This is a genomic window from Microbacterium sp. A20, from assembly GCF_004794515.1.
Lineage (GTDB): Bacteria > Actinomycetota > Actinomycetes > Actinomycetales > Microbacteriaceae > Microbacterium.
In genome coordinates this window covers 1-55,619 of the sequence record NZ_SSDF01000055.1, presented here as the reverse complement: position 1 = coordinate 55,619, position 55,619 = coordinate 1, and the positions used below count along the sequence as shown (strand labels likewise).

Annotated in this window: 57 protein-coding genes (1 of these 57 running past the window's edge); 22 read left to right on the top strand and 35 right to left on the bottom strand. The window is 70.2% G+C overall.

Annotation, left to right across the window (positions count from 1 at the left end):
* Nucleotides 1-395 carry the beginning of an enoyl-CoA hydratase/isomerase family protein gene (locus tag DW298_RS04405; protein WP_136041263.1) on the bottom strand. The gene continues 667 nt to the left of window position 1, outside the view, so 395 of the gene's 1,062 nt are visible here — the first part of the coding sequence; its start codon is at nt 393-395; its stop codon lies beyond the left edge, outside the window.
* 111 nt (nt 396-506) lie between these two features.
* Between DW298_RS04405 and DW298_RS04400 the strand changes: the two genes are divergently transcribed.
* Nucleotides 507-2,699, top strand: a complete 2,193-nt coding sequence (locus tag DW298_RS04400; protein WP_136041262.1) for an ATP-binding cassette domain-containing protein — start codon at nt 507-509, stop codon at nt 2,697-2,699.
* 106 nt (nt 2,700-2,805) lie between these two features.
* Here the strand turns inward: DW298_RS04400 and DW298_RS04395 are convergent, their stop codons facing one another.
* The 11 genes from DW298_RS04395 to hemE form a co-directional block, all read right to left on the bottom strand.
* Complete coding sequence (locus DW298_RS04395; RefSeq protein ID WP_136041261.1) at nt 2,806-3,255, bottom strand: hypothetical protein; 450 nt, start codon at nt 3,253-3,255, stop codon at nt 2,806-2,808.
* A gap of 119 nt (nt 3,256-3,374) precedes the next feature.
* Nucleotides 3,375-4,697, bottom strand: a complete 1,323-nt coding sequence (locus tag DW298_RS04390) for a glutamate-1-semialdehyde 2,1-aminomutase (RefSeq protein WP_136041260.1) — start codon at nt 4,695-4,697, stop codon at nt 3,375-3,377.
* A gap of 18 nt (nt 4,698-4,715) precedes the next feature.
* Nucleotides 4,716-5,693 carry a porphobilinogen synthase gene (gene hemB / locus DW298_RS04385; RefSeq protein WP_136041259.1) on the bottom strand — a complete coding sequence of 326 codons (978 nt, stop codon included), beginning with the start codon at nt 5,691-5,693 and terminating at the stop codon, nt 4,716-4,718.
* The gene (locus tag DW298_RS04380) at nt 5,690-6,487 is read right to left on the bottom strand and encodes a uroporphyrinogen-III synthase (RefSeq protein WP_136041258.1); all 798 of its coding nucleotides are present in this window, start codon (nt 6,485-6,487) and stop codon (nt 5,690-5,692) included. Before DW298_RS04380 ends, hemB begins: the two co-directional genes overlap by 4 nt.
* Nucleotides 6,488-6,493: 6 nt before the next feature.
* The gene (hemC, locus tag DW298_RS04375) at nt 6,494-7,483 is read right to left on the bottom strand and encodes a hydroxymethylbilane synthase (protein WP_136041257.1); all 990 of its coding nucleotides are present in this window, start codon (nt 7,481-7,483) and stop codon (nt 6,494-6,496) included.
* A gap of 5 nt (nt 7,484-7,488) precedes the next feature.
* The gene (gene hemQ, locus DW298_RS04370; RefSeq protein WP_136041256.1) at nt 7,489-8,169 is read right to left on the bottom strand and encodes a hydrogen peroxide-dependent heme synthase; all 681 of its coding nucleotides are present in this window, start codon (nt 8,167-8,169) and stop codon (nt 7,489-7,491) included.
* A gap of 79 nt (nt 8,170-8,248) precedes the next feature.
* Nucleotides 8,249-8,521, bottom strand: coding sequence for a hypothetical protein (locus DW298_RS04365; RefSeq protein WP_136041255.1), 273 nt, complete (start codon nt 8,519-8,521; stop codon nt 8,249-8,251).
* Complete coding sequence (locus DW298_RS04360) at nt 8,508-8,915, bottom strand: phage holin family protein (RefSeq protein WP_136041254.1); 408 nt, start codon at nt 8,913-8,915, stop codon at nt 8,508-8,510. Before DW298_RS04360 ends, DW298_RS04365 begins: the two co-directional genes overlap by 14 nt.
* A 1-nt stretch (nt 8,916) precedes the next feature.
* Nucleotides 8,917-9,339 (bottom strand): hypothetical protein, encoded by a 423-nt coding sequence (locus tag DW298_RS04355; RefSeq protein WP_136041253.1) that lies wholly within the window; start codon nt 9,337-9,339, stop codon nt 8,917-8,919.
* Between the two features lie 150 nt (nt 9,340-9,489).
* The gene (locus DW298_RS04350) at nt 9,490-11,070 is read right to left on the bottom strand and encodes an FAD-dependent oxidoreductase (protein ID WP_136041252.1); all 1,581 of its coding nucleotides are present in this window, start codon (nt 11,068-11,070) and stop codon (nt 9,490-9,492) included.
* Between the two features lie 16 nt (nt 11,071-11,086).
* On the bottom strand, nt 11,087-12,109 hold the full coding sequence (hemE, locus tag DW298_RS04345) for a uroporphyrinogen decarboxylase (protein ID WP_136041251.1): 1,023 nt from the start codon (nt 12,107-12,109) through the stop codon (nt 11,087-11,089).
* 86 nt (nt 12,110-12,195) lie between these two features.
* On the opposite strand from hemE, the gene DW298_RS04340 reads away from it, so the two are divergent.
* From DW298_RS04340 to DW298_RS04330, 3 genes are all read left to right on the top strand, one after another.
* Nucleotides 12,196-13,509, top strand: coding sequence for a glutamyl-tRNA reductase (locus DW298_RS04340; protein WP_136041250.1), 1,314 nt, complete (start codon nt 12,196-12,198; stop codon nt 13,507-13,509).
* A 253-nt stretch (nt 13,510-13,762) separates the two neighbouring features.
* Nucleotides 13,763-14,335, top strand: coding sequence for an HhH-GPD-type base excision DNA repair protein (locus tag DW298_RS04335; protein ID WP_136041249.1), 573 nt, complete (start codon nt 13,763-13,765; stop codon nt 14,333-14,335).
* Nucleotides 14,332-14,757 carry a DUF1801 domain-containing protein gene (locus DW298_RS04330; protein ID WP_136041248.1) on the top strand — a complete coding sequence of 142 codons (426 nt, stop codon included), beginning with the start codon at nt 14,332-14,334 and terminating at the stop codon, nt 14,755-14,757. Before DW298_RS04335 ends, DW298_RS04330 begins: the two co-directional genes overlap by 4 nt.
* Nucleotides 14,758-14,865: 108 nt before the next feature.
* Here DW298_RS04330 and DW298_RS04325 read toward each other — a convergent pair whose 3' ends face one another.
* Nucleotides 14,866-16,011 carry an epoxide hydrolase family protein gene (locus DW298_RS04325; RefSeq protein ID WP_136041247.1) on the bottom strand — a complete coding sequence of 382 codons (1,146 nt, stop codon included), beginning with the start codon at nt 16,009-16,011 and terminating at the stop codon, nt 14,866-14,868.
* 68 nt (nt 16,012-16,079) lie between these two features.
* On the opposite strand from DW298_RS04325, the gene DW298_RS04320 reads away from it, so the two are divergent.
* Nucleotides 16,080-17,048 carry a WYL domain-containing protein gene (locus tag DW298_RS04320; RefSeq protein WP_136041246.1) on the top strand — a complete coding sequence of 323 codons (969 nt, stop codon included), beginning with the start codon at nt 16,080-16,082 and terminating at the stop codon, nt 17,046-17,048.
* A 2-nt stretch (nt 17,049-17,050) separates the two neighbouring features.
* Here DW298_RS04320 and DW298_RS04315 read toward each other — a convergent pair whose 3' ends face one another.
* Together DW298_RS04315 and DW298_RS04310 are read right to left on the bottom strand one after the other, a co-directional pair.
* Complete coding sequence (locus DW298_RS04315) at nt 17,051-18,673, bottom strand: ATP-binding cassette domain-containing protein (protein WP_205820252.1); 1,623 nt, start codon at nt 18,671-18,673, stop codon at nt 17,051-17,053.
* A 340-nt stretch (nt 18,674-19,013) separates the two neighbouring features.
* A complete protein-coding gene (locus DW298_RS04310) occupies nt 19,014-20,399 on the bottom strand; it encodes a glycine--tRNA ligase (RefSeq protein ID WP_136041244.1) in 1,386 nt (461 codons plus the stop codon).
* 125 nt (nt 20,400-20,524) lie between these two features.
* On the opposite strand from DW298_RS04310, the gene DW298_RS04305 reads away from it, so the two are divergent.
* Entirely contained in the window at nt 20,525-21,994 is a 1,470-nt protein-coding gene (locus DW298_RS04305; protein ID WP_136041243.1) for an oligopeptide:H+ symporter, read from the top strand.
* Between the two features lie 30 nt (nt 21,995-22,024).
* Here DW298_RS04305 and DW298_RS04300 read toward each other — a convergent pair whose 3' ends face one another.
* Complete coding sequence (locus DW298_RS04300) at nt 22,025-22,714, bottom strand: GNAT family N-acetyltransferase (protein WP_136041242.1); 690 nt, start codon at nt 22,712-22,714, stop codon at nt 22,025-22,027.
* A 48-nt stretch (nt 22,715-22,762) separates the two neighbouring features.
* Nucleotides 22,763-24,088, bottom strand: a complete 1,326-nt coding sequence (locus DW298_RS04295; RefSeq protein ID WP_136041241.1) for an alpha-hydroxy-acid oxidizing protein — start codon at nt 24,086-24,088, stop codon at nt 22,763-22,765.
* A gap of 61 nt (nt 24,089-24,149) precedes the next feature.
* Between DW298_RS04295 and DW298_RS04290 the strand changes: the two genes are divergently transcribed.
* On the top strand, nt 24,150-25,592 hold the full coding sequence (locus DW298_RS04290; RefSeq protein ID WP_136041240.1) for an MFS transporter: 1,443 nt from the start codon (nt 24,150-24,152) through the stop codon (nt 25,590-25,592).
* A 19-nt stretch (nt 25,593-25,611) separates the two neighbouring features.
* On the opposite strand, the gene DW298_RS04285 is transcribed toward DW298_RS04290, so the two are convergent.
* The 4 genes from DW298_RS04285 to DW298_RS04270 all read right to left on the bottom strand — a co-directional run bounded on the left by DW298_RS04285 (nt 25,612) and on the right by DW298_RS04270 (nt 29,873).
* Nucleotides 25,612-26,013, bottom strand: a complete 402-nt coding sequence (locus DW298_RS04285; protein ID WP_136041239.1) for a hypothetical protein — start codon at nt 26,011-26,013, stop codon at nt 25,612-25,614.
* A 119-nt stretch (nt 26,014-26,132) separates the two neighbouring features.
* Entirely contained in the window at nt 26,133-27,098 is a 966-nt protein-coding gene (locus DW298_RS04280) for a serine hydrolase (RefSeq protein WP_136041238.1), read from the bottom strand.
* Between the two features lie 111 nt (nt 27,099-27,209).
* Complete coding sequence (locus DW298_RS04275) at nt 27,210-29,195, bottom strand: M13-type metalloendopeptidase (RefSeq protein WP_136041237.1); 1,986 nt, start codon at nt 29,193-29,195, stop codon at nt 27,210-27,212.
* Between the two features lie 135 nt (nt 29,196-29,330).
* A complete protein-coding gene (locus tag DW298_RS04270; protein ID WP_240745013.1) occupies nt 29,331-29,873 on the bottom strand; it encodes a DUF1992 domain-containing protein in 543 nt (180 codons plus the stop codon).
* A 94-nt stretch (nt 29,874-29,967) separates the two neighbouring features.
* Between DW298_RS04270 and DW298_RS04265 the strand changes: the two genes are divergently transcribed.
* Together DW298_RS04265 and DW298_RS04260 are read left to right on the top strand one after the other, a co-directional pair.
* Nucleotides 29,968-31,290 (top strand): MATE family efflux transporter, encoded by a 1,323-nt coding sequence (locus tag DW298_RS04265; protein ID WP_136041235.1) that lies wholly within the window; start codon nt 29,968-29,970, stop codon nt 31,288-31,290.
* 133 nt (nt 31,291-31,423) lie between these two features.
* Nucleotides 31,424-31,690, top strand: a complete 267-nt coding sequence (locus DW298_RS04260; protein WP_136041234.1) for a hypothetical protein — start codon at nt 31,424-31,426, stop codon at nt 31,688-31,690.
* Nucleotides 31,691-31,723: 33 nt separating this feature from the next.
* Here the strand turns inward: DW298_RS04260 and DW298_RS04255 are convergent, their stop codons facing one another.
* Both DW298_RS04255 and DW298_RS04250 read right to left on the bottom strand, forming a co-directional pair.
* A complete protein-coding gene (locus DW298_RS04255) occupies nt 31,724-32,191 on the bottom strand; it encodes a VOC family protein (RefSeq protein WP_136041233.1) in 468 nt (155 codons plus the stop codon).
* 68 nt (nt 32,192-32,259) lie between these two features.
* A complete protein-coding gene (locus DW298_RS04250; RefSeq protein ID WP_240745012.1) occupies nt 32,260-32,940 on the bottom strand; it encodes a TrmH family RNA methyltransferase in 681 nt (226 codons plus the stop codon).
* A gap of 148 nt (nt 32,941-33,088) precedes the next feature.
* Between DW298_RS04250 and DW298_RS04245 the strand changes: the two genes are divergently transcribed.
* Both DW298_RS04245 and DW298_RS04240 read left to right on the top strand, forming a co-directional pair.
* Nucleotides 33,089-34,357 carry an Nramp family divalent metal transporter gene (locus DW298_RS04245; RefSeq protein WP_136041232.1) on the top strand — a complete coding sequence of 423 codons (1,269 nt, stop codon included), beginning with the start codon at nt 33,089-33,091 and terminating at the stop codon, nt 34,355-34,357.
* Between the two features lie 20 nt (nt 34,358-34,377).
* Nucleotides 34,378-34,677, top strand: coding sequence for a hypothetical protein (locus DW298_RS04240; RefSeq protein ID WP_136041231.1), 300 nt, complete (start codon nt 34,378-34,380; stop codon nt 34,675-34,677).
* A gap of 28 nt (nt 34,678-34,705) precedes the next feature.
* On the opposite strand, the gene DW298_RS04235 is transcribed toward DW298_RS04240, so the two are convergent.
* A complete protein-coding gene (locus DW298_RS04235) occupies nt 34,706-36,157 on the bottom strand; it encodes a Na+/H+ antiporter NhaC family protein (RefSeq protein WP_136041230.1) in 1,452 nt (483 codons plus the stop codon).
* A 65-nt stretch (nt 36,158-36,222) separates the two neighbouring features.
* A complete protein-coding gene (locus DW298_RS04230) occupies nt 36,223-37,836 on the bottom strand; it encodes an amidohydrolase (RefSeq protein ID WP_136041229.1) in 1,614 nt (537 codons plus the stop codon).
* Between the two features lie 83 nt (nt 37,837-37,919).
* Here DW298_RS04230 and DW298_RS04225 point away from each other — a divergent pair, with 83 nt between their 5' ends.
* Genes DW298_RS04225 through DW298_RS19225 form a run of 5 tightly spaced genes read left to right on the top strand, consistent with a single transcriptional unit; the run spans nt 37,920 to nt 40,830 of the window.
* Nucleotides 37,920-38,576, top strand: a complete 657-nt coding sequence (locus DW298_RS04225) for a TetR family transcriptional regulator (RefSeq protein ID WP_136041228.1) — start codon at nt 37,920-37,922, stop codon at nt 38,574-38,576.
* Nucleotides 38,577-38,585: 9 nt separating this feature from the next.
* On the top strand, nt 38,586-39,218 hold the full coding sequence (locus tag DW298_RS04220; RefSeq protein ID WP_136041227.1) for a metal-dependent transcriptional regulator: 633 nt from the start codon (nt 38,586-38,588) through the stop codon (nt 39,216-39,218).
* Between the two features lie 53 nt (nt 39,219-39,271).
* Nucleotides 39,272-40,084, top strand: coding sequence for an HAD-IIA family hydrolase (locus DW298_RS04215; RefSeq protein WP_029261258.1), 813 nt, complete (start codon nt 39,272-39,274; stop codon nt 40,082-40,084).
* 3 nt (nt 40,085-40,087) lie between these two features.
* Nucleotides 40,088-40,666 (top strand): YdeI/OmpD-associated family protein, encoded by a 579-nt coding sequence (locus DW298_RS04210; RefSeq protein WP_136041226.1) that lies wholly within the window; start codon nt 40,088-40,090, stop codon nt 40,664-40,666.
* Nucleotides 40,663-40,830 (top strand): hypothetical protein, encoded by a 168-nt coding sequence (locus DW298_RS19225; RefSeq protein WP_168429535.1) that lies wholly within the window; start codon nt 40,663-40,665, stop codon nt 40,828-40,830. The genes DW298_RS04210 and DW298_RS19225 overlap by 4 nt, the downstream gene beginning before the upstream one ends.
* A gap of 139 nt (nt 40,831-40,969) precedes the next feature.
* On the opposite strand, the gene DW298_RS04205 is transcribed toward DW298_RS19225, so the two are convergent.
* From DW298_RS04205 to DW298_RS04170, 8 genes are all read right to left on the bottom strand, one after another.
* Nucleotides 40,970-42,598 (bottom strand): ABC transporter ATP-binding protein, encoded by a 1,629-nt coding sequence (locus tag DW298_RS04205; protein WP_136041225.1) that lies wholly within the window; start codon nt 42,596-42,598, stop codon nt 40,970-40,972.
* A complete protein-coding gene (locus DW298_RS04200; RefSeq protein WP_136041224.1) occupies nt 42,595-43,692 on the bottom strand; it encodes a serine hydrolase domain-containing protein in 1,098 nt (365 codons plus the stop codon). The genes DW298_RS04205 and DW298_RS04200 overlap by 4 nt, the downstream gene beginning before the upstream one ends.
* A 13-nt stretch (nt 43,693-43,705) precedes the next feature.
* On the bottom strand, nt 43,706-44,209 hold the full coding sequence (locus DW298_RS19220) for a GNAT family N-acetyltransferase (protein WP_168429534.1): 504 nt from the start codon (nt 44,207-44,209) through the stop codon (nt 43,706-43,708).
* Complete coding sequence (locus DW298_RS04190; RefSeq protein WP_136041222.1) at nt 44,206-45,396, bottom strand: anhydro-N-acetylmuramic acid kinase; 1,191 nt, start codon at nt 45,394-45,396, stop codon at nt 44,206-44,208. The genes DW298_RS19220 and DW298_RS04190 overlap by 4 nt, the downstream gene beginning before the upstream one ends.
* Nucleotides 45,396-46,301, bottom strand: coding sequence for an N-acetylmuramic acid 6-phosphate etherase (gene murQ / locus DW298_RS04185; RefSeq protein WP_136041221.1), 906 nt, complete (start codon nt 46,299-46,301; stop codon nt 45,396-45,398). The genes DW298_RS04190 and murQ overlap by 1 nt, the downstream gene beginning before the upstream one ends.
* Entirely contained in the window at nt 46,298-47,185 is an 888-nt protein-coding gene (locus tag DW298_RS04180) for an ABC transporter permease (protein WP_029261265.1), read from the bottom strand. Before DW298_RS04180 ends, murQ begins: the two co-directional genes overlap by 4 nt.
* Nucleotides 47,182-48,153 carry an ABC transporter permease gene (locus tag DW298_RS04175; RefSeq protein ID WP_091031746.1) on the bottom strand — a complete coding sequence of 324 codons (972 nt, stop codon included), beginning with the start codon at nt 48,151-48,153 and terminating at the stop codon, nt 47,182-47,184. The genes DW298_RS04180 and DW298_RS04175 overlap by 4 nt, the downstream gene beginning before the upstream one ends.
* Before the next feature lie 66 nt (nt 48,154-48,219).
* Nucleotides 48,220-49,767, bottom strand: coding sequence for an ABC transporter substrate-binding protein (locus tag DW298_RS04170; protein WP_136041220.1), 1,548 nt, complete (start codon nt 49,765-49,767; stop codon nt 48,220-48,222).
* Nucleotides 49,768-49,933: 166 nt separating this feature from the next.
* Between DW298_RS04170 and DW298_RS04165 the strand changes: the two genes are divergently transcribed.
* The 4 genes from DW298_RS04165 to DW298_RS04150 all read left to right on the top strand — a co-directional run bounded on the left by DW298_RS04165 (nt 49,934) and on the right by DW298_RS04150 (nt 52,533).
* Nucleotides 49,934-50,836 (top strand): MurR/RpiR family transcriptional regulator, encoded by a 903-nt coding sequence (locus DW298_RS04165; protein ID WP_136041219.1) that lies wholly within the window; start codon nt 49,934-49,936, stop codon nt 50,834-50,836.
* Complete coding sequence (locus tag DW298_RS04160; RefSeq protein ID WP_136041218.1) at nt 50,833-51,978, top strand: MFS transporter; 1,146 nt, start codon at nt 50,833-50,835, stop codon at nt 51,976-51,978. Before DW298_RS04165 ends, DW298_RS04160 begins: the two co-directional genes overlap by 4 nt.
* A 119-nt stretch (nt 51,979-52,097) precedes the next feature.
* A complete protein-coding gene (locus tag DW298_RS04155; protein ID WP_136041217.1) occupies nt 52,098-52,292 on the top strand; it encodes a hypothetical protein in 195 nt (64 codons plus the stop codon).
* 4 nt (nt 52,293-52,296) lie between these two features.
* On the top strand, nt 52,297-52,533 hold the full coding sequence (locus DW298_RS04150; protein ID WP_136041216.1) for a hypothetical protein: 237 nt from the start codon (nt 52,297-52,299) through the stop codon (nt 52,531-52,533).
* Between the two features lie 18 nt (nt 52,534-52,551).
* On the opposite strand, the gene DW298_RS04145 is transcribed toward DW298_RS04150, so the two are convergent.
* Nucleotides 52,552-53,454: an ROK family protein gene (locus DW298_RS04145; RefSeq protein WP_136041215.1), complete on the bottom strand. Its 903-nt coding sequence runs from the start codon at nt 53,452-53,454 to the stop codon at nt 52,552-52,554.
* The gene (gene pyrE / locus DW298_RS04140; RefSeq protein WP_091227717.1) at nt 53,451-54,011 is read right to left on the bottom strand and encodes an orotate phosphoribosyltransferase; all 561 of its coding nucleotides are present in this window, start codon (nt 54,009-54,011) and stop codon (nt 53,451-53,453) included. The genes DW298_RS04145 and pyrE overlap by 4 nt, the downstream gene beginning before the upstream one ends.
* A gap of 37 nt (nt 54,012-54,048) precedes the next feature.
* On the opposite strand from pyrE, the gene DW298_RS04135 reads away from it, so the two are divergent.
* Together DW298_RS04135 and DW298_RS04130 are read left to right on the top strand one after the other, a co-directional pair.
* Nucleotides 54,049-54,912: an exodeoxyribonuclease III gene (locus tag DW298_RS04135; RefSeq protein WP_136041214.1), complete on the top strand. Its 864-nt coding sequence runs from the start codon at nt 54,049-54,051 to the stop codon at nt 54,910-54,912.
* An 11-nt stretch (nt 54,913-54,923) separates the two neighbouring features.
* Nucleotides 54,924-55,619, top strand: a 696-nt coding sequence (locus DW298_RS04130) for an HAD family hydrolase (protein ID WP_136041213.1), incomplete at its 3' end; no start/stop codon positions are given.

The window sequence follows — 55,619 nt, the reverse complement described above, 5'->3', positions numbered from 1 at the left end:
ACGATGCGGATGGCGGCGTGACCGGCGAGCCCGATGCCGCCGCCCATGGTGATGCCGTCCGCGAAGGCGACGACGGGCTTCGGGTACTCGGCGATCATCGCGTTCAGGGCGTACTCGGCGCGGAAGAACTCGGCGGTCCGCTCGGCCTGACCCGCCACGATCTGCGCGTGCAGCGCGCGCACGTCGCCACCGGCGCACATGCCGCGCTCCCCCGCGCCGTCGATCAGCACGATCTGCACATCGGTGTCGTCGCGCCAGGCGTTCAGGGTCTCGGTGAGGATGCCGATCATCTCCGCGTCGAGAGCGTTGATCGCCTCCGGACGGTTGAGCGTGAGCCGCCCGAGCGCCCCTTCGGTGCGGACGAGGACACGGGAGGCAGCCTGAGAATCGGTCACGCGTGCCAGGCTACCGTCTTCCCGAAGGGCGGTATTCCGCGCGAAATGCGGGATCCGACAGGCTTTTCCGGCAGGATAGGGAGGAACTGTTCAACGCGACGAGAGGTCACGATGCCTGAAGGACAGGTGCTGGAGTTCACGCACGTGACGAAGCGCTTCAATGAGGTGACCGCCGTCTCGGACTTCTCCGCGCGCGTCGAGCCCGGTGCTGTCACCGCCTTCCTCGGCCCCAACGGTGCCGGCAAGACCACCACGCTGCGCATCCTGCTGGGCCAGGTGCGCGCCACGTCCGGAACCGCGACGATCGGCGGCACGGCATACAGCGAGCTCCGTCAGCCGCTGCGCACGATCGGCGCCGTCCTCGAAGAGACGGTCTACCGCCCGCGGCGCACCGCCGAACGACAGCTGACGATCGCCGCCAAGGCCAACGGCGTCCCGCTGGCGCGCGTGGGCGAGGTCCTCTCCCTGGTCGGTCTCGACGGCGAGGGCGACTCGCGGATCGGCGGATTCTCGCTCGGCATGCGCCAGCGGCTCAGCGTCGCGCACGCGCTTCTCGGCGATCCGGGCGCACTGGTCTTCGACGAGCCGGCCAACGGGCTGGATCCGGAGGGGATCCGCTGGATGCGGCTGCTGATGCGCCGCCTTGCGGACGAAGGGCGCACGGTGCTCGTGTCGTCGCACGTCCTCAGCGAGGTGGAGCAGGTCGCCGACAACGTGCTCGTGCTGTCGAAGGGTCAGCTCGTGCTGGCCAGCGGCATCGAGACCCTGGCCGATCCGAAGGGCGGCTCGGTCATCGTCGACGCCGCGGATCGCGATGCGCTCAGCGCCGCGCTCGCCGCAGCCGGATTCGACATCGAGGTGCTGCGCTCCGGCCTGACCGTCCGCGGAGGCGACGCCGGCACCGTGGGCGCAGTGGCCGCCGACGCGGGCATCGCTCTGAGCACGCTCGTGCAGCGCGGACCGACGCTGGAAGACGTCTTCATCGACCTGATGCGCGGCGGCAGGCACGCGCCGCCCGCCTATCCGGCCCCGGCACAGTCACAGGCGCCGATCGCTCCGCCCGTGGCCGCCGAGGCCCTGGCCGCAGACGCCACCATCGCGCCGAACGAATCCGTGGTCGCGATCCCCGTCGCCGCAGCGGCTGCCTGGGCGGCCGAGGCCGCCTCCGCTCCTGCCGATGAGGCGGTGGCAGACGATCTCGCCGCCGTGGGCACCGCCCGCGCCGACAGCGGCTCTGAGGACGAGGCCGGCGATGGTCTCGTCGCCGACGAGACCGCACCGACCGAGGAAGTTGCCGCCGAGGAAGCCCCGACCGAGGAAGCCCCCGCCGAGGAAACTCCCGTCGAAGAAGCTCCCGCCGAGGAGACCGAATCCTCGGAGACGCACGACGATGCGCAGGATGCCGTCGTTCCGGGCGAAGAGCCCCCGGCACGGTCCTTCGACGAGATCCTGTTCGGGTCGGCGGCGCCGGTGGCGGCCGACGCACCGACGGCCGCCGAGGAGCCGCGCCACAGCGTCGCCGAGATCTTCGAGACATCGGACGACGAGCACGCCACGGACGACGAGCACGCTACGAACGACACGGCCACGGACGACGCGTCCGCGGACCAGCCGGCCGACGTCGATGACGCCGCCGAGCCTGCGTCGGGCGCGCCCGAAGGCTCCGACGACGTGAGCGCCGTCGACAGCCCGTCCGAAGACGAAGACGCGTCGCCGCGCGACGGGGATGCGTCGGACGACGAGCACACCGAGGCCGAGCACGCGGGAGTCGAGATCTTCGCCGACCTCGAGGACACGTCCGCGTCCGATGCGGATGACGACGGGTCGGACATCGACGCCGCCGACCTCGACTCGTCGGACCGGCCGGAGGCTGCCGACGAGGACCCGCGATCCGCTGCCGTCAGCTCGATGCTGGCCGCGGCCGCTCGCGCGTACTACGAGGACGAACCGAAGGATTACCCCCTCAGCCCGGAATCCGGCGAGTCGTCAGACGACGCCTCGTCCGAGAGCGCCCACTGGAGCATCGCCTCCACCGGCGTCATCGAGACCGTGCCGCTGGGCGCGTCGGATGAGGCGAACGCCGACGCGTCCGGCGCGGAGGAGGCTCCCGCTGAGGAAGCGACATCCGACGGCGCCGAGGCGTCCGACTCCGACGACCAGTCGGGCAGCGACGACACGAACGGCGAACACCACGAGGGTGACGAGCACCACCACGACGGGGACGAGAACCACGAGCACCACCACGATGGCGAGAATCACGAAAACCACGAGCACCACCACGATGGCGAGAACAATCACGGTTGAGCCTCGGCTCCGATGAGAACCGAGAACGCCCTCCCGACCCATGGTCGCGGAGGGCGTTCCTCTGTCCGATCGGCGGTGGCCGCGGCCGCGGCCGGCGTCGCCGGCGTCAGGCGGGTCGGGGGCGGATGACCGGCCGACGGCTGCCCTTGGGGACGGCGGTGGGCGAGGTCGCCACGATCTCTTCGACGTCAGCCGGCTCCGTCGACACGTCGAGGCGAAGCGCCTGAGTCAGAGCGAGTCCGTGGCGCGTGGTCAGAATCAGGCGACCGTACTGCTCGTCACCCTCCAGGTCGATCACGACGCTCGGACGACGTTTGCGGATCAGCACGAAGTCCAGGCTGCCCGCCGCCTTCCAGCTGCCCGCGGCGAGGATGCCGGGGATGTGCGTGCCGGGGTTCGGGACGCCCCGCAGCCAGGTCCATGCATCGTCCGTGAGCTGGACCTTGGTGATGGTCTCGCGCGCGATCCGGACGTTGTCGCGGTGGAAGGTGGCGGCACGTTCGAGCGGAGAGAGCACGACTTCGAGTTGCGTCTGGTCCAGCAGCAACGTCACCATGCACTCAGTCTGCCAGCGCGGCCCTGCCAGTTGTCTGGAAGTTGCTCACAGGAACGCAACGATCCCTTGTCGATTGCCACCACTCGTCGGGGTTCGCCCGCCCGATCGCCGCGATCGGGTCAGGGGCGCGCAGCTGCCGCGGCGGCGGCCGCGGCCGGGAGTGCCGCCTCGATGAGCTGGAGCTCCTGTTCGCCGTGGGCGGCCGTGAGGAACCAGGCCTCGAAGACACTCGGCGGGAGAGCGACGCCCTGCTCCCGCAGGGAGTGGAAGAAGGGAGCGTAGCGGAACGACTCCTGCGCCTGAGCCTCGGCATAGTTCCTCGGCTCGGACGCCCGGAACGACGCACTGAACAGGTTCCCGGCGCGGGCCACGGCGTGCGTGACTCCGGCCGACGTCAGCGCGGCATCGAGGGCCGTCGACACCCGGACGGATGCGGCATCCACCGTGGCGTACACCTCGGGGGTCGCGAGTCGCAGCGTCGCGAGGCCCGCCGCGACGGACAGCGGGTTCCCGGAGAGGGTTCCCGCCTGGTAGACCGGGCCGAGAGGTGCGAGCAGGTCCATGACCTCGGCGCGGCCGCCGAGCGCGGCCAGCGGCATGCCTCCGCCGACGACCTTGCCGAACGTGAAGATGTCGGGCAGGTAGTCCTCGCCCGCTGCGGCCTGCAGACCCCAGAAGCCCGCCGGGTGCACCCGGAAGCCGGTGAGCACCTCGTCGAGGATCATCAGGGCGCCGTGCGCGTGAGCGGTGTCGGCGATCAGGCGGTTGAAGCCCGGCAGCGGGGGGACGACTCCCATGTTCGCCGCCGACGCCTCGACGATCACAGCGGCGATGCGCGGGCCGTGCTCGGCGAACACCGCGGCCAGCGCCTCGGGGTCGTTGTAGCCGATCACCAGGGTCTGCGCCGCGATGGGCGCCGGGACGCCGGCCGAGCCGGGAAGCGCCAACGTCGCGACACCGGAACCGGCCTCCGCGAGAAGCCCGTCGGAGTGACCGTGGTAGTGCCCGGCGAACTTCACGAGCAGGTCGCGACCGGTCGCGCCGCGTGCGAGACGGATCGCCGTCATGGTCGCCTCGGTGCCGGTGGACACCAGGCGCACGCGTTCGATGGGACGGATCTCACCGAAGCGGACCCGGTCGGCGATGAGCGCCGCGAGCTCGACCTCGCCCTCGGTCGGAGCGCCGAAGGACAGGCCTCGGGCCGCGGCCTCCTGCACCGCCGCGACGATCTCCGGGTGCGCATGCCCGAGGAGAGCGGGCCCCCAGGAGGCCACGAGGTCGACGTACTCGCGCCCCGCGGCATCCGTGACGGTGGCGCCCTTCGCCGAAGCCAGGAACCGCGGCGTCCCGCCCACCGAGCCGTAGGCGCGCACCGGCGAGTTGACCCCGCCGGGGATCACCGCGCGGGCAGCGGAGAACAGGTCGTCATTGCGGTCGGTCATGAGAACTCCTCGGAGATATCAGTCGCGCAGCCAGCCGGCGGCTTCGGTCGCCCAGTACGTCAGCACGGCATCGGCACCCGCACGGCGGATGGAGAGCAGGGACTCGAGCACGGCCGCGCGGCGGTCGATCCAGCCGTTCGCGCCGGCGGCCTCGATCATGGCGTACTCGCCGGACACCTGGTAAGCCCACACCGGGATGCTCACGGTGTCGCGCACCTCGCGCAGCACGTCGAGGAAGGCCATCGCCGGCTTCACCATGACGATGTCGGCGCCCTCGGCCTCGTCGACGACGGCCTCGCGGACGCCCTCGCGCCGGTTGCCCGGATCGAGTTGATACGTGCGACGGTCGCCCTGCAACTGAGAATCCACGGCCTCGCGGAAGGGGCCGTAGAACGCGCTCGCGTATTTGGCGGCGTAGGCGAGGAGGAGCGTGTCTGTGAAGCCCTCGGCATCGAGAGCAGCGCGGATCACCGCGACCTGCCCGTCCATCATCCCCGACAGCCCGAGCAGCTGCGATCCGGCGCGCGCCTGGGCCAGAGCCATCGAGGCATAGCGCTCGAGCGTCGCGTCGTTGTCGACCGAGCCGTCGGCCGCGAGCACGCCGCAGTGGCCGTGGTCGGTGAATTCGTCGAGGCACAGGTCGGTCTGCACGACGAGCGCATCTCCGACCTCGGCGGCCAGCGCCTCGGTCGCGAGGTTGAGGATGCCGCGCGGATCGTCGGCCCCGGACCCGCGCGCGTCGCGCACCGCGGGGACGCCGAACAGCATCACGCCGCCGACGCCCGCCTCGGCCGCCTCGACCGCAGCCGAGCGGAGGGAGTCGATGGAGTGCTGGGCGATCCCGGGCATCGAGCCGATCTGCACCGGCTCCTCGATGCCCTCGCGGACGAACATGGGCAGGACGAGCTGCCGTGGCTGCAGCGAGGTCTCGCGCACGAGATCGCGCACGGCCCTCGACTGACGCAGTCGCCTCAGTCGGACGTCGGGGTAGCTCACGGCGCGAACTCGTCGGCCGCGTGCGGAAGCGTGAAGTGCGAGACCGCGTCGATCAGCGCATCGACGGTCTGCCGGTCGGCGACCACCGACACCGGAAGACCCGCGCGCTGCGCATCCTTCGCGGTCCGCGGTCCGATCGCGGCGAGCAGCGTCTCATCGGGGATCTCCGGGAACTGCTCGCGCACCTGTTCGGCGACGGACCCACTCGTGATGAGGATCGCGTTGATCCGGCCGTTCTCGACGTCTCGGCGGATGCGCTCGGTGACCGGGACGCCGACCGTGCGATAGGCGACGACGCTCGCGACCTCGTGCCCGGCCTTCGCGAGCTGCTTGCTCAGCACCGGCTTCGCGATCTCGCTGCGCAGAGCCAGGATGCGACGCGGTTCGGTCTCGAGCGCGATCAACTGCTGCGCCATGCCCTCGGCCGAGTTGTCCTGCTCCGGCACCAGTGCGACCTCGTAGCCGACGGCCTGCAGCGCGGCGGCGGTCGTCTCTCCGACGGCGGCGATCTTCGTCGTGCGGGGGACGACAGCGCGGTGCGCGAAGAGCACGTCGACCGTCGTGGCGCTGGTGATCGTGAGCCAGTCGAAGGAACCGGCCGCCAGCTCGGCCAGAGCGGCATCGAGCGCCGCCTGGTCGGTCGTCGGGGCGAAGTTGATGAGCGGCGCGACGACGGGCACGGCTCCCTGTGCACGCAGGCTCGCGGCGACGCCGTCGCCCCACGGCCCGCCACGCGGCACGAGAATGCGCCAGCCGTCCAGCGGTCGGTCCTGCTTGATTTCGGAAGTGGTCATGAGGGTTTATTGCTCTCGGGGTACGAGGCCGGCCGCCCCTTGATCGAGCAGCCGACGGGCAACAGTGAACCCGAACTCGCGCGCTGCGTGCATCGGGTCTGCACCATCGGCAGCATCCGCTCCATTGCCACTGCCGTTCCGACGAATATACTCCCCGTTCAGGTCTTCGATGACGTCGAGGCCGATCCGGCGCCCGCCGTCGGCGGCGTAGACGACGGTCCTGACGCGGATCGATGACCCGTCGACCACGGCGTGAGCGGCCATCGGCGCCTGGCATCCCGCGTCGAGTCCTTCGAGGATCGCGCGCTCCACCGTGATGGCCAGTCGGGTGTCCTGATCGTCGAGACCGGCGAGTGCCGTGAGGAGTTCTTCCGGCGCATCCTCCCGCGTCTCGACCGCGAGGGAGCCCTGTCCCGGCGCAGTCGGCCACTCGGCGAGACCGAGCTCCTCGCGACGCAGCGGGGACTCCGCCCCGAGCCTCGAGAGCCCTGCAGCAGCGAGGATCACGGCATCCAGTTCCCCGGATGCGACCCGCGCCAGCCGGGAGTCGACGTTCCCACGGATGTCGACGACTTCGGCACCCGGCGCCCGGCGATGAACCTGGGCGATGCGGCGCGGCGAGCCCGTGCCGACCGTGCTGCCGGAGCGCAGCGCATGCAGCGGGATGCCGTCGCGAGTGAGCACGACATCACGCGGATCCTCCCGCTTCGGGGTCGCGGCGATCACGAGCCCGTCGGGGATCGCCGTCGGCAGATCCTTCAGGGAGTGCACGAGGAAGTCGCACTCCCCCGCGAGGAGGGCCTCGCGAAGGCGTGTGGCGAAGATGCCCTGGCCGCCGATCTCGGAGAGGGAGGCGCGGTTGGTGTCGCCCTCACTGGTGATCGGGACGAGCTCGACCCGGCGGCCCGAGAGCTGCTCGAGGGCCGTGGCGACGTGACCGGACTGCGCCTGCGCGAGCGCGCTGCGGCGGGTGCCCAGACGGATGGGGGTAGTCATGTCGTTTACTGCAGCACGTCCGCGATCTCGTCGAACCGGAGTCTGCGCCCCGTGTAGAAGGGCACCTCCTCCTTCACGTACAGGCGCGCGTCGGTGTACCGGAGGTCGCGCATCAGGTCGACGAGGTCGGTGAGCTCATCGGCTTCGAGCGGCAGCAGCCACTCGTAGTCGCCGAGCGCGAACGAGGCGACAGTGTTGGCGAGCACGCCCGTGAACGCGGCACCCTTGCGACCGTGGTCGGCGAGCATCTTGCGACGCTCCTCCTCGGGGGCGAGGTACCACTCGGGCGTGCGCACGAACGGGTACAGGCACAGCCAGTCCTTGGGCTCGACCCCGCGGAGGAAGCCGGGCACGTGCGCGCGGTTGAACTCGGCGTCGCGGTGCACACCCATGACGTTCCACACCGGGAGGAGCGGGCGGAGCAGCTCGGTGCGGCGCAGACGACGCAGCGCCTTCTGCAGCTCCTCGGCGGTCTCGCCGTGCAGCCACACCATGAGGTCGGCATCGGCCTTGAGGCCCGAGACGTCGTAGAAGCCGCGGACGATCACGCCGGAGTCCTCGATGTACGCGACGATCGTCTCGAGCTCGGTCGACTCGGTCTCCGTCACGGGAACGTCGGGGTTTCGTCGCCAGACGGCCCAGAGGGTGAAGCCGGACGGGTTCTCATCGCGCTCTTCGGACATCATGCTCCCCAGTCTGCCTCGTTTGCGCAGGAGCCGCTAATCACCCCGACCGGGGAATCAGCGGCATCCTGGAATGCCGTCGTCAGCGCGCGATGGCGCGCGCGATCGCCCAGACCGCGCCCCCCACGACGGCCGCGATGCCCACGGTCGCGGCGATCGCGCCGAGCGGATTGCGGTCGGCGAAGACCCGGGCCTTCGCCGCAGCACGCGTCGACGCCTTCTCGACTCGGCGCGGGATGTTGCCCTTGACCTCGATGGCGGCCAGTGCGGCCTTCAGCTCAGCTCGAGCGGACGTCACCGGGTCGACGATGCCTGCGGGGACGACGGTGCGCGGCAGGGAGTCAGAATTCGTCATCGCCGGCCTCCTTCACGAGTCGGATGTCTTCGGCCACGGCCTGCGCCGGATTCTGACGGCGGAGGACCTTGCGGAACTTCAGGATGCCGAGCAGCGCGAACAGCGCCACCGCGAGGATCAGGATGCCGAACACGACGATCGCCGACAGCCATACCGGCCACCAGGACGACAACCCCGCGATCGCGAAGACCAGGATCACCGGCACGGCCCAGAACAGGAAGAACAGCGCGACGACGAACCACACGGATCCGATGCCGGCATCCTTCGAGGTGCGGGAGACCCACGCCTTGGCGGCGTCGATCTCGGCCTTGACCAGATTCGTGACGAGTTCCGGCAGATCCCCGAGGAGGGTCAGCAGGCTGTCGTCGGCACGATCTCGGTATCCGCGGGGCATGTCAGGCGCCGGTCTTCTTGGGTGTGGACTTGGAGGCAGCGGACGTGGAGGTGCCCGACTTGGAGGCGGGCTTGCTCGTCTTGGCGGACTCCTTCGCGGCCTCGACAGCCTCCTCGGTAGCCTCGGCCAAGTCTTCCGCCGCCTCGCGGCCGGTGGCGATGGCGGAGTCGAGGCGCTGCCCAGGGGTGCCGTTGCCGGAGACCGACTTGGCCACCTTCACGACGCCGGTCCACAGAGCGCCCGGCACGGCCGCGGCCTTGTCGCCGACGAAGCCCTTGACCTTGGACACCTGCTCCTGCACGGGATCGAGCTCCCACACCTTCAGCCACTGCGTCTTGATCTGCTCATAGCGCTCACGTCCGGCACGGGTGCCGAGGACGTAGCCCACGCCGAGTCCGACGACGAGTCCGATCTTCCCCTTCATGGGGTCTCCTCACCTAGTTCCGGTTGTCCGGCCTGCTTCGCCCGGCTTGGATGGCCCGCAGGCTTCCGCTCCCCGCGACCAGGCTCCCAGCGTAGCCCCGTATGCCGATTTCGGCATCTATGGGTCAGAGGGTTGACACGGAGCGCGGACTCACTCCCACAACAGGGCGCGTCGCAGACGGTCGGCTTCGTCGCGCGCATCCGGGATGACCTGCGCGAGGCCCGTGCCGGCGAGCCAGGCGCCGACCGCCGCGATGCCCGGAACAGCCCGCACCGCCGCGCGCGCGGCCGTGCGGCGCTCGCCGGAACCGATGATCGATGCCGGCTGCGACTGCACGAAACGACCGCGGTGCGAGGCGATCACGCTGTCGGGGGCGAGTGCGACCCCGAGCATCGTGGCGGCTTCGGTCCGGGCCAGATCGGCCGCCGCCTCGTCGCTCAGCGCTGCCGTCGCAGCGGGCTCCCCCTGCGCCCCGAACGACACCCGGACGAGGTGTCGCCGACCTGCCGCTTCCCGCACCCAGGCCCACTTCGCGGTCGAGTGCGTGAGCGCCTTGGCCGTGTGGCTGCCCGGAACCGTGAGCACACCGGTGCCGCGCGGTGCGGCATCCAGTCCAGGAGCGTCGAGCAGGAGGGTGACGATCTCGATCTCGGGAGAGGATGCGGCCTCCGCGTTCTTCAGCGCCGGGACAGCGGCGGTGAGGAGCGAGCGAGCGGCGGCCTCGGGAGTGGCGACGATCACGGCGTCGGCGGCGATCTCCTCGATCACGGGCTCGACCGCCTCGGCCGCGTGCAGCTCGGCGACCAGCGGATCGGTCTCGCCCACCGGACCCGGGGTGACCGCGGGCGCAGCCTCGGTCTCGATGCCCCAGCCCTTCGCCGTCTTCCGGATGCTCCGTACCCGCACACCGGTGCGCACCTCGGCGCCCAGGCGGGTCAGGTCGTCGGCCAACGCATCGACGAGCCCGCTCATGCCGCCGGTCAGCCCCTCGACCGCAGCGCCGGGAGTCTTCGCGGCGGCCTGCGTGTCTGCGGCCTTCGCCGCTGCATCATCCCGGAGAGATTGCACGGCACCCGACAGCGAGCCGACGCGGGTGAGCGCCGCATTGAGACCAGGAGCCGCGATGTCGATGTCGACGTCGTCGGGAGATGCGGAGTAGACGCCGGTGGTCACGGGAGCGACGAGGCGGTCCCGCACCTTCGATCCCATCCGCGAGGAGACCAGCTTCCCCAGGCTCAGCTGATGGCCGATCGTGAGCGGCGGACGCACCCGGTCGAGGTAGGCGCGCCAGACGCCGGACCAGCCGAGGATGCGGCGGACATCGTCCTGGAACGGGTTGGCGGGGATGCCGAGGATGCCTCCGACGGGGAGGGGAGCCGCGCCCACGCCCGGGATGCCGGCCAGCCATGCGCCGCCCGGCCGAGGCGCGACGATACGGTCGGCGAGTCCCAGTTCTTCGACCAGAGCGCGCACCAGGCCGCCCCTGGTCGCGTAGCTCTCGGCGCCGGCATCCACGTCGACTCCGTCGAGCTCGATCCGGCGGATCGCTCCGCCCAGTTCGTCTGCGACCTCGAGCAGCGTCACCTGCATGCCGACCTTGGCGCACTCCCGTGCGGCGACGAGCCCGCCGATGCCGCCGCCGATGACGACGACGTGCTTCTCGGCCGCGCGTGCAGCGAGGTCGGACGGCTCGGCGGAAGACGGCTCAGAAGAAGACGGCTCAGAGGTCATGCGGTCAATTCTCCGGTCAGACGGTGTGCGCCAGCTCGACGATGCGGGTGAGCTGATCGGGGTCGGTCTCGGGAGGGACGCCGTGCCCGAGGTTGAGGATGTGCGCACGGGCCGCGCGGCCGCGCTCGATCACGTCGCGCACGTGCGCCTCGAGCACGGGCCACGGAGCGGAGAGCAGGGCGGGATCGATGTTGCCCTGCACCGTGACATCCGGTCCGAGGATGGCGGCGGCCTCGTCGAGCGGTAGACGCCAGTCGACCCCGACACCGTCGGCGATGCCATCAAGGCGCATGTCGGCGAGGAACGGCCCCGTGCCGACACCGAAGTGGATCGTCGGCAGCCCGATGCCCTCGAGCGCCGCGCGGGAGTGCGGGGCGACGAAGGCGCGGTAGTCGGCGGTGCTCAGCGAGCCGGCCCAGCTGTCGAAGAGCTGCACGACCGATGCTCCGGCATCGCGCTGCGTCTCGAGGAAGCGGCGCGAGACCTTCGCGAGCCAGCCGGCGAGACGGTTCCACGAGTCGGGGTCGGAGTGCATCATCGCCCGTGCCCGCAGGTGCTCCTTGGAAGGGCCGCCCTCGACGAGGTACGCAGCGAGAGTGAAGGGAGCGCCCGCGAAGCCGATCAGCGGGGTGTCGCCGAGCTCCGCCGTGACGAGGCGCACAGCCTCGGCGATCGCCGTGCCGTCGAGGCCGTCGGGATCGATGGCCGTGATGCGGTCGACGTCGGATGCGGTGCGCACCGGGTTCGCGAACACCGGTCCGCGTCCCGGCTCGATCTCGACGTCGACGCCGGCCAGGCGCAACGGGATGACGATGTCGCTGAAGAACACGGCCGCGTCGACACCGTGGCGGCGGACGGGCTGCAGCGTGATCTCGGCGGCGAGGTCGGGAGTGAGGCAGGCGTCGAGCATCCGCGTGCCGACTCGCAGGTCGCGGTACTCGGGGAGCGACCTTCCGGCCTGCCGCATGAACCACACCGGAGCGTGGGCGGGGCGGGAGCCTGCGAGGGCGCGCAGGAGCGGAGCGTCGGAGAGGGCCATGCCTCCATCCTCCCATTCCGCCCTTGTGGGGCCGCCGAGTTCGCCCGGTCGAATCCGGGCGCCACGCACTCCGGTACAATCGATCTGTGCTGCTGTGTGTCACGGCGAGTCACAAGACCGCCTCCTTCGAACTGCTCGAACGCCTGAGCCGCACCCCCGACGACGTCGCTCCCACCATCGTGGGCATGACGCCGTGCGTGCAGGGTGCCGTGGTCCTCGCGACGTGCAACCGGTTCGAGGCGTACGTGGAAATGGAAGAACCGCTCACCGCGGCCGGCGCCATCGGCGTCGAAGCGGTCATCGAGGCGGTTGAATCCGCCACCGGCATCCCCGCCACCGAACTCGACGGCGCCTACACGGTGCACTCGGGGCGCCGCGTCGCCGAGCACCTCTTCTCGGTCGCCTCCGGCCTCGAATCCGTCGTCTCCGGCGAGGGCGAGATCGCCGGCCAGGTGCGCCGCGCTCTCAAGTCCGCCCGCAAGGACGGCACCACTTCGCCCGAGCTCGAGCGCCTCTTCCAGCGCGCCAGCCAGGCGCAGCGCAAGGTCAAGAACGTCACCGCCCTCGGGCGCGCCGGGCGCTCCCTCGTGCGCCTCGCGCTGGAACTCGCCGACAGCCGCATCGCCGACTGGTCCGCCGAGCGCGTGCTGCTGGTCGGCACCGGCGCCTACGCCGCTGTCACCCTCGCCACGCTGCGTGAGCGCGGTGCCGTCGACATCTCCGTGTACTCGCCCTCCGGCCGCGCGGCCGTGTTCGCTGCGAAGCACGGCATCCGTCCGGTCGCCGCCGACGAGTACGCACGGACCGCCGCGCACTCGAGCCTGCTGATCACCTGCACCACCGCGACCGAGCCCGTGCTCGGCCCGGAGCACCTGCAGCTTCCGGTCGGCATCGCCGCAGCCGGCTGCCCGGTCGGCGCTTCGACAGGCTCAGCGACCCACTCGAATCGGCTCGTGGTCGACCTCGGCATGCCCCGCAACGTCGACCCCGCCGTCGCCTCCCTCGAGGGCGTCGCCCTGCTCGACCTCGAGACCATCCGCCTGCACGCACCGCTGGAGGAACTGCAGGCGACGGATGCAGCGCGCAGCGTCGTGCGCGAGGCCGCGGAGACCTTCCACGTGGTGGGTTCGCGTCAGAGCGTGACCCCGTCGGTCGTGGCCCTGCGCTCCCACATCTTCGAGCTGCTCGAGCGCGAGATCGATCGTGCCCGCGCGCGCGGCGACGAAGACGGCAAGGTGGAGCAGGCTCTGCGTCACCTCTCGGGCGTGCTCCTGCACACGCCGACCGTGCGTGCCCACGAGCTGGCCGCCGCCGGCCGCGCCGACGAGTTCACCGCCGCTCTGGCCGCCCTGTACGGCATCGCTCCCGAGGCCGCCGCGGACGACGCCGCCACCGCCTGACCCTCTCGCACTTCCTTCGGCCTTCCGCACTTCCCTCGGCCTTTTCGCGCCCATACGGCCGAAGCACGTGCGAATGGCCGTGCGAAGCGTGGCCCCTGGCACGAAGCGCTCGCCGCGGCCTTCCGCACTTCCCTCGGCCGTTTCACGCCCATACGGCCGAAGCAGGTGCGAATGGCCGCGCGAATGACCGCGCGAATGGCCGCCGGCCCCGTGCCACGTGCGGCCCTCGACCACGGGGTGCGAAACTGGAGGCATGGCCCTTCACATCACCGGAGACACCGCCGCCGACGAGCTGCTGACCGACAACCCGCTCGCGTTGCTAGTGGGGATGCTGCTCGACCAGCAGGTCCCCATGGAGACCGCGTTCGCCGGTCCGCTCAAGATCGAACAGCGCACCGGAGCGGCGGATGCGGCGGCGATCGCCGGCATGGCCCCCGACGAGTTCCTCGAGGCGTTCAAGCAGACCCCCGCCGTGCATCGCTTCCCCGGGTCGATGGCGACGCGCGTGCAGACGCTGTGCCAGACCCTGGTCGATGACTGGGGCGGTGACGCCGCCGCCCTCTGGACCGAAGGAGACCCGGACGGACCCGAGGTGCTGAAGCGGCTGAAGACCCTCCCCGGATTCGGCGAGCAGAAGGCGAAGATCTTCCTCGCCCTCCTCGGCAAGCAGTACGGTTTCACGGGCGAAGGATGGCGTGAGGCCGCAGGTGCATACGGCGAGGACGGCTCGTACCGCAGCGTCGCCGACATCGTCTCGCCCGATTCGCTCACGAAGGTGCGCGAGCACAAGAAGGCCATGAAGGCCGCGGCGAAGGCTCCGAAATGAAGCCCACCGGAGATGACGTCGCGGGCCTCATCGCCCGCTCCTCCCCTGCCGTCCGCCGTCGGGATGCCGAGACGCTGACCGCCCTCATGCAGGAGATCACCGGACGCGAACCGCAGACCTGGGGCACGATCATCGGCTTCGGCTCGTGCCACTACCGCTACCCGACCGGCACCGAGGGCGACAGCGGGCTGCTCGGCTTCGCACCCCGCAAGGCCGCGACCACGATCTACCTGTTCGACGGCGTCGATGCCCACAGCGAGGCTCTGGCGGAACTCGGCCCGCACACCACGGGCGTCGGATGCCTGTACATCAAGGACCTGGAGCAGGTGGACCTCGACGTGCTGCGCGGCATCCTCGAACGCTCGCTGGCCTGGGTCGAAGCGGGCGGCACCCCCGAGGTGCAGCTCACCGTCACGGGCTGACACCCAGCACACTGCCGATCCACCCCCTTCGCATCGAGCCGCCCCCATACGTGCGCACGTATGGGGGCGGGTCGGCCGCAAGAGGGCGGGTCGGCTCGTGGCCGGAGATCAGCCCCGCGAGAAGAACGCGCGGATGTCGGCGGCCAGCACATCCGGACGCTCCAGGGCGGCGAAATGCCCGCCCTCGTCGAAGCGACTCCAGTGCACGATGTTCGAGTTGTCGCGCTCGGCGAAGACCCGGATCGTCTGGAAGTCGTCGGCGAACACGGCAACCCCCGTCCGTGCGGCGTTGATCCGCGGCTCGGCACCTTCTGCCGCGGCATCCGCCCTGGCGTTCTCCAGGTAGCTGCGGCTCATTCCGGAGGCCGCGTTCGCGAACCAGTTCACGCTGACCTCGAGCAGGATCGACTCGAGCGGTACGAGCGAGGTGCCGTTGCCGAACGAGTTGAACAGCTCGCTGTACGCCAGCAGCCCGACCGGGGAGTCGCTGAGCCCCACCGACACCGTCTGCGGGCGCGAGGCGTTCATCGTGTTGTACCCGCCGACCGACTGGAACCACTGCATGTGCTCGAGGCCTGCGTAGTCGGCGGGCTCGAGCTTCTCGAACTCCGCCGGGTCCCCCGAGGGGAAGGAGAACAGCTGCAGCACGTGGAGTCCGAGGAAGCCCGCCGGCTCCAGCAGCCCCAGCTCACGGGCCACCATCGCGCCGTTGTCAGAACCGTGGATGCCGTAGCTCCCGTAGCCGAGTCCGCGCATGAGGCGGTCATAGGCGGCAGCGACGCGACCGACCGTCCACCCCGTAGAGGCCAGAGGCTGCGAGAAGCCGTAGCCCGGAGCATCCGGGATCACGACGTCGAAGGCGTCTTCGGCACGGCCGCCGTGCGCCACCGGGTCGACGAGCCGGTCGATCAGGTCGAGGTAGTCGATCGAGGAGCCGGGATAGGTGTGCGCGAGCAGCAGTGGCGTCGCGCCCTCGTGGGTCGAGCGCACGTGGATGAAGTGGATCGTCTGACCGTCGATCTCGGTGGTGAAGTGCGGGACCGCATTGATGCGCTCCTCGGCCGCGGTCCAGTCGAAGTCGCGCCACGCGGCGACCGCCTCGCGGAGGTACGAGTTGGGGGTGCCGGCATCCCAATCATCCGTCGGCGCGGGCTGCGGAAGGCGGGTACGGGCGAGGCGATCCTGGAGATCGGCGACGTCGGCGGTGGAGACCGAGACGGTGAAGGGGCGGAAGGCGAGCGTCGTGTTTTCCATATCTCGAAGGTATGCGGCCATTAGGTTGGATCTGTTCCTAATGAAAGCGACATTCTCGAGGAGTCTCGATGGCCGATCCGACCGCTCGCCTGCTCGCGTTGCTGACCCTCCTGCAGACCGGTCCCGAGCGCTCCGGAAGCGACCTCGCCGCCCGTCTCGGCGTCTCCTCGCGGACCGTGCGGCACGACATCGAGCGGCTCCGCGACCTCGGCTACCCGGTCGACGCCACCCGAGGATCCATCGGCGGCTACCGGCTCGGTGCGGGAGGCAAGCTGCCCCCGCTGCTCCTCGACGATGAAGAAGCGGTGGCCGTGACCGTCGGCCTCCGCGCAGCGGCCGGCATATCCGGCATCGCCGAGTCAGGGGCCAGAGCCCTCGCCAAGCTCGAGCAGGTGCTGCCTTCGCACCTGCGCCCCACCGTCGACGCCCTCCGCTCGAGCGTCGACCGAGCCCCGGAGAACAACGACACCGACGCCCCCGATCCCGAGGTCGACGCCGCGGCGCTGCAGGCCATCGCGAGCGCGATCCGCAACGCGGAGTGGCTACGCTTCGACTACGACGGCGCCCCCGTGCTGGTCGAGCCGTACCGGCTGCTCACCTGGGTGCGCCGCTGGTACCTCGTGGCCCGCGACCCGCAGACCGGCGAGTGGGGCACGTACCGCGTCGACTGGATGGAGCTGCGGATGCCGACGCATCGGCGCTTCGATCCGCAGCCCCTTCCCAGTGGCGACTACACGGCTTTCGCGATGCGGACCATCGCGGTGAGCGGCTGGAAGGTGCATGCCCGACTCCGGATCGAGGCGCCGGCCTCGGCCGTTCTCGACCGGATCCACGCCGCGGTCGGCGTCGTCGAACCGGTCGACGACGACCACTGCATCCTCGTCACGGGCGCCGACAGTCTCGACACCGTTGCCGCCTACATCGGGATGCTGATGATGGACTTCACCGTCGAGAGCCCGCCCGAGCTGCTCCCGCGCCTGCAGCTGCTCTCCGAACGGTATGCGCGAGCGGTCGCCGGGTCGACGGCGCACGCGTAGCCTCACGCTTCTCCATCGACGCGACCGCCGTCGACACGGATCTCCTTCGCACCGCGACTCCGGGCGCCGCTGATCCACCGCCGGTCGTGGGTGACCGTCACGACCGCGCCGGGGTGCTCGTCGACCGCCGCCTCGAGCTGCTCGACGAGCTCGGGCGACAGGTGGTTCGACGGCTCGTCGAGCATCAGCACGTCTCCCGGGTCGGCGAGCACCGCGGCGAGATCGAGACGGCGGCGCTGCCCGACCGAGAGCGCCCGCATCTCGCGGTCGAGGTCGTCCTCCACGAAGAGCCCGAAGCGCAGCAGCGTCTCCGCGGCGTCGTGCGGATGCACTCCCGACAACCGGGCGAAGACCTCCGAGAGAGTGCCGGGCCGAGGCGGGGAGACCTCCTGACGCAGCCACGAGACGCGAATGCCGTCGCGCAGCGCGACCGATCCGCGATCCGCCATCCGCTCCCCCGCGAGAAGCCGCAGCAGGGTCGTCTTGCCCGCGCCGTTGGGCCCCGTCACGAGCCAGCGCGCGCCCGCCGACAGACTCAGCCGCTCGATGCGCAACGCCGGCTGGAGCACCTCGACGCCATCCACGGCGATCAACGACTGCGTGGACCCGGTGGCCTCCACCGTTTCCGCATGGAGGTCCACGGCCAGACGCAGCGGTTCGGGTGCCGGCGGACAAGGGTCGGCGCGGAGCCGTGCGATCCGTTCCTTCGCCATCCGGATGCGTCCCATCGCCCCGTGGTCGCGGCTGCGGGCGCGGAAGGCACCGTGACCGAACCCGTCGAGTTCGAGCTTGCGCGGAATCGCGTCCAGCCGGAACGCGTTGGTCGCGACGAGGGCCTCCTGGCGTGCGAGTTCCGCCTTCCACGCCTCGTGACGCTCGGCCATCCGCTGCCGCTCCACGGCTCTCGCCGTGAGGTAGCCGCGATAGCCGTCGCCGTAGCGCCGCAGCCCACCGCCCTCCACGAGCACGATGTCGCTCGCGAATCGGTCGAGGAAGGCGCGATCGTGCGTGACGACGACGAGAGCACCGCGATGGGTCCGGATACGGTCCTCCAGCCAGACGAGGGCGTCCTCGTCGAGGTCGTTCGTCGGCTCGTCGAGAAGAAGCAGTTCCGCCTCCGACGAGAGCGCCGCGGCGAGCGCGACGCGGGCCCGTTCACCGCCGGACAGCGAGGCGAACGGGCGGTCACGTCGGAGCGCAGCGAGGCCGAGTTGATCGAGAGCCGCATCCACGCGTCGATCGACGTCGTAGCCGCCTCGAGCCTCGAAGTGCTCGAGCAGCCGTTCGAGGCGGACGAGGACGGACGCGCGTTCGGCATCCTCCGCGTCGGCGAGCCGCTCGTACCCGGTTTGAATCTCGCGCTCGATCGCTCTCAGCTCGTCGAGGAAGGCGTCGAGGGCCTCCGTGACGGTCGCACCTTCCGGAGCGCGCGGATCCTGCGCAGCATGCGCGACACCGCCGGGGATCGAGAGCTGTGCTTCGCCGCCGGTCGGTGTGAGCACGCCCGCCAGCAGGTCGAGCAGGGTCGACTTGCCCGCACCGTTGTCTCCGACGATCGCGAGCCGGTCGCGCGGACCCACGACGAGATCGACGCGATCGAGCACGATCCGATCGGCGAAGCGCACGGTCGCGCTTCGGAGCTCGCAGACCCTGTGGGCGGACGAGCGGGAAGGCAGGGGGCGGACAGTTGCTATGGGGAGTACAGGGAACATGAGGTCTCCTCTCCGCGACGCCGAGGAGCATCGCGGGACGGCACATCAATCGGATGCGCGTCTGAACACGGACCTCGAGCACGCCATGCAGACGACGCGCTCGCTCAGGACCCACCGCGGAGAGGACTCGACGCGGCGTCCCGATCTATCGGATCAGAGTACCCACGGGCGGAGACATTACCAGCCATCCGTTCCTGGATGCAAGAGACCCCGCCGGCCAGTAAGAGGCCGACGGGGTCCGGATGCTACGTGCTCAGGCGCCGCGCAGGCGCTCGGCGAGATACGCGTGCAAGCCGTCGATCGAGACGCGCTCCTGCGCCATGGTGTCGCGGTCGCGCACCGTGACGGCACGGTCGTCGAGCGAGTCGAAGTCGACCGTGACGCAGAACGGGGTGCCGATCTCGTCCTGGCGACGGTAGCGGCGTCCGATCGCACCCGCGTCGTCGAAGTCGACGGCCCAGGAGCCGCGGAGCGTGTCGGCGACCTCACGGGCAAGGGGCGACAGCTTCTCGTTGCGCGACAGCGGCAGCACCGCGGCCTTGACCGGGGCGAGGCGCGGGTCGAGCCGCAGCACGGTCCGCACGTCGGTGCCGCCCTTGGCGTTGGGCACCTGCTCCTCGACATAGGCGTCGACGAGGAAGGCCATCATCGCGCGGGTGAGGCCGAACGACGGCTCGATCACGTACGGGGTGTAGCGCTCGCCCGTGGCCTGGTCGAAGTACGTCAGGCTCTGGCCGGACGCCTCACTGTGGCTGGAGAGGTCGTAGTCGGTGCGGTTGGCGACACCCATGAGCTCGCCCCACTCCTTGCCCGCGAACCCGAACTTGTACTCGACGTCGATCGTGCCGGCCGAGTAGTGCGCGCGGTCGTCTTCCGGCACGTCGAACTGACGCATGTTCTCGGGGTCGATACCCAGGTCGATGAACCAGTTCCAGCAGGCCTCGACCCAGTGCTCGAACCACTCCTGCGCCTCGGCCGGCGGCGTGAAGAACTCGATCTCCATCTGCTCGAACTCGCGGGTGCGGAAGATGAAATTGCCGGGGGTGATCTCGTTGCGGAACGCCTTGCCGACCTGGCCGATGCCGAACGGCGGCTTCTTGCGACTCGCGGTGAGCACGTTCGAGAAGTTCACGAAGATGCCCTGCGCGGTCTCGGGGCGGAGGAAGTACAGGCCCGACTCGTCGTCGACGACGCCGAGGTACGTCTTCACCAGACCGGAGAACGCCTTGGGCTCGGTGTACTGCCCCTTGGTGCCGCAGTTGGGGCAGGGGATGTCGGCGAGGCCGTTCTCGGCCTTGCGACCCTTGCGCGCCTCGAAGTCCTCGATGAGGTTGTCGGCACGGAAGCGCTTGTGGCACTGCAGGCACTCCACCAGCGGGTCGGTGAAGGTGGCGACGTGACCCGATGCCTCCCACACGCGCTTGGGCAGGATGATGCTGGAGTCCAGGCCGACCATGTCGCCGCGGCCGCGCACGAACGTCTGCCACCACTGTCGGCGGATGTTCTCCTTGAGCTCCGTGCCGAGGGGCCCGTAATCCCAGGCCGATCGAGAACCGCCGTAGATCTCACCCGCTTGGAACACGAACCCGCGGTGGCGGGCGAGGGCGATGACCTTGTCGAGGCGGGACTGTTCGGCCATGGTGGCTCCAATGGTCGGATGCGGGAGGAAACCCGTGAACACGGGCACCTCATTCTATCCGTGGTTGCCGCGCGCTCCCTGGCCTCGGCTGGCCTCGGCGGCTGCGCCGGAGTAGCGTCCTGGGCATGAGCACTGCAGCACCGACCCCGCATGCCCGCAACGACGACACCCGTTTCTTCGGGCAACCGTGGGCCCTGGTGCACATCTTCGGCGTGGAGATGTGGGAGCGCTTCAGCTTCTACGGCATGCAGGGGATCCTGCTCATCTACCTCTACTTCTCGGTCTCCCAGGGCGGGCTCGGCATCCCCGAGGCGATCGCGGGCGGCATCGTGGGCGCGTACGGAGGCTCGGTCTACCTCTCGACGATCCTCGGCGCCTGGCTCGCCGACCGCCTGTTCGGCGCGGAGCGCGTGCTGTTCGTCAGCGCGATGGTGATCGTGGCGGGCCACCTCGCCCTCGCCCTGCTCCCCGGCGCAGTCGGCGTCGGGGTCGGTCTGGTGCTCGTGGCACTCGGATCGGGAGGGCTCAAGGCGAATGCGACCTCGGTCGTCGGCAGCCTCTACAGCGCCGAAGACCCGCGTCGGGATGCCGGCTTCTCACTCTTCTACCTCGGCATCAACCTCGGTGCGTTCCTGGGGCCGATCCTCACCGGCATCCTGCAGTCCTCGCTCGGCTTCCACTACGGATTCGGGCTCGCGGCCATCGGGATGACGCTGGGACTCATCCAGTACTCGTTCGGCCGCAAGGCGCTGCCCGCCTCGGCGCGGGAGGTGCCGAACCCGCTTCCGAAGTCCCGCTATCTCCTGGTCGGACTCATCGCCGGTGCCGCGATCGTGCTCATCACCGTCCTGGTGCTCACCGGTGTGATCCGGCCCGACAACCTGGCCACCCTGGTGATCGGAGTCACGGTCGTGGCGGCGGTCGCATACTTCTCGGTGATCCTCGGCAGCCGCCGCATCGACGCCACCGAACGTTCCCGGGTGTGGGCCTTCCTGCCGCTCTTCATCACCAGCGTCGCATTCTGGTCGCTGTACCAGCAGCAGTTCACGGTGCTGACGATCTACTCCGACCAGCGCCTGGACCGGAACCTGTTCGGGTTCACGATGCCGGTGTCATGGGTGCAGTCGATCAACCCGATCTTCATCATCATCCTGTCCGGCGTCTTCGCCGCGATCTGGACCAAGCTCGGAAAACGTCAGCCCTCGACCCCGGTGAAGTTCGCGCTCGCGGCGATCATCATGGGATCGGCGTTCCTGCTGTTCCTTCCGTTCGCCGGCGGAGGGGCGAACTCCACGCCGCTGCTGGCGATCGTCGGGATCCTGTTCGTGTTCACGGTGGCGGAGCTGCTCATCTCGCCGGTCGGGCTGTCGGCCGCCACCAAGCTCGCACCGACCGTGTTCCGCACCCAGATGGTCGCGCTGTTCTTCCTGTCGATCGCGCTCGGCACGGCGATCTCGGGATGGCTCGTGCAGTTCTACAACCCCGACGACGAGGTGCCGTTCTTCTCGATCCTCGGCGGCATCGCCATCGTCGTCGGCATCGGTCTGCTGCTGAGCGTGAAGCCCGTGCTGAAGCTCATGCGCGGGGTGCGCTGAGCGCCTCCCGCTCTGATCGTGCGATGACGCTCAGGCGGTGAACAGGTAGCCGCGCGCGTTGTCGTACCCGGCGACCTTCAGCCCGCTGCCGAGCAGCCCCTCCATCTGTGCCCGGAGGCGCAGGCGCCACTCGTGGGCGGCCTCCGGATCGGAGACGCGCAGCGCCTCGATGTCTGCCGGGATCTCGAGGGTCTCGACGACCGCATCGTCGGCCGGGGGCTTCGCGATGTCGGCGAGCGCCCACTCGACGTCGAGGCGATCGCTCTCGTCGCCCGCGTCACCGCCGCCGAAGATGCCGTAGCGGTTGACGGAGTAGCCGGTCGCACGCGCGCCCAGCACGGAGAAGAAGAAGTGCGCGTTGCGCGCCACGAGCGGGTCGAACACCCAGGTGATGCGACCGACATCGCGCGAGAACGCCCACTGCCGCTGGTGCTCCTTGAGCTCGCGACCCCAGCCGCGGCCACGGTACTCCGGCAGCAGCGCCGTGATGTGCGAGTGCATCGCACGCCGGGCGGGCTCGCCGAAGAAGGCGATGGACGCGCCGACCATGCGCTCCTCGTCGCCCTCGCCGTCGAAGAAGCCGACGACGTAGTTGCCCGATTGCTGCAGGGCGCGCAGGGTGCCGGCATCCACCACGCGCTGCGGACCCCGGATGGAGTCGAGCAGGCCCTGGGCGTCGAGGATGAGTTCAACGGTGTCGAGGTCACGGATGGTTCGCACGCACCCAGTCTGCCCCTCCTCGGCCGGTTCGGGGAAACGGGACCGCGATCAGACCATCCGCAGCGCGTCGCGATCGAGCTGCGTCGCGGACGTCAGCCCGGCGAGGCCGAGCGTGATGTCGAGCTCGGCGAGCACGTTGCGCACGACCTCGCGCACGCCCGTCTCTCCGGCGATGCCGAGGCCGTAGGCGTACGGGCGCCCGAGAGCCACGACGGTGGCTCCGAGGGCCAGCGCGATCGCGGCATCCGCTCCACCGCGCACGCCGGAATCGAAGACGATCGGCACCCGGCCCGCCACGCGTTCGGCGATCTCGGGCAGCACGTCGAGCGTCGGCACCGACCGGTCGATCTGCCGACCGCCATGGTTCGAGATCCAGATACCGTCGACGCCGGCATCCAGCGCGGCCTGGGCATCGTCGGGATGCACGATGCCCTTCAGGATGATCGGCAGACTCGTCCACTCCCGCGCTTTCGCGAGGTCACCCCAGGTGAGCGCCGGGGTGGAGAACACGTCGAGGAACGTCTCGACCGCTGCACGCGGCAGCGGTGATCGCAGGTTGTCGCGCAGGGAGCCGCCGCCCGTGAGCGGTGCGCCTTTGCGGGCGATGGTGAGGGCGGCGGCCACCGCCTGGGCGGTGACCTTGACGCCCGGCGTATCGCCCTTCAGAGCGGCAGCGCGCTCGCGCACCAGCTGCTGGAACACCGGATCCGTCGTGTACTGCGCGATCCCCATCCCGCGCGTGAACGGCAGGTACGCGAGATCGAGATCGCGGGTGCGCCACCCGAGCAGATGCGTGTCGAGCGTGACGACGATCGCCTCGCAGCCGGCGGCCTCGGCGCGGGCGAGCAGCGAGCGGTTGAGGTCGTCCGACGCCGACCAGTAGAGCTGGAACAGGCGGGAGCCGTCGGGCGCGGCATCCGCCACCTGCTCCATCGGGAACGACGCCTGGTTCGACAGCGTGTACGGGACGCCGAGGGATGCCGCGGCGCGGGCGACCGCGAGGTCCGCATCGGCGTGCGCCATCTCCATCACCCCGAGCGGGGCGAGCAGCAGCGGGGTCGGCCGCCTCCTCCCGAGAAACTCCACGCCGAGGTCGCGCGTCGAGACGTCGCGCAGCGGGCGCGGCCACACCTGCCAACGGTCGAACGCCCGGCGGTTGGCGGTCATGGTGCGCTCGGCGCCCGCACCACCGGCGATGTACGCGAAAGCCTCGGCGCTCAGCGCCTTGCGGGCGGCCGCCTTCAGAGCAACGGCGTCGATCGGCACCGCGGGTCTCGTGCCGCTGATGCCGGCGCGGTAGATGTCGGACTGGGTAAGCCGGGAGATGCCGCGGTGGGCGGCGGGATCGTCCGGAGCGACGCTGCTCGTGACCATGACCACATGCTAGCCAGGGCCCGACGGCCCTGCAGCAGTCGATCGCCGATAGCCTGGGCCGGTGGGTGCGAACGACGACAGAGCCAGGAAGCGCCTCTCCCGCACCCCGCCGAAGTGGGCGATCGTCGCGGTGCTCGCCTTCGCGGGGCTCTGCTCCTCGTTCATGTTCACGCTCGTCGTTCCGCTGCAGGCCGAGCTGCCGCAGCTGCTGAACGCCTCCCGCGAGGACACGACCTGGGTCGTCACGATCACGCTGCTCGTCGCCGCCGTCGCCACCCCGATCTCGGGCCGTCTCGGTGACATGTACGGCAAGCGCCGGGTGGTGATCGCGCTGCTCGCGATCCTGATCCTCGGCTCGGTCATCGCCGCGGTCTCCGGCTCGATCATCGGCGTCATCATCGGACGCGCTCTCCAGGGCGCCGTGACGGGCGTCGTCCCCCTCGGCATCGCGATCATGCGCGACGTGCTGCCGCCCGAACGGCTCGGCACCGCGGTCGCCCTCATGAGCGCCACCATGGGCGTCGGCGGTGCGATCGGCATGCCCGTCGCCGCGCTCCTCGCCCAGAACGCCGACTGGCACATGCTGTTCTGGCTCGCCGCAGCCCTCGGCGTGGTCGGCCTCGTGCTCGTGCTGGCCGTGATCCCCGAAGATGTGCTCCGCTCCCCCGGCCGCCTCGACGTGATCGGTGCCGTCGGTCTGGCGATCGGCCTCACCGGCATCCTGCTCTTCGTCTCCCGCGGCGCGCAGTGGGGCTGGACCTCGCCGCTGACGCTCACCTGCATCCTCGGCGGACTCGCGGTGCTGCTGGTGTGGGGGTGGTATCAGCTGCGCACCAAGGATCCGCTGCTCGACCTGCGGGTGGCGGCGCGACCCGCCGTGCTGTTCACGAACATCGCCGCGATCGGCATGGGGTTCGCCCTGTTCGCCTCGAACGTGACGTTCCCGCAGCTGCTCGAGATGCCCGCGGTCGGCGGCGCCGGATTCGGGCTCGACATGCTCGCGGCGTCTCTCGTGATCATGCCCGCCGGCCTCGTGATGATGGTGATCTCACCGCTGTCCGGCTGGTTGGAGCGCACGGTCGGACCGCGGCCGCTGTTCACGGTCGGCGCCGGTGCGATCGTGCTCGCCTACGTGTTCGTGCTGCTGTGGTCTTCCGAGGTGTGGCACATCTTCGTCGCCAACATCTTCATCGGCGTCGGCATCGGCTTCACGTTCGCCGCCATGCCGATGATCATCATGCGATCGGTGCCCGCGAACGAGACCGGCGCCTCGAACGGCCTGAACGCCCTGTTCCGCTCGGTCGGCACCTCGAGCGCCTCGGCCGTGATGGGCGGCGTGCTCGCTGCGATGAGCATCGACGTCGACGGGGTCGCGGTTCCGACCCGCGCCGCGTTCGAGGTGTGCTTCTGGCTCGCGATCGCCGCCGGCATCATCGCGGTCGTGCTGTCGCTCTTCATCCCGAAGCAGCGCAGCTCCGAGCAGCATCCGTCCCTCCCCGGCTGAGCGCCGCCTCTCCTCCGAGTCAGCGGGTGATCGTGCGCGGGTCCGGGTCATCGTGCCGCGGCGGACGCAGCCGGTCCGGGATCGGCCACTCCAGCACGAACTGCGCGGTCGCCGGACGGGTCATGTCTCCGAAGTCGTCGACCTTCACCACGATGCGACCCGGCGCACCCTCCTCGTCGGGCGTGACCTCGAGGATGCGCACCCGCAGCGGGCGGTCCCCCTCGCCCTCCAGCATCCACGGGTCGGCGAGCCAGGCGATGCCGTGCTCCTCGAGCGCTACCTCGGCGTCGAGCCATTCGGTCGGGTCGGATGCCGGTCGACCGAGCACATCGACGGCGACCCAGTCATCGCCCGCCGGATGGATCCAGCCGAGCAGCTCTCCGTCGTCGCGGCGGTGCGGGGTCCAGTCGGGTTTCGGCATCCCTCGATGCTAGCGAGCACAGGCAACCCGGCGGGATCAGGCCGATTCTTCAGGTTCTCGCCTGTTCTGGCGTGATCGCCTGTTCTGGCGTGATCGCCTGTTGCGGCGTGCGCACGATCTCAGTGCGTGTACTCCATGAGCTCGACACCGAGCACCCGGAAGGCGTCGTGCGCGCGCAGTCGGTGCGTGATCGAGAGGTCGTCGAAGCAGACGATGAGCGAGTAGGCGACGCCGGCGCGCGGCCCCGCCAGCACACCCGCCTCGGCACGCACCCCGCGGTCGCGGCCGGTCTTGTTCACGAACAGCAGCCCGTGTGCGTCGTGGTCGTGCGCGAACGGGTCGAGGCCCGTGGATGCCGCGACCAGGCTCAGGTCCTGGTTCAGGCTCAGCCACTCCGACACCTGGGCGCTGACCGCGGCATCGACCACCTGCGAGTTCACGAGGGCCGAGAAGAGACCGGCGAGTTCACGGGCGGAGCCTACGGCGACCTGAGGGGCGTCGTCGGGCCCGCGGCGGTCGCGGAAGCGGTCGAGCAGGGCCGTGCGGCGCAGGCCCAGCGACTCGATGCGCTCGCGCACCCGGTCGTGGCCGACCTTCTGCAGCAGGGCGTTCACGGCGATCGGATCGCCGGCGGTCGCGGCCAGCACGGCGAGATCCTCGAGCGGCAGAGCCGGGGCGTGCAGATGCCGCCACAGACCGGAGCTCTCGACGGCGTCGACGCTCTCGCGCTCGACGATCTCGAACGGATCGAGCGCACCGCTCTGGAAACCGGCGGCCACCTCGATCAGCAGTGGCACCACGCCGAGCCCCGCGACGGGCATGGTCACGTGATCGTCGCCGGCCAGCACGTGCACATGATTGTCGAGGTCGACGACGTGCACCGAGACCTGGGCGCCGGAATCGACCAGCCCCTCCAGCGCACGCAGGGTGGCGGTGAAGGAGCGGCGGCCGAGGGCGGCTCGACGCGGGAGGCGACGACTGGTCCGCTGCGAGCGGCGGCCCGCCGTGGCGGACTCCGGCGCACCGCCGAGAGACTCCGGGGCCGAGGAGTTGCGGAACCCTTCACCAGGCTCGAGAGCGCCCACGCGTGATCCTTAGGAGGGGGGATTTGCAGGATACCGAGGGGAGGCGCTCCCCAGCGGCAGGGATATCGTAACCCCACCGCCGGGGGATGCCTCACCGAGTGCGACGATTGGTCACCAGATGGTCACACGCGATGCCTCGGGAAGCCACAGGGCATCGTTCTCGCTCACGCCGAATGCATCGTAGAACGCGTCGATGTTGCGCACGATCTGGTTGCAGCGGAACTCGTTCGGCGAGTGCGGGTCGATGGTCAGCAGCCGCAGCGTCTCGGCGTCGCGGCTCTTCTGCTGCCACACCTGCGCCCACGAGAGCAGCAGCCGCTGCACACCCGTGTACCCGTCGATGACCGGCCCTTCGACAGGCTCAGCGACCGAGGGGTCGGAGCGCAGCGACAGCTCGTATGCCTTGAGCGCGATGCCGAGACCCCCGAGGTCACCGATGTTCTCGCCGATCGTGAGCGCGCCGTTGACGTGGTGCTCGGCATCCAGCCCCTCGGGCACCAGCGCGTCGTACTGCGCGATGAGGGCCTTGGTGCGCTCCTCGAACGCCGAGCGGTCGGCGTCGGTCCACCAGTCCTGCAGTCGGCCGTCGCCGTCGTAGCGGCTGCCCTGGTCGTCGAAGCCGTGACCGATCTCGTGCCCGATGACCGCTCCGATGCCTCCGTAGTTCGCGGCGGCATCACGGCTCGCGTCGAAGAACGGATACTGCAGGATGGCCGCCGGGAACACGATCTCGTTCATCGAGGGGTTGTAGTACGCGTTGACCATCTGCGGCGGCATGTGCCACTCGAGGCGGTCGATGGGCGTGCCGACCTTGTCGACGTGCCGGTCGTGCTCGAAGGTCGACGCCCGGCGCACATTGCCGAACAGGTCGGTGCGGTCGATCTCGAGGCTCGAGTAGTCGCGCCACACCTCGGGGTGGCCGATCTTGGGGGTGAAGGAGTCGAGCTTGGCGAGCGCTCGCTCGCGGGTCTCGGCCGTCATCCACTCGAGCTCGGTGATGCTCTGCCGGTAGGCCTCGATCAGGTTCGCGACCAGCTCGTCCATCGCGGCCTTCGCCGTCGGCGGGTAGTGCCGCTCGACGTAGACCTTGCCGATCGCCTCGCCGAGCGCGCCCTCTGTCAGGGAGACACCGCGCTTCCAGCGCTCGCGGATCGTCGGGACTCCGGTGAGCTCGGTGCCGTAGAAGGAGAAGTTCTCCTGCACCAGATCGTCGGTGAGGTAGGGAGCGGCGGCGTGCACGACCTTGGCCCGCAGCCACGCCTTCCAGTCGTCGAGACGCTCGGGCGTGAGCAGCGACCCGAGCCCCTCGAAGAAGCTGGGCTGCGACACCACGACCTCGTCGAAGGCCGCGGGGTTCGACGGCGAGACCGCCTCGCGCCACGGGGTCAGGTCGACACCGGCGAGCTCCTGCAGCTCGTCCCAGGTCTTGAGGTTGTAGGTCGCCACGGCGTCGCGGCTGCGCACGTTGTCCCAGTGGTGCCCCGCAAGCTCGGTCTCGAGCGCGATGGCACGGTCGGCGTTCGCTGCGGCATCCGGAACCGCGGCGAGGTCGAGCAGCCGCTCGAGGTGCGCGCGATAGGCGACCCTGGTGTCGGCGAACGTGTCGAGCCGGAAGTAGCTCTCATCCGGCAGGGACAGCCCCGCCTGCATGAGCACGGGCAGGTAGCGCTCCGGGTCGCCCGGGTCGCCGTCGACGTACATGCCGATCACGGCCGCGCGGCCGTCGCGGTCGTAGGCGCCGACCGTGCGTAGGAACGCGGGGATGCCGTCGATCGCGTCGACCTCGGCGAGGGTGTCTGCCAGTGGCGCGAGACCGGCGGCATCGATGCGCTCGGTGTCTATGAAGCTCGCGAACAGGTCGCCGATCTTGCGGGCGAGTGTGCCCTCTTCGGCATCCTGCGACTCCTCGATGATCGCCCTGACGTCTTTCTCGGCCTGCTCCGCGAGAAGGTGGAACGAACCCCAGCGCGCCTTGTCGCCCGGGATCTCGGTGCGCGAGAGCCAGGCGCCGTTCACGTGGCGATAGAGGTCGTCCTGCGGGCGGATGTCGGAGCTGAACTCATCAAGGGCGAGGCCCACGGGAAGAACGTCAGTCATGCGCACCAGCCTAGGACGCCCCTCGGACTTCGGCCCGATTCCCTGCGCTTCCCTCGGCCGATCACACTTCGTTCGGCCGGATTCGCGGCATCCGGCCGACCGAAGTGCTTTTCACCGCGGGAAGCGCAGCCGACGTCAGCGGCGTCGCCAGCCGAAGCGTCGGCGCCGCGGCTCCGGCACGGGGGCAGCCGCCGGTCGCGCAGCCCGACGTTCGCGCCAGGCCACCACCTCGGCATCCACGTCCCGCGGTTCGGTCACGACGGGTGGCCCGCCCTGGAGCTGACGGCGCGCTTCGCGCACGCGCTTGTTGAAGTCCTCGAGCACATCGCGCACATCCGACTCGCGGCCGAGCAGGTCGAGCTGGTCGTTCAGCTCCCGGTCCTCGGTGCGCAGCAGGATGGCGGGCGGGCCGAGCCCGGTGAGGTTCTCGGTCTCGATCTTGCGGCGGATCCACCAATCGGGGTCGTGGTGCGTGCCGAGCCCCTCCAACGGCTTGCCCGCGCCGGGAAGGTCGTCGAACTCGCCGCGACGGATCGCCACCTGGATCGCCGTCTCGATGAAGGCGGCCCTGTCGACGGCGGCGCCGGCCCCCGGCGGGACGCCCGAATCCTCGTCCGCATCCTCGGCGTGCTGCTGCTTCGCGCGGTAGCGCGCGGCAGCTTCCCTGGGATCCGTCATGATGCACCTCCGTGGCATCCGATTCCGTTCCACCCTACGACGGCCCTCGGGGGCGCGGACGGCCGAGGTCGGCACCAGGTCATAGGCTCGGAGGATGACCGCGCGCGCCTCCCTCAACCGAGAGATCCTGCGCCTGGCGGTCCCGGCGCTCGGCGCGCTGATCGCGGAGCCCGCGTTCCTGATCGTGGATGCCGCGCTCGTCGGCCACCTCGGCACGACTCCGCTCGCCGGCCTCGGCATCGCGGGAGCCGTGCTGCAGACGATCGTCGGGCTCATGGTGTTCCTCGCCTACTCGACCACCCCTGCGGTCGCGCGTCGTTTCGGGGCGGGGCAACCGGGCGAGGCCGTCTCCGTCGGCATCAACGGGATGTGGCTCGCGCTCGGACTCGGCGCGGTGCTCGCCGTCGTCGGCGCGGTCTCCTCGCCGTGGCTGGTCTCCCTGTTCGGCGCGAGCGATGCCGTCGCCGCCCAGGCCAACGAGTACCTGGTGATCTCGATGTGGGGCCTGCCGGCCATGCTCATCGTCTTCGCCGCGACCGGGCTGCTGCGCGGCATGCAGGACACCATGACGCCGCTGTGGATCGCCGGGCTCGGTTTCGGCGCGAATGCGCTCCTCAACTGGCTCTTCATCTACGGACTCGGGTGGGGCATCGCGGGCTCCGCCGCCGGCACCGTGACGGCGCAGTGGGGCATGGTCGCCGCGTACGCTCTCGTCGTCCGCCGCCTGGCCACCCGCCACAGCGCCTCGCTCCGTGCGCAGCGCGCCGGCATGCGCAGCACGGCGACGTCGGGCGGGTGGCTGTTCCTGCGCACCGTGAGCCTGCGCGTCGCCCTGCTCGCGACCGTGGGCATCGCCACCGGCATCGGCACCGACGAGCTGGCCGGGTGGCAGATCGTGTTCACGATCTTCTCGGCCGCGGCGTTCGCGCTCGATGCCCTGGCGATCGCCGCCCAAGCGCTGATCGGCAAGGAACTCGGCGCGGGTGACGAGAAGCAGGTGCACCGCGTGCTGGCCCGCACCGTGGCCTGGGGCGCCTGGTTCGGCGTGGTCGTGGGGGGCCTGATCGCCGCCCTCTCCGGAGTGCTCGGCATCGTGTTCACGGGCTCGGCGGAGATCGCCGCACTCGTGCAGCCGGCTCTGCTCGTGCTCGCCGTCGCCCAGCCGATCGCCGGGGTGGTCTTCGTGCTCGACGGGGTGCTCATGGGCGCGAACGACGCTCGCTATCTGGCGATCGCCGGTGGCCTGAACCTGGTGCCGTTCCTGCCGGCGCTGTGGATCATCGCCGCGACCGGAGTCGACGGCACCGCCGGGCTCGTCTGGCTCGCGGTCGCGTTCTTCGGCGTCTATCTGCTCGCGCGGCTCGGGACCCTGGGGTGGCGCGTGCGCTCGGGGCGCTGGCTCTCCGCCACCGCGTGACGCCGGGGCGTCTGGAACTGCACCGATCCGCTCCATCGCGACTTCCCCACACCCGCGGGGATCGGCGGAATACTACGCCCCGAAACCCTGGCGCCCTCGACGATGATCGGGGGACACTGAAGGGATGCTGGGGATGACGGAACCACAGGTATGGACTCTGATCGGCGTCTTCGCCGCGGGGATGTTCGGAACCATCACGCTGATCTCGACGATGTTCCTGCGCATGATGCAGAACGGGTTCGATGGCGTGCGGAAAGAGTTCGAAGGCGTGCGGAAAGAGATCGGAAGCGAATTCGCCAGCGTGCGGACGGAGATCCACGCCCTGCACGGGCGCATCGATCACCTCGATCGCGACGTCAACGCGATCTACCGCCACCTCTTCGGCATCGACCGGGGCTGACCGCGCTGTTCAGCCCCGCCGCCCAGCGCGGGCTCAGGCGATCTCGAGCTCCGCGATCACGATCTTCTTCATGTGCATGAGCGCCTGGATCTGCTCCGGCCGCTGCTGCAGCAGGTCGAGCCCGGCGGGAACCACCTGCCAGCTGACGCCGAACCGGTCCTTGCACCAGCCGCACGCCTCCGCCTCCGGCACCGCGGAGAGCGCCTGCCAGTAGCGGTCGATCTCGCCCTGGTCGGCGCACTCGATCACAAAGGAGACGGCCTCGTTGAAGGTGAACTCCGGACCCCCGTCGAGGCAGCCGAATCGCGTGCCGTTCAGAGTGAACTCCCCGTTGATGACCTTCCCCGTCATGCCCTCGAAGTGCTCGCTGAGGTTCTCGTCCGGATAGAAGGTCACGCTGTCGATCGATGAGTTCGGGAACACCGAGACGTAGTACTCCATCGCCTCCTGCGCCCTGTCGGCGAACCAGAGGAACGGGCGGATTGGTGTGACGACTGCCATGTCGACCTCCTTGATCGGCACTCACGCTACGCCCGCAGTCACGGCCTGTCGAGGGGTTCCGGCGGTGATCAGCCGGCGTATCTCCGGCACCACTCGTACATGATCACGGCGGCTGCGGCGCTGGCGTTGATCGAACGCGTCGAGCCGTATTGGGTGATTTCGATGTGGGCGGTTGCGGCGGCGAGCGCCTCGGCGGAGAGCCCCGGTCCTTCCTGGCCGAACAGGAGCGCGCAGCGCTGCGGGAGTTCGGCGCGATCCACGGGCACGGCACCCTCGACGTTGTCGACCGCGATGATCGGGATGCCCTCGGCCGCGGCCCAGGCGGCGAATGTCTCGACGTCTTCGTGGTGCACGACATGCTGGTAGCGGTCGGTGACCATGGCGCCGCGCTTGTTCCACCGCCGGCGACCGATGATGTGCACGGTGTCGGCGAGGAACGCGTTGGCACTGCGCACGATCGACCCGATGTTCATGTCGTGCTGCCAGTTCTCGATGGCGACGTGGAACGGGTGACGCTGCGTGTCGAGGTCAGCGACGATCGCCTCCATCCGCCAGTAGCGGTAGCGGTCGATCACGTTGCGGGTGTCGCCTTCAGCGAGGAGCTCGGGGTCGTACTGCTCACCCTCGGGCCACGCCGCCTCCCCGCCGGGCCAGGGGCCGACACCGTACCCGGGCTGAGCGATCGACCCCGCGCTCACCGCGTCCGCCGGAACGTCGGGGTTCGTGCTGTTCGGCGCGGCGTCATCCATCCCGCCAGGCTATCGCCGCGGGAGGCACCTTCGAATCGCGCAATCGGTCCCATCCAGGCAGCGGATGCAACCACGCGATTCGAAACATATTTAGGTGCGCCGAAAAATGCGATACGGTTTCGGTGTGCCTAAAAGTCCTTCTGCCGCGATGACCGCCCCCGCCGCACCTCGGGCGGGCGCACCACGCAGCCTCTGGCTGCTCGGACCCGCCCTCGTCGCCGGTGTCGCGTACCTGGACCCCGGGAACGTCGCCAGCAACATGACCGCCGGGGCGCAGTACGGCTATCTCCTGGTGTGGGTCGTGCTCGCGGGCAACATCATGGCCTGGCTGATCCAGTACCTCTCCGCGAAGCTGGGCGTCGTCACCGGACAGAGCCTCCCCGAGGTGCTGGGCGCGCGGCTGAAGCGGCCGTGGGCCCGCCGCGCGTACTGGCTGCAGGCCGAGCTCGTCGCGATGGCCACCGACCTCGCCGAGGTCATCGGCGGCGCAGTGGCACTGAACCTGCTGTTCGACGTGCCGCTGCTGCTGGGCGGACTCATCACCGGCGCGGTCTCGATGATCCTGCTCGCGGTGCAGAGCCGGCGCGGCGCCCGCCCGTTCGAGTTCGTGATCATCGGGCTCATGGCCATCATCACGATCGGCTTCGTGGCCGGCGTGTTCGTCGCGCCGCCGGATCCGGCAGGGGTGCTCGGCGGGATGGTTCCGCGCTTCGAAGACACCGGCTCGGTGCTGCTGGCCGCATCCATCCTCGGCGCGACGATCATGCCGCACGCGATCTACGCGCACTCCTCCCTGGCCCGCGACCGTTTCGGCGCCACGACCACCCACGCGGGCGACGAGGCCGTGCGCACCGAGACCTCGCGCATCCGCCGCCTGCTCACCGCCACCCGCTGGGACGTCTCGATCGCGATGGTGATCGCCGGGTCCGTGAACCTCTGCATCCTGCTGCTCGCGGCCGCGAACCTCGCCGGCGTCGAGGGCACCGACTCGCTCGAGGGCGCACACGCCGCTCTCGCCGCGGGACTCGGTCAGGTCGTGGCGACCTTCTTCGCCGTCGGGCTCCTCGCCTCCGGTCTGGCCTCGACCTCGGTGGGTGCCTACGCGGGTGCCGAGATCATGCACGGCCTGCTGCATGTGCGCATCCCGCTGCTCGCCCGCCGCCTGGTCACCCTGATCCCCGCGCTCGTCATCCTCGGCATCGGATTCGATCCGACACTCGCCCTGGTACTCAGCCAGGTGGTGCTCTCGTTCGGCATCCCGTTCGCGCTGATCCCGCTGGTCGTGCTCACCGCGCAGCGGCGAACCCTCGGCGCCTGGGTCAACCGCCGCTGGACCACGGCCGCCGGCATCCTCGCCTCGGTGCTGCTGATCGCCCTCAACGGAGCCCTGCTCTGGCTCGTGCTGACGGGGGCCTGACCCCGGATAGGCTCGACAGCATGTCTGCCGAGAACGCCCGCCGCAACGTCCGCATCCTCACCTGGATCGGACTCGCGACGGGCGTGATCGGCGGCCTGCTGATCGCGTTCCCGAAGGTCATCGGCCTCGGCAGCCCGTGGGTGCAGCTCGCCCTCGGCGTCGCCACACTCGTCCTGGCGTTCCGCGCGCGCAAGATCGGCATCGCCGAGATCGAGGGATTCGACGGCCGGCTCTCGCTGGCCGCCGCCCTCCTCGGCTTCCTGGTCCTGTTCTTCGCCGGTCAGGCCGCCTACAGCCTCCTGGCCGCCGCGACGAGCTGACCCCCGCCGCCCGAACCGGTCGGTCGCCCTACGCCGTGACGAAGCCCGTCACCAGGTACATCACGAACGACAGTCCGGCGGCGATCCCGGCGTAGGGCAGGATCGCGAGCATGAGGTTGATCGGCTTGATGCCGATCGACCGCGAGGCGAGGATGATGCCGTCGCCGTAGAGGCAGGTCGTGCTGCCGAGCGCCGCGCCGGAGAACACGGCGGCGCCCGCGAGGATCGGGTCGGCACCGAGGGCCAGCGCCAGCGGGAGGACGACCGGGGTGATCACCGCAGCGAGATCCCAGAACGATCCGGTGGCGTATGCGTAGATCCCGCACACCGCGAAGACGATGGCCGGCAGCAGCGCCGGGGTCAGCACCGGCTCCGTGACCTGGATCACGAACTCGGCAAGCTGCAGGGCGATGTTCATCTCCTGCACCATGAACGCCAGCACGGTGAGGATCATCACGAACAGCATGCTCTCGATGCCCTCCAGCGCGGCATCCAGCACTCCGCGGATGCTGAGGCGGCGCTGCACGAGCACGATCACGAGGGTCACGGCGAGGGCCGCGGCGGTGCCGGCGACGACGTTGGCGTTGGTCGCGATCGTGACGCCGACGAGCACGGCCATCGCGGTCAGGAAGCCCCACGGCTGCGGCTTGCGCCCCGCATCCGCCTCGGCCGACGTCGCGAGCGCGGTGGCGACCCGCTGCGCGGTCGACCCGTCGGGGTCGTCGGCCTCGAGCTCAGCCAGGAGCGCCACGCCCTCGGCTCGCCGTTCGTCATCGGTGGTGCCGAGCGGGAAGACGTCACCGTCACGCTCCGCGCGGATCGCATCGCGCTTGATCACGCCGAGCTTCGGCAGCCATCCGATGCTCATCAGCAACGCGACCGCGAGGGCCGCCCACCCGAAGAAGATGAAGGGGATCGCCTGCAGGTAGGCGCCGAATCCGGTGCCGCCGACCGTGACGCCCTGCGCCTCGAAGAGCCCGGAGAAGAACAGCGCCCACGTCGACACGGGGACGAGGACGGCGATCGGCGCGGCCGTCATCTTCATGATGGCGCCGAGCTGCGTGCGCGGCACCCGGTAGCGGTCGGTGACCTGCTTCATCGAGGTGCCGGTGGTGAGCACGTTGAGGTAGTCGTCGACGAACAGCACGACCGACAGCAGGAAGGTCAGCACGGTCGACTTGCGGCGCGAGGTCACGAACCGCTCGGCCCACCGCGCGAAGTCGGTGACGATGCCCGACTTCTCGAACAGCATCATGAGGATGCCGAACAGCGCGACGATCAGCAGCAGCCACTGCGCCGTGGCGTTGGACAGCGCCTTCCCGGTGTACTCGACCCAGACGTCGAAGCCGCCCCAGCCGCCGAGGATCAGCGCTCCGGCGATGGTGCCGCAGAACAGGGCGAAGAGGGTGCGTCTGGTGGCGACCGCGACGATCAGGATCACCACGATGGGGAGGAGCGCGAGAGCGCCGAATTCGGGCATGGAGGTCACCTCAGTGTGAAGGGGGCGAGTGCGAAGGGGGCGGAGGAGTGCGGTCGAGCCGGGGGTCAGGGCTCGGTGCCGCCGACGGCCGTCCCCTGCACGGGCAGGTCGGGGAGGTCGTCCGGGGAGACGTGCAGCGGGTTCTCCGCCCACACGGCGTAGTCGGCCCGGAACCCGGGGGCGATGCTACCGAGGTCGGCGTCTCCCTGGGCCAGGGCGGCGCCCACGGTGTAGCCGTGCAGCGCCTGGTAGGGGGTGAGCGCCTGCTCGGGCTCGAAGACCGGGGCGTCGCGGTCTCCGGGGCGGCGGCGCAGCATCGCCCAGGCGAGGCCGATGCGCGCGTCGTTCTGCGCGATGGGCCAGTCGGAGCCGAGCGCGAGCGGCGCCCCTGCGTCCCAGTAGTCGCGGGCGCGCCAGGCGCGGGCGGCGCGGGCGGGTCCCAGCTTGCGGGACCAGTCGTCCGAGCCGTCTGCCTTGCGCCACTGCATGTGGAGGGGCTGCATCGAGGCGGTGATGCCCGCGGCGGCGATGCGGGCGACGTCGCGGTCGGTCGTGGTCTCGAGGTGCTCGATGCGATGCGGGGCTCCCCCTGCACTGCGGATGCCGGTAGCCAGGTACGCGTCGACGACCTCCCCGACGGCACGGTCGCCGATGGCGTGCGTCGCCACCTGGAATCCGGCCTCGGCGTAGCGTCGCACGGTGCGCGCGTACGCCGCGGCATCCTTCCAGAACGGCTCCAGCCCCGTGCCGGCGGTGTCCGGCTCGTACAGCCAGGCCGTGCCGGTCTCGACCACGCCGTCGGCATACAGCTTCACGACGCCTCCGCGCCATCGGTCGCCGCGCCGGTCGCGCATCGCGAGATTCGCGCCCGTCCGCTCCTCGTCGAAGCCGGGCTCGTGGTCGATGGCCGAGACGATGCGGATCGGCAGCCCGGGCCCCTGCTCCAGAGCGTCCAACAGCTCGAGGGTGGCGAAGCCGCCGTCCATGATCGTGCCGCCGGTGAGACCGGAGTCGCCCAGTCCCCGCAGGAGCTCGTGACCGACCGCCAGGGTCTGGTCGCGGGTCAGCGCGGGCGCGCTCAGCCGCACGGGCTCGTAGGCACCGAGTTCGCGAAGCTCGCCGGTCGGCACCCCGTTCACGTCGATGACGACGCACGACGAGTCCTCGAACTCTCGCGCGCCGGTGATCCCCGCCCGGGAAAGTCCCGCGTGGCTCGCGAGCGCGGTGTGTCCGTCGAACAGGATGAGCAGCGCAGGCAGCCCGCGCACCGCGTCCTCGATCGCCGCCGCCGTCATCGGCAGGTCGTGGAACACGTCGTAATCGACGTTCCACCCCCGCACCCACGGGTCGGCGTCTTCGGCGAGCGCTCGATCCGCTTCGGTCCGCAGCGCCGCGAGGAGGTCGACAGCGGTGGTCAGTCCCCCGAGGTCGATGCCGGCGGTCAGCTCGATCCCCTGGATCGGATGCAGGTGTGCGTCGATGAGCCCCGGCGTCACGGCCGCACCGCCGAGGTCGTGAACGACGGTGCGCGGGCCGCGCAGCTCACGGATCAGCGTGTCGTCGCCGACGGCAAGGAACCGCCCGTCGCGCACCGCGAAGGCCGTGGCGTGCGGGCGGCGCGGGTCCATCGTCACCACGTGTGCGCCGGTGACAATGGCGTCGGCGTCGAAACCGGTCATGACTGTACCTTCGTCGGTAGTGAATCGTTCGGTATTGAAAGAGTTTCAATAAAATACCAGACGCCTGAGCAGAATCGAGCACGATGACGAAATCTCCGCGCAGCGTCGGCCGACCGTCGACGCAGGTGCTCACCGAGGAGCGCATCCTGAAGGCCGCCTTCCGGCTCAGCGCGCAGCGCACCCCGCGTCAGTTCACGATGACCGCGCTCGCGGAATCCCTCGGCGTGCGCACCTCCGCGCTCTATCACCACTTCGCCAACCGCGACGCCGTGATCCGCGCCATGCGCGGGCAGGTCAGTCGTGCGCTCGTCTCCCCCGTGCTGCACGAGATGCCCATCGACGACGCGCTCCTGACGTGGGCGCACAGCTACCGCGAGGCCGCCATCCGCGCCCCGGAGGCCATGGTGATGTTGGCGACCTCGCCGATCGACGCCGACGAGGCCTCCTTCGCCGACTACGAGCAGATCGCCCGCCTGCTCACGGACGACGGCTGGCCGACCGACACGATCGTGGATGCCATCGTCGCCCTCGAGGCCTTCATCATCGGCTCCGCGCTGGATGCCCTCGCGCCTGCGGACAACATGGCACCGGGCGAGCTCGCTCCGACGTATCCGACCTTCGCGGAAGCCGAGAGCGCCCGGGCGCGACTCAGCTCCGACCCCGCCCGCCGCACCTTCGAGATCGGGGTGCGGGCACTGATCCACGGCCTCACCTCATGGGCGCGCGAGCGCACCACGTAGGCTGGTCCGGTGGCATCCCCTGCAGCTGACGACTACCTGAAGACCGTCTACGCGCACACCGAGTGGCAGGACGCCCCCATCACCCCTTCGGTGCTCGCCGCGAAGCTCGGCATCGCCCCGTCGTCGGTCACCGAGATGGTGAAGAAGCTCGCCGCCGCCGGTCTCGTCTCGCACGTGCCCTACGGTGCGGTGCGACTGACGGATGCCGGCACGCTCCGTGCCCTGGCGATGGTGCGCCGGCACCGCCTGATCGAGACCTGGCTCGTGCAGGAGTTCGATTACGGCTGGGACGAGGTGCACGACGAGGCCGAGGTGCTCGAGCACACCATCAGCGATCGGCTGCTGGAGGGCATCGATGCGCGCCTCGGTCGCCCCCGATTCGACCCGCACGGCGATGCGATCCCCGACGCCGACGGTCACATCGAGCGCGAGCCGTTCGTGCTCCTCGCCGACGCTCCGGCCGGGCACGCCGGCCGCGTGCTGCGCGTGGACGACCGCGATCCGGAGTTGCTCCGGGCACTCGAGGCGCTGGGCCTGGCGGTCGCATCGACGGTCACGGTGACAGCGTCCGGAGTGGAGATCGACGGCGTGCAGACGGCCCTGCCCGACGGTGCGGCACAGGTGGTCTGGCTCAGCGCCTGACGGCTCCGCAATACGGTCAGGCGTGCGTCGCCTGCGGCCTCTAGGCTGTGCACATGGCACAACGCGACGACATCGAATGCTGGCTCACCGACATGGACGGCGTGCTCGTCCATGAGAACGACGCCATCCCCGGAGCATCCGAACTGCTCGCCGGATGGGAGAGCGCAGGTATCCCGTACCTGGTGCTCACCAACAACTCGATCTTCACCGCGCGCGACCTCTCCGCTCGCCTCCGCACCAGCGGGCTGCACGTGCCCGAGGAGCGCATCTGGACCTCGGCCCTCGCCACCGCCGACTTCCTGAAGCAGCAGCTCCCCGGCGGCTCGGCATTCGTGATCGGCGAGGCCGGCATCCTCACCGCCCTGCACGACGCCGGCTTCATCATGACGGAGACGAACCCCGACTTCGTGGTCGTCGGAGAGACCCGCAACTACTCGTTCGAGGCGATCACCAAGGCGATCCGCCTCATCATCGGCGGTGCGCGCTTCATCGTCACAAACCCGGATGCCACGGGCCCGAGCGCCGACGGACCACTGCCCGCCACCGGCGCCATCGCCGCCTTGATCACGAAGGCCACCGGCAAGGAGCCGTACGTGGTCGGCAAGCCGAACCCGATGATGTTCCGCTCCGCTCTGAACAAGATCGGCGCGCACTCGAAGCGCACCGGCATGATCGGCGACCGCATGGACACCGACGTCGTCGCGGGCATCGAGGCGGGTCTGCACACGATCCTGGTGCTCACCGGCATCAGCGACCAGGCCGAGATCGAGAAGTACCCGTTCCGCCCGGATGAGATCGTGCAGTCGGTCGCCGACCTGCTGCCGCGGATCACCGAGACGATCACGACGGTCAAGATCAAGAAGTAGCCGATGGGGGCACTCGACGAGGGCGAGCGGTTCCGAGCGGCGGATGCCGCGGCCTGGCGTGCCTGGCTCGAAGCGAACCACGACCGGACGGCGGGCGTCTGGCTGCTGAGTGTGCGCGGCTCGTCCGACGGCGTCGGCTACGAGGATGCCGTGCGGCAGGCGCTCTGCTTCGGATGGATCGACGGCCCGGTACGCGTCTTCGATGACGGGACCGCCGACCGCGCCAACGGACAGTGGTTCTCTCCGCGCCGCCCCGGCAGCGGATGGGCCGCGACGAACAAGGCGCGCATCGCGGAGCTCGAAGCGGAGGGGGCGCTCGCTCCCGCCGGCATCCGCGTGCTCGAGATCGCGAAGGCGAACGGCTCGTGGACCCTGCTCGACGGACCGGAGGCCGGGATCGAGCCGGAGGAGTTCGCGGCCGCGCTCGACGCGGTGCCCGCCGCGCGCGAGAACTGGGACGCGTTCCCGAAGTCGGTCAAGAAGTTCGGGCTCACTCACATCGCGATGGCCAAGCGCCCGGAGACCCGGACGGCCCGCATCGCGAAGATCGTGGCGGATGCCGCAGAGGGGAAGCGTCCATGAATCAGAGCGACGTGCTGTTCCTGGTGGTCTTCCTGATCCTGCTCAGCTCGCTGACCGTTTTCATCGTGCAGTTCGTGCGCTCACGGCGCGGACGCGGTGGCTCGGACGACGGCCGCGCCGGCTGGTGGGAAGGTCCCTGGGACGAGGACGACAAGTCCCGCTGAGTCCCTGCATCCGCTTCGCGCGCCGGTTTTCCGGTACGGATGTCGGGAGATCGCACGGATGTCGGACGAATGACGGGCTTTCGCCCCCCGATCCGGCGCATCCTCCCGACAAGTGGACAGGCGCGGGCGACCCCGCCGGTCAGGACGCGAGCGTCGCTCCGGGGATCGCGGCGAGCAGCTCGCGCGTGTACGGATGCTGCGGGTCGTCGAAGATGCGCTCGGGGGTGCCGCTCTCGACCACGACGCCGCGCTGCATGACGTGCACCTCGTCGGAGATCATCCGCACGACCGCGAGGTCGTGGCTGATGAACAGGTAGCTCAGCCCCAAGCGCTTCTGCAGGTCGGCGAGCAGGTCGAGGATCTGCGCCTGCACCAGAACGTCGAGTGCCGACACGGCCTCGTCGAGCACCACGAGCTCGGGTTCGAGCGCGAGCGCCCGGGCGATCGCCACACGCTGACGCTGACCACCCGACAGCTCGTGCGGCAGGCGCTCGGCCATCGCGGCGGGCAGCGCCACCTGCTCCAGGAGTTCGAGCACACGCGAGTGCCGGGTGGCCGCGGTGCCGATGCGGTGCACACGCAGCGGCTCGGCGATCGACTGCTCGACCGTGTAGCGCGGGTCGAGTGAGGCGTACGGGTTCTGGAACACCGGCTGCACGCGTCGGCGCAGGGCGAACAGCTCCTTGCGGCGCAGCGTGGTCAGGTCGAGCCCGTCGAACAGGATCGACCCGGAGGTGGCGTCCTCGAGCCCGAGCACCATGTTCGCCGTGGTCGACTTGCCCGATCCGGACTCGCCCACGATCGAGACGGTCGTGCCGCGACGGATCTCGAAGCTCACCCCGTCGACCGCGGTGAACGTCTGCGGCTCGCCCGCCTTGGGGGCGCGGAGGGCGAACTCCTTGCGGAGGTCACGGATCTCGACGAACGGCGTCCCGGTGGCGGCCTCGCGCTGCGGCAGTGCGTCGCGGCGGGAGGCGAGGCTCGGCGCCGCGGCGAGCAGCTGCTTCGTGTACTCGTGCTGCGGGTTGCCGAGCACCTCGGCCGACGTCCCCTCCTCCACGATGTGACCGCGGAACATCACGACGATGCGATCCGCGCGCTCGGCGGCGAGGGCCAGGTCGTGCGTGATGAGGAAGACCGCTGTTCCGAGCTCGTCGGTGAGCGTGTCGAGCTGGTCCAGGATGCGCCGCTGCACGGTCACATCGAGGGCGGAGGTGGGCTCGTCGGCGATCAGCAGGCGCGGCTTGCAGGCCAGGCCCATCGCGATCAGCACGCGCTGACGCATGCCGCCGGAGAACTCGTGCGGGTACTGGTGCGCCCGCTGCGCCGCATCCGCGATCCCGACCATCTCGAGCAGCTCGACGACCCGCGCCTTCGTGGCATCGCCGTGCGTGTGGCCGTGCACCTCGAGCGCCTCGCCGATCTGCTCGCCCACACGCATGAGCGGGTTGAGGTTCGACATCGGATCCTGCGGCACGAGGCCGATCCCGGCGCCGCGCAGGGAGACCATCGCGTTCTCGGGCAGGTCGGTGAGCTCGCGGCCGTCGAAGCGGATGCTGCCGGCGGTGATCACGCCGTTCTCCGGCAGCAGTCGGTTGACCGCGGCGGCGGTGGTCGACTTGCCCGACCCCGACTCGCCCACGATCGCGACGGTCTCCCCGGCGGCGACGTCGATGCTGATGTCGCTGATGGCGGTGACCAGTTCGGAACCGGTCCGGAAGGCGACGGCGAGGCCGCTGATGCTCAGCACGGGCTCGGTGGTGCTCATGATGGTGTTCCTTCGTTGTCGTCCAGATCGTTGTCGTCCAGGAGTGCGGGGAGCGCCGAGCGCCACAGCGCCTCGGTCGGTGCGGGTTCGGGGGCGAACAGGCGGTTGCTCAGCAGGACGGCGGCGGTGCCGGTTCCCGGAACGAATCCCAGCGCACAGCCCGTGAAGCCCGGGTGCCAGAGCATCCGGGTCGGTCGGCCGCCGACCGTGACCGTGTCGCTGCGCCACCCCAGCGCCTGCCCGGCATCGGGGCCGTCGCGGAACAGGTCGGCCACGGCATCCGGATGCCACAGCTCGGGATGGCGCTCGGGAGCGGCGAGCGCGGCGCCGAGGGTCAGCAGGTCGTCGGCGGTGCTGAAGAGCCCGGCATGGCCGGAGATGCCGCCGAACGCGTGGAAGCAGTTGCCGTCGTTCACGGCCCCGACGATCTCCTCCTCACGCCAGGCGAAGTCGCGGTCGGCGGTGAGGATCGGGTACGGCTCGCCGGTCGCGACCATGCGGCGCTCGGCGGAATCACCGATACCGGACGAGGCCACGGGCGCTGATACCGGCCCGTATCCGGTGCGGTCGAGACCGAGGGGCGCCGTCACGAGTTCGCGGACGGCCGCGTCCAGAGGCATCCCGATGACGGCGGCGACGATGCGGCCGAGGAGCATGAAGCCAAGGTCGGAGTAGTGACGCCCGTCGTCGAGGCCGTAGCGCAGCGGGATGGCATCGGCTGCGGCTTCGGGGTCGCCGGCGTGCGCGCGGTCGAGGTAGAGCGGCTGCCACTCCCAGAGCCCTGCGCGGTGCTGCAGCAGGTGGCGAACGGTCGTTCCCGGTGCGCAGGCCGTGCCGCGGATGAAGCGGTCGACGCGGTCGTCGAAGCCCAGGTCGCCGCGGCTGGCCAGCCGCAGGATCGCCGTCGTGGTCGCAGCGACCTTCGATACCGAGGCGATGTCGAACGCGGTCGCAGTGGTCATCGGCGTTCCGGCGAGGTCGGCCAGGCCGTCCGCGGCGATGTCGCGCCCGGTATCGGTGACCACACCCGCGACGGCGCCACGCGGCGCGGCATCCGTTGCGAGGACCGCGGCGACGGCTGCGGTGGCGGTCATCTCAAGACCTCGCTCATGTCCACTCCCTGCGCATGCGCTGCTCGGGCTCGCCGAACTCCGGCTGCGTGCGGGTGGCTCCGTCGGCGTGCCAGCCCTTCGATTCGTAGAACCCGATCGACGGCGTATTCGCGGCGAACACCCACAGCGTCGCGGCCTCGGCCCCGGCATCCTGCAGCTCTGCCGTCGCCTGCGCCAACAGTGCGCCGCCGATCCCTCCGCCGGGGGCACGGGGCGAGACGTACAGAGAGTGCACGGCGCCGTCGATCCGGCCGTCGTCTCCTGTCGTCGCGGCGTACCGGGTGATCCCGATGATCCGACCGTCCCGCTCGGCGACGAGCACGACGCCCGTCGGATCCGCGAGCACCCGCCGCCACAGCGCCTCGGCCCGCTCGTCGGTCATCGCATCGATCGCCACGTCGGGGAGCACACCCCGATAGCTCTCCCGCCAGCACGAGAGGAACACCTCGAGCACCCCGGACAGGTCGTCCGGGGTGGCGGGGCGCACCTGCAGGCTCACGATGCCGTGGCCTCCGTGAGCGAGAGGGAGTCGATGGCGGCCACGGGCTCCGGCATCTGCAGCGGACCGACGCCCGGGGTGATGGTGCCGAGGATGCGCGGCTCGCGCGCACCGGTGCCGCCGGGGACGATCGCGGGGACTCCGTGCATCGTGGACCAGCCGATGAGGGCGAGGAGGATCGCCTCCTTGCTGTCGGCCGCAGCCCCCAGCTCGTCGGCGAGCACGACCTCGGTCGCGGGCAGCGCGGCGCGCAGTCCGTCGAGGATCAGCGGATTGCGGCATCCGCCGCCCGACACGGCGAGGAACCCGATACCCGCGGCCTCGACGTCACGAGCGACCGTGCGGACGGTGAGCTCGGTGAGGGTGCGCACGACGTCGGCGACCGCGATCTCGCGGCCCTGCGCGGCGAGATGCTCGTGCACGTAGCCGAGGTGGAAGTGCTCCTTGCCGGTGCTCTTGGGCGGGGTGAGGGCGTAGTACGGGTCGTCGAGCAGCGCGGCGAGCAGCGCCTCGTCCACCTGTCCGGTGCGGGCGATCGCGGCGTCGTCGTCGTAGCCGAGCGGGTTGAGGCCGTGCTCCACGATGACCGCGTCGACCAGCGCGTTCGCCGGACCGATGTCAAAGGCGACGAGGCCGTCCTGACGCACCACGGTCATGTTCGAGATGCCGCCCAGGTTCAGGGCCGCCGAGATGCCGGCGCGCGAACGCAACAGCAGCTCGTCGAGGAACGACACCAGCGGGGCGCCGTGGCCGCCGACCGTGATGTCGCGGATGCGGATGTCGGACACCACCGGCGCCCCGACCTTCTCGGCGATCCAGGCGGGCTGCCCGATCTGCAGGGTGCCCAGCGCATGCGCGCCGTCGACCCAGTGGTACACGGTCTGGCCGTGCGAGCACACCGCGTCGACGCCGCCGACCTCGGCCGCGATGTCGGCGGCGACCTCGGCGAACGCCTGCCCGATGAGGGTGTCGAGCTCGGCCACCTCGGCGAGGGTCGTCTGCGCGGGCGGGAGCGCCGCGATCAGCCGCGCCCGCAGCTCGGGGGCGTAGGGCACGCTCGTCGCCGCGAGCACCGTGCCGTGCAGGTCCACGCCGTGGGCGGTGAAGCCGCCGCTGGTCGTGAAGTCGACGACGGCGGCGTCGATCCCGTCGTGCGAGGTGCCGGAGATCAGTCCGAGGACGCGCATCAGTTCTCCTCCAGTGCGGTGCGCAGCCGACCATCGGCCGCGTCCAGTCGTGCGGTGGCCGCGGCGAGATCCTCACCGCGGCGGATCATGATCGACGCGAGCTTCACGTCGTAGGCGGCGGTCTCCAGTGCGGCCACCGCCGCGTCGCGATCGACATCCGCGATGGTCTGCACCATCCGGATCGCCCGCTCGCGCAGCTTGTGGTTGGTGGCCTTCACATCCACCATCAGGTTGCCGTAGGCCTTGCCGTTTCGCACCATCGAGATGGTCGAGAACATGTTCAGCACGAGCTTCTGCGCGGTCCCCGACTTGAGCCGCGTGGAGCCGGAGAGCACCTCGGGACCGACCTCGACCTCGATGCCGTGCTCCGCCGCCGCGCTGAGGGCGGTGCCGACGTTGCAGGAGAGGCCGATGCTGAGCGCTCCGAGTTCGCGCGCGCGGCGGACCGCCGCGATCACATACGGTGTGCGGCCGCTGGAGGCGATGCCGATCACGGTGTCGAGCGGGCCGATGCCGGCGGCGTCGATGGCCGCAGCCCCCGCCTCCGCGTCGTCCTCGGCGCCTTCGACCGGGCTGACGATCGCCCCGGGCCCTCCGGCCATGATCGCGAACACCAGCTCCGGCGGGGTGCTGAACGTGGGCGGGCATTCCGAGGCGTCGAGCACGCCGATACGGCCGGGGGTTCCTGCACCGACGTACACCAGACGTCCGCCCTGCGCCATGCGGGCGGCCGTGGCCTCGATCGCGGGGACGATCTGCCCGAGCGCGCGCTGCACGGCGGCCGGTACCGTGGCATCCGCCTCGTTCATCGTCTGCGCGAGTTCGGCCACGCTCATCAGGTCGAGCTTCGCGTAGCGGGGATCGCTGGCCTCCGTGGCGAGTCCGCCGAGGTCTTCCACCGTCATCGCTTTCCTCTGTTCCGGGGGTCGAGACTGTCGCGCAGGCCGTCGCCGAGCAGGTTCAGACCGACCACGAGGAGCACGACGATCACGCCGGGCGCGATCATGGTCCACGGGGCGATCGTGACGAGTGTGCGCGCCTCGAAGATCATCGACCCGAGCGAGGGCGCGGGCGGCGGGGTGCCGAGTCCGAGGAAGCTCAGCGAGGCCTCGGTGAGCACGGCCCAGGACAGCGAGAGCGTGACCTGCACGATGATGATCGACGTGATGTTGGGCAGCACATGGCGGAACATGGTCGCCATGCGGCTCTGACCGGTGCTCTTGGCCGCCTTGACGTACTCGACCTCGCGCAGCGACAGCACGGGGCCTCGGGTCACGCGGATGAAGATCGGCACGTAGACGATCGCGATGGCCACGGCGATGGTGAACCAGTTGCGCTCGAACACCGAGGCCAGCGACAGGGCGAGCAGCAGCGGCGGGAAGGCGAACAGGACGTTGGTGACCGCCGTGATCGCCCCGTCGGAGAAGCCGCGGTAGAAGCCGGCGATGAGTCCGCACACCGTGCCGACGACGGTGGCGAAGGCGACGGCGACGACCGAGATGAGCGCCGAGTTCGCGACTCCGGCGGCGACGCGGGAGAACACGTCGCGACCGAACTGATCGGTGCCGAACCAGTGCACGGCCGACGGCGGCTGCAGGCGGGACGGCGGGTCCTGGGCGAGCGGATCGAACGGCAGCAGCCCGAACGCCGAGACGAGGCTCAGCACCGCGAGCAGCACGACGATGATGAGGCCGGTGAGCCCGCTGCGGCTGCGCAACAGGAGGCGCACGCGCTCCATGGTGCGCCCGCCGCCGGGGGCGAGGGCCGAGGTCTGAGAGATGTCGGTCATGCGGCACGCACCCGAGGATCGATGACCCGGTACAGCAGGTCGGTGAGCAGGTTGACGATGACGAAGGCGAGCGCGATCACGAGGACGGTGCTCTGCACGAGTGCGTACTCCTTCTGCTGGATGCCCAGCAGCACCTGTCGTCCGATGCCGGGGAGCGAGAAGATCTGCTCCACCACCACGGCACCGCCGAGGAGGTAGCCGAACTGCAGGCCGGTCATCGTGACGATCGGCACGAGCGCGTTGCCGAGCACGTGGCGCACCTGCAGGCGGCGCGGCGGGACGCCCTTCGCCTTCGCGGTGCGGATGAAGTCGTTGGCGCGGATCTCGAGCACCGCGGTGCGGGTCGTGCGCATGATCGGTGCGGCGATGCCGAAGCCGAGCACGATCGACGGCAGCAGCATCTGCTGGAGGTTGAGCAGCGGGTCCTCGAAGAGCGTCGCGTAGGCCTGGCCATTGGGGTTGAAGCCGAACGACGAGGCGAGCACCGCCAGCAGAGCGGTGCCGAGCAGGAACGCCGGGATCGAGAGACCGGCGAGGCCGACCACCTGGCCGAAGCCGTCGCGGACCGAGTCGGGCTTGGAGGCCGAGAGCATGCCGAGCGGGATGCCGATGGCGAGGGCGATCACGATCGAGAAGATCGCGAGCTCGAACGTGACGGGGAGGGCGGCCGCGGTCAGCTCGAGCACGCTGGTCTGCGCCCGGGACGAGAAGCCGAGGTTGCCGGTGAAGATGTTGCCGAGCCACGAGAAGAACTGCACGAAGAGCGGCTGGTCCAGGCCGTAGTAGGCCTCGAGGGCCGCGCGCTGGGAGGGAGTGAGGGCGGCCGCCTCGGTGCCGAGGCCGGAGCTGATCTGGTCGCCGGGGATGGCGCGCAGCATCAGGAAGACGAAGATGGCGACGCCGAGGAGCGTGCCGAGGGCTGCGAGGATGCGTCGCAGCACGCTGTTGCGGAGGAGCTGTCTGAACATGCGCGTGTGGGGCTGCCTGTCGTCGGGGAGGGAGGGGGCGCGGGGTGGCCGCGCCCCCTCGATCCGCTACTTGATGGAGGTGGTCCGCAGGTACTGCAGCGAGCCGTTCACCATGGGGACGAAGCCGTCGACGGTCGATGCCGTCGCCGTGTAGGTGTAGCTCGTGAACAGCCAGATCCACGCGGCGTTGTCCTCGAGGTTCTCGGAGACCTGCGCGTAGATGTCCTTGCGCTTGTCCGGGTCGGCCGTCTGGCGCCCCTCGGCGAACAGCGCGTCGAGCTCGGGCGAGGAGTAGCCGGCGACCTTGTTCAGGTTTCCGGTGCTGGTGAAGTAGCGGCCGTACATGCCGTCGGGGTCGGGACGACCGCCGTTGAGCGCGACGGCGGCGTCGAAGTCGGCCGCGATCCAGCGGTCGACGAAGGCACCGGACTCGAGGACCTCGATGTCGAGCGTGATCTTCGCGTCGGCGAGCTGGGCCTTGAGGTTCTGCGCCTCGTTCACCGAGGTGGCGTACTCGCCCTGCGAGACGATCGTCTTGACGGTGACGCCGTCTTCCTTGCCCGCCTTCTTCAGGTAGTCGGCGGCCTTGTCGAGGTCGCGCTCCGGGCACGGACGCGCCTCGGGGTCGGACTTGTACGCGGGAGAGGTGATCGGGCCGGTGACCTCACCCTCGCCGAGGGCGGCGGTGTCGAGCACCTCCTGGCGGTCGATCGCGCACTGGATGGCGAGACGCACGTTGACATCGGCGAGGTCGCCGCGCGTGGCGTTCAGCTGCAGCGCGTGGTAGCTCAGCTGCGGGGTCGTGGCGACCTCGACGTTGGCGCCCTCGGCGGTCTGCGCGACCAGCGGGTCGTCGAACACCGCGAGCTGCACGTTGCCGGACTGCATCGCCGAGACGATCGACGACTCGTCGGGGATCACGCGGAACTCGACGGTGTCGAGCAGCGCGGCGTCGCCCCAGTAGTCCTCGTTCTTGGCGAGCGTGATCGACTGGCTCGCCTTGCGGCTGTCGAGGACGAACGGACCGGTGCCGTTCGGGGTGGTGTTGAGTGCCTCTTCGGTGTCGTCGGAGGACAGCATCGCCATGTTGATCACCGCGAGGTTGGCGGGAAGGGCGGCGTCGGGAGCGCTCAGCGTGAGGGTGACGGTCGTCTCGTCGGTGGCCTCGACCGCGGTGACGGAGGCGAGGGAGCTGCTCGCGACGGCGGCGGTGGCCTCGGCGGCGATGGCGTCGAGCGAGTACTTGACGTCTTCGGAGCCGAAGGTGCTGCCGTCGGCGAACGTGACGCCTTCACGCAGGCGGAAGGTCACGGTGAGGCCGTCTTCGGAGACGTCCCAGGACTCGGCGAGACCGGGGACGACGTTGAGATCCTCATCGAACTCGGTCAGCGTGCCGTACAGGTTCTGCAGCACGTTGACGGCCTGGAACTGCGTGGCCTTCCAGGGGAACAGGGTGTCCGGGTCGCTGGTGACGCCGATGACGAGGTCGCCGCCGGCCGCGCCCTCCGAGGAGCCGGAGGTGGATGCCGGTGCGGAACAACCGGTGATCACGAGCGCCAAAGCGGCGGCCGTGGCGGTGAGAGCGCCCAATGACGCTCGCCGTGCTGTGCTCATTGCAGATTCCTCCTGGCTGGGACGCGTCGCCGTGGCGTCGGGTCAGGCGCTGTTGCCTGCCGCCCCGTGAACGTCGTCGGTCTTGGTTGGTACCAAAAGTACACGAACGTCACTACAGATGTAACAGAAGTTCCTCTACTGTTATGAACAGCGATCGGAGACCGCCATGTCCAATGAAGCTGCCCGCGAAGAAGCCGGCGCACACCCCGTCCTCGTCCGCATGCGCGCGATCCGTCCCGAGCTGCGTCCGAGCGAGCAGCGCATCGCCGACCTCTTCCTCGCCGATCCCGCGGGTACCGCAGGACTCTCGGTCGCCGAGCTCGCGCAGCGCTGCGACACCTCGACCACCTCGGTCGTGCGGTTCTGCAAGCGGCTCGGCTACGAGCACGTGCGAGAGCTGCGCAACCACGTGCTGCGCGACGTGGAGCGGGAGACGTTCGACACCGCCGCACTCCCCGCCGTCTCCGGCGACATCGACCGCAACGACACGCTGGCCGACATCGTCGCCAAGGTCTCGCTCGCCGAGACGCTCTCCCTCGCCGACACCGCGAAGGTGCTCGACACCGAGTCCCTGCGCGCCTCGGTCGAAGCCATCACGTCCTCGACCAGGGTCGACATCTTCGGCGTCGGCGCGAGCTCCATCGTCGGGCTCGACCTGCAGCGCAAGCTCACCCGTATCGGCCGCACCGCGCTGGATTGGTCCGACCCGCACGCCGCCTGGACGTCGGCGGCGACGCTCGGCCCGGGCAACGTCGCGATCGCCGTGTCGCACAGCGGCGCCACCACCGACACCATCGAGTTCCTCCTGCTCGCCCGTCGGGCGGGCGCCACGACCATCGCGATCACGAACCACGCCGGGGCGCCGCTGGCCGATCAGGCCGACATCGTGCTCACGACCGCCGCCCGCGAGACCGGCTTCCGCTCGGGCGCGCTCGGCAGCCGGATCGCGCAGCTGATGGTGGTCGACTGCATCTTCATCGGCGTCGCCCAGTCGAACTACGACCGCTCGATGGAGGCGCTGCGCGACACGTTCGCCGCCGTGCATCGCGTGCGGTCGGCCGGAGCGTGACGAACGCAGGGCGCGCGCGGGCGGGACTCTTCGCGGCGTTCGCGGGGCTCGGCGTCACGGCGGCCTTGGTCCCGGCGGTGCTCCCCTCCGCAGAGCGCGCGATCGGGGCCGATCTCAGCGCCGCGGTCCCCGCGCTCTTCGCGGGGCTGCTGGTGGGCGTGCTCGTCTCCGGACCGCTCCTCGTCCGCTTCCCACCGCAGACCGCGCTCATCCTCGGCAGCGCACTCCAGGCTGCCGCCGTCATCGCCGTTGCGGTCGCGGGCACTCCCGCGCTGTTCATCGCCGCGGCGTCCGTCGCCGGGTTCGGGTTCGGGCTGGTCGAGGCCTCGGGTTCGGTGGCGGCGAAGTCCGTGGCGGTCGGCAGTGCGACGGGGCTGCTCAGCGCGCTGCTCGGGACGGTCGCGGTCTGCGCCGCGGTCACGCCGCTCCTGGTCGCCGTCGCCTCCGATGCGCGTGCCGTGCTCGGCCTCCTCGCGGTGGTGCCCCTCATCACGGTCGTGATGCTCGCCGGCCCGACTCCTGCGGTCTCCGTCGCGGAGGCTCCCGCGCATCGCGACGTGCGGGGGCTGCTCGTGCTGCTGCCATTTGCAGTTTCGCTGCCGCTGTACGTCGGCGTCGAGACCGTGCTGTCCGGCTGGTCGGCCGTGATCCCGGAGCGCATCCTCGAGGTCGATCCCGCTCTCGCAGCTCTCGGAACCTCGGCGTTCTGGACGCTGATGGCCGTCGGCCGCTTCAGCGCGGCGGCGCTGCGCCGGGCGTCCGTGTCACCGATCGTGATCCTCCTCGCCGCGACGACCGGGGCCGCCGTCCTGATGGCGACGGCCGGGATGCTGGTGGGGTCCGAGCCGGTGTGGGCGCTGGTCGCGCTGGCCGCGGTGGTCGTGCTCCTCGCCCCGAGCTACGGACTCATACTGGGGCTCGCCCTCGACCGGCTGGATCCGGCTCGCAGCGCGGCAGTGACCGGAGCACTCGTGGCCTGCGGCGCGGTGGGCGGCACGTTCGTCCCCACGCTGATCCTGCTGGTGGGCCGCGACCCGGCCTCGAGCACGACCTTCTTCGTGTCGGCTGCGCTGTGCGCACTGGTGCCGGTGCTGGTGCTGGGAGCGGTTCGGAATCCCGGACCGGCGACCGCGGCGACCTGACCTCTTCTCCACACCTCGCACCATCCGCGACCTCTTCACAGATGCTGGAATACCGGCGCGCGCACCGGGAAGGGCGGCGTAACGTCGTCGATACACCTATCCGAGCAAGGAGTGCACGCGTGTCCACGGAGACCCTCGCGATCATCATCAGCGCCGTCGGTGTCGTGGTCACGCTCGGCACGAGCATGTTCGTCGGCGCCGCCTGGATGGTCCGCCGCATCGACGCCGTCGCCGCCGACGTCACCGACCTGAAGATCTCCGTCGCGCGACTCGACGGCCCGCCACGGCACTTGCTCACCGCAGAAGGGGGATGAGACGGTGACCACCGAGACCGCCACGATCGTCGTCAGCGCGATCGGCATCGTGCTCACCCTCGGCGCCAGTCTCTTCGCCGCCGGCGCCTGGATGATCCGCCGCATCGACGACCGCATCGACGCCGTCGACGAAAAGCTCAGCACCCGCATCGACGCCGTCGCCGCCGACGTCACCGACCTGAAGATCTCCGTCGCCCGACTCGAAGGCCCACCGCGGCACCTGCTCACAGCGAGTCGCTGAGCAGCGTTCCGGACGGTCCTACCGCAGCACGAGGGCGGCGGCGCCGATCAGCGGCCCCTCGTCGCCCAGCCCCGAGCGCACGACGCGGGTGCGGCGCGAGTATTCGTGCACCGCGCTCGCGGTGAGCGCCTGCTGCACGAGATCGATGTAGTCGGCAGACACGCGTGAGAACCCGCCCCCGATGGCCACGACATCGAGGTCGACGAGCGTCGCAGCATCCGCGAGAGCCTCGCCCACGGCGCGGGCCGAGCGCTCGATCGCCGCTCGCGCGAGGGGGTCGCCGGCAGCCGAATCACGCGCGAGATCCTCACCCGTCGCCCCGGTCCATCCTTGCTGCTGCGCCCAGGCGGCGCTCGCGGGACCCGAGGCGATCTCCTCAAGGGTCATCCCGCCCTCACGGCGCACTTGCCCGAGGTGTCCGGCGTTGCCCGTCGCACCGGGGATGTATGCGCCGTTCGCGACGAAGCCGCCGCCGACACCGGTCGAGACGACGATCGACAGTGAGGCACCGGCGCCCTGGGTCGCCCCGAGCCAGGATTCGGCGAGGGCGAGCGCTCCGCCGTCGTGTCCGAGGATGGTGCGCACATCTCGCCCCACGACCGTGGATGCTGCCGCGTGAACCGCCTCAGCGAGCGCGAAGCCGCGTGCGAGTGGCATGTTGACGGGCATGATCGTGCCGAGGGTCCGATCGACGGGGCCGGCGCTGCCCGCACCCGCACCGACGAGCTCAGCATCCGCGGGCAGCGCGGCGAGCGCGTGCTCGACGATCGCGACGACGGCGGCGTTCAACGACTCGAACGTGGCGTCCCGACCGGTCGCCTGCCGGCTGCGGCTGCCCGTGACGAGCACGCCGTCCTCCGCGACGAGCGCGGCCTCCATCTTGGTGCCGCCGACGTCGACGGCCAGCGCGTAGCGCGTCACTGCGGGTCGAGTCCGAGGTCGTCGAGGTCGAAGGCGGCGCGCCACTCGAGTCCCTCGGCTTCGATGGCGGCCTGCGCCCCCGTCTTGCGGTCGACGATCACGGCGACGGCGACGATCTCGGCGCCTTCCTTGCGCAGCGCCTCGACGGCCTTGAGCGCCGACTGTCCGGTGGTCGAGGTGTCTTCGAGCACGACGACCCGCTTGCCCTTGACGTCGGCGCCTTCGATCTGACGGCCGCGGCCGTGGTCCTTCGGCTCCTTGCGCACGACGAACGCGTCGAGCGGGCGCTCGGTGGCGACCGAGGCATGCAGCACGGAGTTCGCGATCGGGTCGGCCCCGAGCGTGAGACCGCCGACGGCCACGACGTCGAGGTCGCCGATCAGATCGAGCATGATGCGGCCGATGGCGGGGGCCGCCCGATGGTCGAGCGTGAGCTTGCGCATGTCGACGTAGTACGTCGCCTTCTTGCCGCTCGAGAGGGTGAAGTCACCGTGGAACACCGCCTCGTCCTTGATCAGGTCGAGGAGGGTCTGGCGGTCTGCGTCGAGTGCGGTCACGGCATCCAGTGTAGGAGGTGGGCTCTAGGCTGGACGCATGCGCTTGGCCACCTGGAACGTCAACTCCATCCGCACCCGCGTCACCCGCACCGTCGAGTTCGCCGTCCGTGAAGACATCGACGTGCTGGCGATGCAGGAGATCAAGTGCAAGCCCGAGCAGTTCCCTTACGCGCCGTTCGAAGAGGCCGGGTACCACGTCGAGGTGCACGGGCTGAATCAGTGGAACGGTGTCGCCATCGCGAGCCGCCTGCCCATCACCGATGTGCGCACCGCGTTCGACGGGATGCCGGGGTTCGCGAAGGGGCATGAGGGTCCGGATGCTCCGCTCGAGGCGCGCGCGCTCGGCGTGATGGTCGACGGGGTACGGGTGTGGAGCCTGTACGTGCCGAACGGCCGTTCGCTCGACGACCCGCACTACCTCTACAAGCTGCACTGGCTGGAGCAGCTGAAGAGGTCGACGGCGGCCGAGCTCTCGGCCAACCCCGACCTTCCGCTCGCCCTGGTGGGCGACTTCAACATCATCCCGTTCGACCACGACAACGGGGATCCCGACATCGTGGTCGGCCGCTCGACGCATGTCTCGCAGCCCGAACGCGATGCGTTCTTCGCGTTCGCCGATGCCGGAGTCACCGACGTGGTGCGCCCGCTGCTTCCGGAGGGCTTCACCTACTGGGACTACCAGCGCCTGAAGTTCCCGCGCAACGAGGGCATCCGCATCGACTTCGTGCTGGGCTCGCGCACGCTGGCTGAAGCCGTCACCGGCGCCTCGATCCACCGGAACGAGCGCAAGGGCGAGCAGCCCAGCGATCATGTTCCTGTGGTGGTCGACCTCGACGGTCACCGTCTAGGAACAGGCGGCGCCGCTGACGATGACGACGACCTTCCGATGATCTTCTCCTGACGGCCGCTCCTGTGACCGTGCGGCTGATCGCCACCGACCTCGACGGCACGCTGCTCGACTCCTCTTCCACTGTCACGCCGCGCACGCGGGTGGCGCTCGATGCGGCCCGCGATCGCGGCATCCACGTCGTCCCGGTGACCGCGCGCCAGCCCATCGGGCTGCGTGCCATCGCCGGCGATGCGGGGTTCGACGGGTGGGCGCTCTGCAGCAACGGTGCCTACGCCGTGCGTCTGGATAACGGACGGATGCTGTTCGCCGAGGAACTTCCGCCCGACACGATCCGCGCCCTGGTCGAGGCGCTGCGCGCCAGCATCCCGGGCCTGCTGTTCGCGAGCGTGCGCGAGGGCGGTGAGACCTTCGTGGCGCAGGACGGCTACGCCGAGATCGCCCAACTCTCCGACCACAAGCGCGACCCCCGCACGATGGGCGGGGTGCCATTGGAGCAGGTGCTCGCGGCACCGAGTCTGAAGCTCGTCATCCGGCATCCGGAACTCGCCCCTGCCGCGCTCTTCGACACGCTGCGCAGCCTCGGGCTGACCGGGTTCGAGGCGACGCTGTCCGGAGCTCCGTTCGTCGAGGTGATGGCCGAGGGCGTCACGAAGGCCACCGGGCTCGCCCGCCTCTGCGACCACCTCGGCATCGGCCGCCCCGACGTGGTCGCCTTCGGCGATGCGCTCAACGACGTCGAGATGCTGCGCTGGGCAGGG

Bases quoted from the DNA above. Each gene is read 5' to 3' on its own strand.
- DW298_RS04355 (WP_136041253.1), bottom strand. From the start codon at position 9,339: ATGAAGGGGAAGATCGGACTCGTCGTCGGACTCGGCGTGGGCTACGTC.
- DW298_RS04295 (WP_136041241.1), bottom strand. From the start codon at position 24,088: ATGGTCACGAGCAGCGTCGCTCCGGACGATCCCGCCGCCCACCGCGGC.
- DW298_RS04165 (WP_136041219.1), top strand. From the start codon at position 49,934: ATGTCCAATGAAGCTGCCCGCGAAGAAGCCGGCGCACACCCCGTCCTC.
- DW298_RS04365 (WP_136041255.1), bottom strand. From the start codon at position 8,521: ATGACGAATTCTGACTCCCTGCCGCGCACCGTCGTCCCCGCAGGCATC.
- DW298_RS04390 (WP_136041260.1), bottom strand. From the start codon at position 4,697: ATGACCGACCGCAATGACGACCTGTTCTCCGCTGCCCGCGCGGTGATC.
- DW298_RS04305 (WP_136041243.1), top strand. From the start codon at position 20,525: ATGAGCACTGCAGCACCGACCCCGCATGCCCGCAACGACGACACCCGT.
- DW298_RS04360 (WP_136041254.1), bottom strand. From the start codon at position 8,915: ATGCCCCGCGGATACCGAGATCGTGCCGACGACAGCCTGCTGACCCTC.
- DW298_RS04240 (WP_136041231.1), top strand. From the start codon at position 34,378: ATGTCTGCCGAGAACGCCCGCCGCAACGTCCGCATCCTCACCTGGATC.
- DW298_RS04285 (WP_136041239.1), bottom strand. From the start codon at position 26,013: ATGCCGAAACCCGACTGGACCCCGCACCGCCGCGACGACGGAGAGCTG.
- DW298_RS04310 (WP_136041244.1), bottom strand. From the start codon at position 20,399: ATGGCCGAACAGTCCCGCCTCGACAAGGTCATCGCCCTCGCCCGCCAC.
- DW298_RS04200 (WP_136041224.1), bottom strand. From the start codon at position 43,692: ATGACCGCCACCGCAGCCGTCGCCGCGGTCCTCGCAACGGATGCCGCG.
- DW298_RS04330 (WP_136041248.1), top strand. From the start codon at position 14,332: ATGAAGCCCACCGGAGATGACGTCGCGGGCCTCATCGCCCGCTCCTCC.
- DW298_RS04325 (WP_136041247.1), bottom strand. From the start codon at position 16,011: ATGGAAAACACGACGCTCGCCTTCCGCCCCTTCACCGTCTCGGTCTCC.
- DW298_RS04215 (WP_029261258.1), top strand. From the start codon at position 39,272: ATGGCACAACGCGACGACATCGAATGCTGGCTCACCGACATGGACGGC.
- DW298_RS04275 (WP_136041237.1), bottom strand. From the start codon at position 29,195: ATGACTGACGTTCTTCCCGTGGGCCTCGCCCTTGATGAGTTCAGCTCC.
- DW298_RS04205 (WP_136041225.1), bottom strand. From the start codon at position 42,598: ATGAGCACCACCGAGCCCGTGCTGAGCATCAGCGGCCTCGCCGTCGCC.
- DW298_RS04210 (WP_136041226.1), top strand. From the start codon at position 40,088: ATGGGGGCACTCGACGAGGGCGAGCGGTTCCGAGCGGCGGATGCCGCG.
- DW298_RS04260 (WP_136041234.1), top strand. From the start codon at position 31,424: ATGACGGAACCACAGGTATGGACTCTGATCGGCGTCTTCGCCGCGGGG.
- DW298_RS04250 (WP_240745012.1), bottom strand. From the start codon at position 32,940: ATGGATGACGCCGCGCCGAACAGCACGAACCCCGACGTTCCGGCGGAC.
- DW298_RS04190 (WP_136041222.1), bottom strand. From the start codon at position 45,396: ATGCGCGTCCTCGGACTGATCTCCGGCACCTCGCACGACGGGATCGAC.
- DW298_RS04265 (WP_136041235.1), top strand. From the start codon at position 29,968: ATGACCGCGCGCGCCTCCCTCAACCGAGAGATCCTGCGCCTGGCGGTC.
- DW298_RS19225 (WP_168429535.1), top strand. From the start codon at position 40,663: ATGAATCAGAGCGACGTGCTGTTCCTGGTGGTCTTCCTGATCCTGCTC.
- DW298_RS04400 (WP_136041262.1), top strand. From the start codon at position 507: ATGCCTGAAGGACAGGTGCTGGAGTTCACGCACGTGACGAAGCGCTTC.
- DW298_RS04320 (WP_136041246.1), top strand. From the start codon at position 16,080: ATGGCCGATCCGACCGCTCGCCTGCTCGCGTTGCTGACCCTCCTGCAG.
- DW298_RS04245 (WP_136041232.1), top strand. From the start codon at position 33,089: ATGACCGCCCCCGCCGCACCTCGGGCGGGCGCACCACGCAGCCTCTGG.
- DW298_RS04270 (WP_240745013.1), bottom strand. From the start codon at position 29,873: ATGACGGATCCCAGGGAAGCTGCCGCGCGCTACCGCGCGAAGCAGCAG.
- DW298_RS04175 (WP_091031746.1), bottom strand. From the start codon at position 48,153: ATGTTCAGACAGCTCCTCCGCAACAGCGTGCTGCGACGCATCCTCGCA.
- DW298_RS04335 (WP_136041249.1), top strand. From the start codon at position 13,763: ATGGCCCTTCACATCACCGGAGACACCGCCGCCGACGAGCTGCTGACC.
- hemC (WP_136041257.1), bottom strand. From the start codon at position 7,483: ATGACTACCCCCATCCGTCTGGGCACCCGCCGCAGCGCGCTCGCGCAG.
- DW298_RS04225 (WP_136041228.1), top strand. From the start codon at position 37,920: ATGACGAAATCTCCGCGCAGCGTCGGCCGACCGTCGACGCAGGTGCTC.
- hemQ (WP_136041256.1), bottom strand. From the start codon at position 8,169: ATGATGTCCGAAGAGCGCGATGAGAACCCGTCCGGCTTCACCCTCTGG.
- DW298_RS04135 (WP_136041214.1), top strand. From the start codon at position 54,049: ATGCGCTTGGCCACCTGGAACGTCAACTCCATCCGCACCCGCGTCACC.
- DW298_RS04170 (WP_136041220.1), bottom strand. From the start codon at position 49,767: ATGAGCACAGCACGGCGAGCGTCATTGGGCGCTCTCACCGCCACGGCC.
- DW298_RS04230 (WP_136041229.1), bottom strand. From the start codon at position 37,836: ATGACCGGTTTCGACGCCGACGCCATTGTCACCGGCGCACACGTGGTG.
- DW298_RS04350 (WP_136041252.1), bottom strand. From the start codon at position 11,070: ATGACCTCTGAGCCGTCTTCTTCTGAGCCGTCTTCCGCCGAGCCGTCC.
- DW298_RS04235 (WP_136041230.1), bottom strand. From the start codon at position 36,157: ATGCCCGAATTCGGCGCTCTCGCGCTCCTCCCCATCGTGGTGATCCTG.
- hemE (WP_136041251.1), bottom strand. From the start codon at position 12,109: ATGGCCCTCTCCGACGCTCCGCTCCTGCGCGCCCTCGCAGGCTCCCGC.
- DW298_RS04380 (WP_136041258.1), bottom strand. From the start codon at position 6,487: ATGACCACTTCCGAAATCAAGCAGGACCGACCGCTGGACGGCTGGCGC.
- DW298_RS04180 (WP_029261265.1), bottom strand. From the start codon at position 47,185: ATGACCGACATCTCTCAGACCTCGGCCCTCGCCCCCGGCGGCGGGCGC.
- DW298_RS04255 (WP_136041233.1), bottom strand. From the start codon at position 32,191: ATGGCAGTCGTCACACCAATCCGCCCGTTCCTCTGGTTCGCCGACAGG.
- murQ (WP_136041221.1), bottom strand. From the start codon at position 46,301: ATGACGGTGGAAGACCTCGGCGGACTCGCCACGGAGGCCAGCGATCCC.
- DW298_RS04395 (WP_136041261.1), bottom strand. From the start codon at position 3,255: ATGGTGACGTTGCTGCTGGACCAGACGCAACTCGAAGTCGTGCTCTCT.